We start from the raw sequence: 55400 nt of genomic DNA on the forward strand, positions 1-55400 counted from the left end.
AGCTGGATCACCGTGCGCACGATGGTGCGGTCGCGGGCATCGTCCGCGAGTCCCGCCACGAAGGACCGGTCGATCTTGAGCGTGGTGATCGGGCAGCACTTCAGGTGCCGCAGGCACGAATAGCCGGTGCCGAAGTCGTCGGCGGCAAAGCGCACGCCGACGGCGCGCAGGGCGTCGAACAGGGCGAACAGCGCCGGATCGCCGAACGCGGCCGTTTCGGTCAGCTCGATCTCCAGCCGGTCGCCGGGCAACTGCGCCTCGGCCAGCATCTGCCGCAGGCCGGTGTCGAAGTCTGCTCTCACCTGACTGGCGGCCACGTTGACCGCCAGGCGGAATGACCCAGGGACGTCCGCTTGCCAGTCACGCATCTGCCGGCAGGCTTCGCGCAATACCCAATCGCCGATCTGCGGCATCAGCTCGGCAGTTTCGGCCAGCGGCAGGAAATGCTCCGGGGCCAGCAGACCGAGGTCGGGGTGCGCCCAGCGCAACAGCGCCTCCGCGCCGATGAGCGCGCCGCTGCCCACCGCGACGATCGGCTGGTAGTGAAGGACCAGCTCCTGCCGTTCGGCCGCCCGCGCCAATTGCGCGGCGGTCGGTTCGTCAGATGGGGGCACGATCATGACCGGCTCTGGAAGGCCCGCAGCGCACGAGTCAGGGCCAACAGGAACAGAACTGCCAGGGCGAGCGCCGCGATCCCCCAATGCTCGCTGAGGAACGCGCCGGCGGTCGTGCCTGCCAGGACGGCGGCCAGGATCGGCAAGTGGCACGGGCAGGTCAGCGCGGCCAGCACACCCCAGGCGTAAGCCCGCCAGCCCGGCGCTTGATCGTCATCCATAACGGCACTCCACATTGGCATCCGCCATGCCGGCAAGCTGCCGGTCGAGGGACTCCAGCCGCTCGCGCCGTGCCGCAAGCCACGTGCGCAAGCGGGCCAGGCACTCGGCGGCATCGCCGTCCGCATCCAGGGCATGGCACAGCCGGGCCAACTCATCGAGGCCGATCCCGGCCTCGAACAGCGCCCGCATCAAGCGCAGCCGCGCGAGTGCCTGCTCGTCGTAGAGGCCATAGCCGCCCGGCGTGCGCCGCGCTGGATGCACCAGCCCGCGCAGCACGTAGTCGCGCACGACATGGACGCTGACACCGGCCGCCCCGGCGAGCCTGGAGATGGTGTAATCGTCCATCGCTTCCTCCTTTCCGCTACCCCGCGCAGCAGGACAAAGCCTTCACATCCTTTCTGAAGGTTTGCGCCGCCAGTTTTAGTCCTTCGACCATCGTGAGATACGGGAACAACTGGTCGGCCAGCTCCTCCACCGTCATCCGGGCACGGATCGCCAGCGCCGCCGCCTGGATCAGTTCGCCCGCCTCCGGTGCGACGGCCTGCACGCCGATCAGCCGACGCGTGCCTTCCTCGATCACCAGTTTGATGAAGCCGCGGGTATCGAAGTTGGCGAGCGCGCGCGGCACGTTATCGAGCGCGAGCGTGCGGCTGTCGGTCTCGATCCCCTTGAGGTGGGCCTCGGCTTCGGACAGCCCGACGGTGGCGACCTGCGGGTCGGTGAAGACCACGGCCGGCATCGCGGTCAGGTCGAGCGCCGCTTTGCCGCCGGTCATGTTGACGGCGGCGCGCGTGCCACCTGCCGCCGCGACGTAGACGAACTGCGGCTGGTCGGTGCAGTCGCCGGCGGCGTAGATGTCCGGCGCGCTCGTGCGCAGGCCGTCATCGACGACGATGGCGCCTTGCGGGGTCATCGTCACGCCGGCGGCTTCGAGATTCAGGCTGCGCGTGTTCGGGCTGCGGCCGGTGGCGATCAGCAACTTGTCGGCACGCAGCTCGCCTTGGGCGGTCGTGAGCACGAATTCACCGTCCTGATAAGCCACCTGACTCGCCTGGGTATGCTCCAGCACGGCTATCCCTTCGGCGCGGAAGGCATCGGTCACAGCCGCGCCGATGGCCGGGTCCTCACGGAAGAACAGCGTGCTGCGCGCCAGGATCGTCACCCGGCTGCCCAGCCGGGCGAAAGCCTGCGCCAGTTCGACCGCCACCACCGATGAGCCGATAACGGCCAGCCGCTCGGGAAGGGTGTCGCTCGCCAGGGCTTCGGTCGAAGTCCAGTAGGGCGTGTCCTTCAGGCCGGGAATCGGCGGAATCGCCGGGCTCGCGCCTGTGGCAACCAGGCAGCGGTCGAAGGCGATTTCGCGCTCGCCGCCCTCAACCAGCCGCACGCCGAGGGTGCGACCATCCTTGAAGCGAGCTTCGCCATGCAAGACGGTGATGGACGGATTGCCGTCCAGGATGCTTTCGTACTTGGCGTGGCGCAATTCCTCGACGCGCGCCTGCTGCTGGGCCAGCAGCCGCTCGCGCAGGATGGCCGGCGTTGCCGCCGCGATGCCGTCATCGAACGGGCTCGCCGTGCGCAGATGGGCGATGTGGGCGGCACGGATCATGATCTTGGACGGGACGCAGCCGACATTCACGCAGGTGCCGCCGATGGTGCCGCGCTCGATCAGCGTGACGCGCGCGCCCTGTTCGACGGCCTTGAGCGCAGCGGCCATCGCCGCCCCGCCGCTGCCGATGACGGCGATGTGCAGCTTGTCATTGCCGTGACCGGCTTGGCTTCCGCCACCAACCCATTCGCGCACGCGGTCGAGCAGCCCGCCATGCGGCGGCGTATTCGGCGAATCAGCCAGCGCGGCCCGGTATCCGAGCCCGGCGACGGCGGCGAGCAGAGCGTTGGTCGGAGTCTCTGCGGTCATGGCCAGGTTTGCATTGCCATTGGCGTAAGACACCTCGGCCGAACGCACGCCGGGCACCTGCTCCAGCGCTTCCTTGACGTGGACTGCACACGATTCGCAGGTCATGCCGGTGATTTTCAGTTGGGTCATGTTTTGTCCCTCATGGGGTTGTCGCGTCAGCCGTGCTTCGCGGGCAGTTCGCAGCCATCCGGTCCGCAGCGGCGGTTGGCCGGTGACACCAGATCCCAGACCGACACCGCCAGCATCAGTCCGATGCCGCTGTAGGTGGCATAACTGCTCCAGCCGTACTGGAACCAGGGATAGAGTGATAGCAACAGGACTGTGGGCCCGAGCATGCCGAGCGCGCTGCGGTGCCATTGCCGGTGGCTGAACCAGCCCAGCGCGTTGATGACCAGCGCCAGCCAGGCGAAGGCCGGCAGCAGCGTATTGACGAACAGCCCTTCCCAACGGCTCAGAAAGCCCAGACCGATGGAGGCGCCCAGACTGGCGAGTGCCGGAAAGCACATCGCACAGCCCATGGCAGACACCAGCGCGCCGAGCGCGCCGGCCTTGTCGGCGATACGCATGATCGGATTCATGGCGACGCCCCTCCGCGCCTAGCGCTTCACGCTGGACGGATAGCCCGCGTTGGTGGTGGCCTCGGTCAGCTTTTGGACGGTGGTCTTGACGTCGTCGAAGGTCACGACCGCTTCGCGCTGGTCGAAACTGACATCGACCTGGCTGACGCCCTCGACCTTGGTGAGCGCCTTCTTGACCGTGATCGGGCAGGCGGCGCAGGTCATGCCAGGCACTGACAGCGTGACGGTCTGGACGGCGGCCCAGGCGGGCGTGGCAAGAGTGGCGGCCAGGGCCACGAGTGCGGCAAGTTTCTTCATGATGATCTCCTGTCAGTAGAACAGCGGAAGGACGTAGGGAAAGGCGAGCGCGACCACCACCAAGGCGGCCACGATCCAGAAAATGAGCTTGTAGGTCGTGCGAACCTGTGGAATCGCGCAGACCTCGCCCGGCTTACAAGCGTTGGCCGGCCGGAAGATGCGGCGCCAGGCGAAGAACAGCGCGATCAGCGCTGCGCCGATGAAGATCGGCCGGTACGGTTCCAGCACGGTGAGGTTGCCGATCCAGGCGCCGGAAAAGCCGAGCGCGACCAGCACCAGCGGGCCGAGGCAGCAGGTCGAGGCGAGGATGGCGGCTAGGCCACCGGCGGCCAAGGCACCACGCCCGGATTGCGGTTCCGACATGAGGTTTCTCCTTTCGAGGTTTCGCTTGATGCTGTAACGTTACTTCCGTAGTTAACTACGGAGTCAAGCGCGATGAGCACCGAACCGGATAGCCTGACCATCGGCGCCTTCGCCAAGGCGGCCGGGGTCAATGTCGAGACGATCCGCTTCTATCAGCTCAAGGGACTGCTGCCGACGCCGGACCGGCCTTACGGCAGCATCCGCCGCTACTGCAGCGCCGACGTTGCGCGGGTGAAGTTCGTGAAAGGGGCGCAGCGGCTGGGCTTCAGCCTGGACGAGATCGGGCAGCTTCTGAAACTGGAAGACGGGACCCATTGCAGCGAGGCGGCGGAACTGGCCGCGCAGCGGCTTGCCGACGTACGCGCCAAGCTGGCCGACCTGAGCCGGATCGAGGCAGCCTTGTCCAAGCTGGTCGGCGAGTGCCATGCGCACCAAGGCAATGTGTCCTGTCCGCTGATCGCCGCCCTGCATTGCTGATAGGTCATGGATTGGCCAGGGCATCAGGAAAGCGCCATGGACGTCAGATATCTCGGGCAATCGGCTTCTGAAAACGGCGGCCGCCGCCGAGTTCGATGAAAAGGAAGAGCCCCGACATGGGGGCTCGAATGGGTTGCGGGTTACTCGTCGTCGTAGAGCGTCAGCCCGTCCAGCACGGGCGCGTCGCCATCGAAGATCAGCAGGCGCACGTCGGCGAGCGCGGCCAGGTGGAGCACCTCGACGAGGGACTCCGGCATGCCTTTCCGGCGATGCTCTCGCCGCAACCGCTCGGCGGTGATGCCTTCGACCCGTTGCAGGTTCTCGTCCGTCCAGGGCGTGGCGATCAGCTTCACGCCGACCGCCGGGCTGTACGGAATGCGGAAGGCAACGAACAGGAAACGGGTCGGCGTGTCGATGTCGGCCAGGTTGGCCAGATAGCGACCGGCCTCCTCGGTGATGTGCGCCGAACTGATTTCCCAGGCACGGCCGTAGAAGCCGGTCTCGAAGCGCAGGCGGTGTACCACCTCGCGCGCGGCTTCCTCGGAGTAGGTATCGCCGACGTGCAGCGGTTTGCCGGCTTCTTCGGCCATGACGGCGTAGACGAGGTTTCGGGCGATACCGTGGCTGGGGCACTGCGCGTCCAGCTCGGGCGGCACGTTCTGGCCCTCGGTGATCAGCGCGAAGTCGTCGCAGAAGACGCAGGCATGGCGCTCGACCTGGCTGTCCGGCAGGTGCGACTGCGAGACGTGCAGCGGCAGATAGCTCAGCGGGCAGTCGTCGTCGTAGGAAATCGCCAGCAGCCGCTGCACGGACAGGCCATCGTAGCCGCGGACGAAGGGGTTTTTGGAATGAGACATGGGATTCCTCCAGCAGAGGATGGCCGAGGCAATCCCCTGCCGGGGATTGAACCCCAGCGAGTGGATGAAGTGGCAACCGGTCAGCCGGCCGCGGCGTCGGGCCGCCCTGGTGGCGGGCGGTGCAGGTCAGTGGAAGATGGTGATTCGGGACATGGCCGCTCCTGCGAAAGGAAGGAGGGACATGGCCCCGAACGGGGACGCATGTCCCTCGTGGGGTGGGATGAAAGGACGGTGGGTTGCCAGGCGCGGCTCACCAGCCGTTGTAGTGCAGCGTGAGGTCAGCGATGACCTGGCGCCGTTCCAGATCGAGGCCGCCGAAGTCGGACAGCCCCTCGAAGCCGCAACGCTTGAGCATCGCGCCGCCCTCGCGGGAGTTGTAGAAGCTCACCATCGCGGACAGGAACATGCGTTGACCGCTGCTCAGCACGCCCAGGGCGTCGTTGAGCATCAGCATGTTGGGCCGTAGGTCCCACTTGGTGGTGGCACGCTGCAGACCTTCGCGTGTGCCGTCGCCGAACCACTCGTGGCCGGCGATCTGCGCGCCGCGCTTCCAGGCCTCGAAGAAGGCCTGCGGTGCAGCGTCGAAGTGCGCCTGTTCCAGCGCCATCTGATCGAGCACGTCTTCGGGTAAAGACAGATTCATGAGAGAACTCCTCGAAGGGTGGGAATCAGGGGTGAGCGCGCTGTGTCCAGGCATGGGTACCCAGGGCGCGCTGTGCTGCGAGGTGGGTCGGGAAATACTCGACGGACTCCCGCGATACCGGGCCTTCGTCGTCTTGCGTGCCGATGTAGTGGCCGGCCGCGCTGCGCAGCACCTGTAGCGGCAAACGCTTGCCGGTCCAGGCCAGCGCCAGCGCACCACTGCGCACTGCGGTTGCAGAGGAAGATGCAGAAGGTTCAGACATGCCGTGCTCCTTGGTGGGTCGAGGAGCACGCATCCCGTAGAGGATGGAGTTCCCCTCGGGTGGTTGAGAAAAGTGCATCGTCGCCAGGCCGGCGAGCGTCCGCGGTGGGCGATGCGAAGCGGACTGGATCGGTCAACGCGGCGAACCGCGTTGCAGTCTTGAAGACCGGGACTGCCGGGGCATGCCGCTGACGACTGTCAGCAACGCATGGCGTGAGGATGGGCGCGAAGCATGGCTGCCGTCGCAGGGAAAACCGAATCGCGGACGGCCCGCTTTAGGACAGGCCCGCGTCACGTGACAAGGCAAGGACCAGGGCGCCGAAGGCCACGCGGGCCTTCGGCTGGAGAGGAAGGAAAACCACCTGTGGGCTGCGTCAGCGCGGGCCGTCGTCAAAGCCGTTCGCTGCGTCAGCAATCGCACCCGGCCCGTTTCGTGGCTGGGGCCGGAAACCTTTGGCACGCATACGCGCACAAAGGGAGCCCGTTGTTCCGCCGGCGGGCACCGGCACGGAATACCCTCGGCCCAAGGGGCCTCCTCACGGCTCGCGCGGCGGCAAGGCGTCAGGAAGCCCCTCATGACCGAGGCAAGGCACACCGATCAAGGGAATGGCGGCGGGCGCGATTCGTGGAGCATTGACCTTCTCGCCCCGTCGCCCGATGGCGGGCAGACGGGGCGCGCACACCGTTGCAGAAGGAGACGCGCGCTTTGGAGTCCCGCGCGGTGCGGGACGTTTGCCTCGCCGCCAGTGAAGTGGCCGGCGCGGCAGGGGGAAGCGAGGATCAGGACGCCTTGGAGGCAGCGCGCCGCTTGCGCGGTGCGCTGCGCCGGCCCGTCGGGGACTCGATCGGCAACGTGCCCTTGCAGTCCGGGTAGCGCGAGCAGGACCAGAACGCGCCGCTCTTGCCCGTGCGCTGCTGCATCGGTGCGCCGCACTGCGGGCAGGCCGGCGCCGGCGGCAGCTTGAGCGAGAGCGTTGCGCCGCGGTACTGTTGCACGAGCTGGCCGACCCACACGGACTGCTTCTCGATGAAGGTGTCCAGCGCCATCTGGCCGGCCTCGATCATGTCCAGCGCCTGCTCCCACACCGCCGTGGTGCCGGGGTCGGCGATGGCCGAGGGCACCGCGTCGATGAGCGTGAATGCCGCGTCGGAAGCGCGGACGGCGCGGCCTTTCTTGACCAGGTAGCCGCGACCGATCAGACCGTTGATGATGTTGGCGCGTGTCGCCTCGGTGCCGATGCCGGTGGTATCTCGCAGCTTCTGTTTCAGCCGCGGGTCGGTCACGAACTTGGCGACGGTCTTCATGGCCTTGATCAGCTCGCCCTGCGTGTAGGGCTTGGGCGGCAGCGTCTTCAGCGCCTTGAGATCCACCTTGCCGACCGGGCAGGACAAGCCCGCATGCAGGGCGGGCAGCACCTGGCTGCGCTGCGCATCCTCGCCATCGGCATCGTCCGGCCCCGGCGTCGCCAGCACCTCGCGCCAGCCGGTGACGGCGATCTGCTTGCCCACGGCCGCCAGCGACTGACTGCCGCACGAGAACTGCGCTACCGTCCGGTCGAACTCATGGTGCGGGAGGAACTGCGCGAGGTAATGAGCGCGGATCAGCCGGTAGACGGCCAGTTCCTTCTCGTTCATGGCCGACAGGTTGGCGGGCTCCAGCGTCGGGATGATGCCGTGGTGAGCCGACACCTTGCCGTCGTTCCATGCACGCGAACGCTGTTGGCGATCCAGGCGCTCGATCAGCGGCCGCAAGCTGGGGTCGGTCTTGACCAGGCTGTCGAGTACGGTCGGCACCTCGGCCAGCATGCTCTCGGGCAGGTAGCCCGAATCCGAGCGCGGATACGTTGTCGCCTTGTGCGTCTCGTACAGCGCCTGGGCAATGTCCAGCGTCTCCTGCACGTCCAGGCCCAACTGCTTGGAGCACACCTCCTGCAGCGTGCCCAGGTCGAACGGCAGCGGCGGCCCTTCGCGCACGCGCTCGGTTTCTACCGACAGCACCTGGGCGGAGTCGGCCGTCCGCAAGCGCTCGGCGGCCTGCTGCGCCACCGGCTGTTGCAGGCAGCGGCCCGCATCGTCGGCGCTGCCTTGCGGCGGCGTCCAGCTTGCGACGAAGGACTGGCCTGCATGCGAAAGCGCAACCTCGATGGCCCAGAACGGTACGCAGACGAATCGCGCGATCTCGCGATCACGATCGACGACCAACTTCAGCGTCGGCGTCTGCACGCGCCCCACCGACAGCACGCCGGTATAGCCGGCCTGGCGCCCCAGCAGTGTGAACAAGCGGCTCAGGTTCATCCCGATCAGCCAGTCGGCGCGCGACCGGGCGAGTGCGGAGAAATACAGCGGCAGCGTCTCGGCGGACGGCTTGAGCGCACCCAGCGCTTTGCGGATCGACGCATCGTTGAGCGCCGACAGCCACAGGCGCTGAATCGGCCCGCGGTAGCCGCATAGGTCGATGATCTCGCGGGCGATCATCTCGCCCTCGCGGTCGGCGTCGGTCGCAATCACCAGCTCGCCCGCCTTGGCGACGAGCTGCTGCACGACCTTGAATTGCGCTGCGGTCGCCGCCTTGGGCTCGACACGCCAACGCTCAGGAAGAATGGGCAGTTGCTCGATGGCCCAGCGCTTGTATTGCTCGCCGTAGCCTTCGGGCGGAACCGCCTCCACCAGATGACCGATGCACCAGGTCACGACGACACCCGCGCCGCTGTAGCAGCCGTTGCCGCGTTGACCGGCACCCAGCACACGGGCGATGTCCTTGCCCTGGGACGGCTTCTCGCACAGGAAAACGCGCATGAAGCCTCCTTGGAAATGTGCGGTTCATCGGATGGGCGTCAGCTTGGCGGGGCCAGGAGATGCCGGCAGCAAGGAAGTCGATTGATGCAGACACCGCTTTGTGATCGGCAGGCGGTTCGTTGCCGCAGCGGTGTGCATAGATCGTAGGAGCTGGCACAGCAAGAGCGTCGTTTCGGGAGGGCGGCTGGAACTCCGTGGACGACCTTGGAGCTATCCCCTGGGGATAGCTCGCTGGTGCATCGCGGGCGTATGACGGTTGCTACAGTCGCCCTCGGGGGAACGGCGATGGGCGAATTACTGTCCGCCGGCCGGCTTGGTGCTGAGCGCCACCGACTCGATGCGGTACGGCAGGATGCCCACGCGCCGCGCCTCGACCTTGAACGTCACGCGCTCGTTCTCGTCGGCGTCCTCCCATTCGTCGCGCACGGTGCGGCCCTCGACCAGCACCCGCATGCCTTTCTGGTATAGCGTCTTCCAGTGCTCGGCGTCGCGGTGCCACAGCTCCACGGGCGCCCAGAAGCCGCCGCGATCTTCGTACTCGCCGTCCTTCTTCGGGATCGGGTTGTCGAAGTAGACGTTCAGGCGAAGCAGCCGGCGTGGCTCGTCGTTGCCGTTCGGAAATTCGCGGTAGTCCGGCGCAGAACCGATGTTGCCCTCGCCGACGAAGTGCGTGCTCATGGAGACTCCTTGGTGGTGGGTGGAACGGACGCGGTATGCCCGTGGACGCGCCGCAGGTAAGCCGCTTCGGCCTGCGCGGCCTTGTTGGCGCATTCCAGGGCTTGGCGGGCGATGCTGTGGGTCAGGCTGATCTGCATGTTCAGCACGATGCGCTGCAGTTCGATCGCGTACAGCTCGTCGATCAGCGAGGCCGGCGTCGCGGGGTTGGCCAGCAGGGCCTCCCACAACGCCACGCCCATGGAGGAACGGTCGAGGTTGCGCCAGCGCAGGAAGGTCGTCCCTGCGCCAGTGGCCTGCTGGGCCAGTTGCACGTCGAGCAGACTGAATGGATAGGCGCGCGCCTGGGGCAGCACGCGCCGCTGCGCCAGGCCAATCACGTCGTCGCGCAGCGCTGCGCACTGGCTGGCCCAGGTCTCCAGACTCCCCTTACCCTTAAAAGGCTGTAAAAGGCCTTTTAGGTAGCCTGCGTGTTCCAGCCGCTGGAAGTCCGCCTGTTCCAGCGCCACGAAGCGCGTCGAGTGGCTGATAGGGGGCGATGCTGTCATGCGCCAGCACCCTCATCGCCCGCGGCACCATCGGCTGCGCCACCCGTGGGAGCCTGCGCATCGGGCACGATGGCAGGCGCAGCAGGCGGCGTGCCGGGCTTGTTCGACCGCCGCGCGATGGGTGGCGCGAAGCGCGAGCGGCGCGTGCCTTCCAGCACGTCCTGCGGCAACTCGCCGAACTTCTCCAGCGCCGCTCGCGCCGCCGCGTTCTTCGCCGCGAAGTCGTCGCGCGTCGTGCCCGAGTAGCGGTACTGCTGGGCCAGCGAGAACAGGCTGCGCAGCGCGTGCGCACCATCATTGAGCCAGCGCTCCAAGGTGCTGCGGTCGATCAGCGCCGTGTGGTGCGCCAGGATGAGCTTGCGTGCCAGGTCGTCGTAGTCGGCCAGCAGATACACCGCCATGAAACCGAGCTGGGCGTTCACGAACAGCGGCAGCTTCACCGGCTGCACGTTCATGTTCTCGCCCAGGGACAGCGCCGCTGGCACGTCGGCCAAGGCCTGATCCACCTGTTCGCGCAGGGTCTGCAGACGGGTCTTGGTGTCGGCGAGCTTGTCCTCGATCCGCAACATCCACCAGTCCGAGTACGGGTCGTCCTGCTCGGCGCCGCGCTTCATCTTGTTCATGGCGCCGATGAAGCCGTTGAGACCGATGATGCCGGGGCGCCCCTCGGTCGGCGCACGGCCGTGCCAGATGCGCGAAGCGTGGTGCGTGTGCAGCGTCAGCGACATCGCGCTGCGCAGCGATCCGAGATTCAGTTGCAGGGGTTCTGTGCGTTCGTTGGCCATGAGAGCGACTCGCGGTGAAGGGGCGAGTCGCCAGCATCGGCATCGGCCGGAAGGCTGTCAGTCAACAAACCGCAGCCCATGCGCGCCCGGTTTGTTCTGCGCGGAAGGCTGTGTGTGCCGGCTATCCCCTGGGGATAGCTCGGCGGAGTCGTTCGCGACTCGCGCGGAGGTGAGACCGCGTCGCGGGGCTATGCCTCGCGAGGTCTGTACCAGGCGGCCCGTTGCCCCTCCACCTCACGGTAGCGAAGCTCGAACAGGCGGCACTCGTGCACCACCTGCCGCCAACTGCTGCAGCCGTACTTGGCTGGAAGCTGCTCGGGATGCCGGTCCGCGATCCAGCGGCCAGCGGCGGCGATCGGTGTCCAGCCCTCGACGGCCAACTGCGCGGCGGCCTCGCGTAGCGCACGAACGATGCCGGCGGCCGGCCAGTCCACCGTGCCGTCCGGCGCGATGCCATTGACCACCAGGTCGTGGAACACATCCGACTGGACGAATTCCGCTGCCAGGCGCCGCGCCTGATCCATGTGCTCGGCCCAGCCGCGCAACCGCTCGAAGTGGTGATCGATGCGCGTGTAGGCGGAACCGAGTTCGTCCTGTGCAGCGCGGCACCCGTCCACGGTCCATAGATCGTGCTGGTCGATGAAGTGGTGCACCAGTGTGTTGCGCAGCGATACCAGGTCTTTGAGGTCGGCCTGGGTCTTGGCGTAGTCCTGCGCAGACAGGCTCAGTTGCACGCGCGTGCGAAAGGAGATCACGTCGCCGGGAAGATCGTCGTCGCGTTCCTCGCCGCCATTTCCATCGGTGACGACATACGAACCAAACAGTTGTCCGATCAACGTGCCCAGGGTCTTGGTCGCGGCATCTTCAATCCGCGCTGCGCGAATGGCCTCCAGCGAATGCGCCGGGCCTGAAATCTCGTGGTGGGCCACGATGGCTTTCATGAGGCGCTCGTATTGTTGAAGGCGCAACAGGCATCTGCCCAGCAAGCGCTGAACGTCTCGCTGTAGTGGTTGCAGTGCGTTTGTGACGGGGAAAGTCGTCATATCCATCGTTGGCCGGGCTCGTGCGTGGCTGTCCTCGTTTGATTCACAGGCGACAGTTTCGCCTGTCGTTCGGCGGGCAGCAATCGAGCACGGCGGAAGGGTGTTTGTTCCAGCTATCCCCTGGGGATAGTCAACATCAGCGATCACGCAAGGCTTCTCGGAGCTGAGCCAGGTAGGCACGTGCCACCTCGGGGTCAGCCGCACGGGATGCTGGCGGTGACGAGGGCGCAGGTGACGGGGGCGCTGGCGGCGTCGATGCACTTTCTCCGGCCCAGGCCTTGAACTCCCCGCGGATCGCCTTCTGGATGATGCCAAACAGGTAGCCGGCCGGGTTGCGTACCGCGCTGTTGTGGCAGCGTGCCGCCCACTCGTCGAGAACGGCCTGCCTCTGCGCCTCGTCCACCTGCTGCAGCGCCACCAGCGCGCCGGCCTGCTGCTCGTCCTTCAAGCGCAGGAAACGCTCGGGCAGCCGCAGGTTCTGCAAGGCCCTCGCGCGCGGTACTGTACGTACTTCATTTATACGATCATTACGTACTGTACGGTCCTCCTTCGGAATCCGAAGAGAGCCGTCCGGCGCGGGTTTCGGCCCTGCTTCGGATTCCGAAGACGGGCGCGCGCCATTCCGAAGCAGGGCTTCCTGGCCTTCTTCGGATTCGTGGTCCGCACCCTCCTGTGGATAACCTGGCGTCGTCCAGCCATGCCGCGCCATGCGCTGCGCCAGCACCTGCAAGCGGGTCGGCAGCGTGCGGCCGCTGAGCAGCGGGTCTTCGGCAATCTCCTTGAGCGTGTTCATGCCCACCATCTGTACCGCCTTGGCGGCATGGGTCAGCGCCTGACTGACCAGGCCGAGGTAGTCGGCATCGAGCTGCATCGCCTCGAAGGGCGACAGCGGTTCGTCGTGCAGCACGTAGAGGTTGCCTTGGATACGGCCGGTCTTGGGATCGCGCCGCCGCCGCACCAGGCTGAGCCAGCGCGTCAGCCGCAGCAGCGTCAAGGCGCGCGCCACGGTCTCGTGCGAGGCTTGCGCCGCACAGGGCATGGACGCCAGATAGGGGCGGAGCTGGTCGTAGGTGGGAAAGGCGGTCACGCCGTCGTCGTTGAGCTGCAGGCGGAACACCTGCCAGGCGTTTCGCTCCAGCGGCGTCAGGCGTCGGTCGAGGAACAGCGCGCGCGGCACGCTCTCGTGCCGGTTGCCGCTGTAGAGAAAACCGTCCTGGTTCGGCGCCGTGCCCTGCGCCAGTTCCTTCGGCTCAAGGTGCCGCAGCGCCGCGTCGAACAACGCCGACAGCGCAACCGGGCCATCGCGCCGTGGTGCGCTGCCCGTGGTCATGGCTACACCAGCCCCTGGTCGATCCAGTTCCGTATCGCCGACCAGATCACCGACATGGGCAGGCTCAGCGCCTCGGCCAGGTCCATGGTCAACGCCAGCATCGCCATGTCGTCGGTCAGGGCGATATGGCGCTCGGCGACGCCGGCCTTCCAGCGCTCCCACAAGGTCACGTCCTGCGCCTCATCGAGCACCGGATGCCGGCCCTTGCGCTTGGGTAGCCCGAGGATGTCGCGGCGCAGCGCCACTTCCTGATGCGTGAGGCCGTAGAACTTGCTGACCATCTCCGTGCTCGCCCCCAGGCGCAGCATGCGGTCCACCGTGGCGATCTCCCGCTCCACGTCGTGCACCTGGCTCAGCAGCCGCTTCAACACCTCCCGGTTCACCGACACCGAACACCACGACACCGTGGCATTCACCAGCATGCTCACGAGTTCGGGGTGCTTCAGCGCATCCAGCTCCTCCTCGCCGAAGCCCATGGCCTTGCAGCGGCGCAACTGGCCGTTGCGCAGGTCATGCAGGGCCTGGGCGATCACGGCCTGGTTGAGCGGGTGCGGTGCCGACATACGGGAGCCTCCTGCGCTCAGGATTCCTGGCCCGCTTCGCCGGCTTGCAGGTCCAGCAGCCGGCGCGCCAGGCGCAGCAGACGGAACAGCTTCACCAGCGCAGCATCGCTCAGGCGTGTGGCCGAGCCGCCGTGGCCATGCAGCAGCGCCGCCAGCTCGTCGGCCAGCCGCGCGCGGTCCAATCCGTTCGCGGCGGGCGGCGCCGCACTCAGCGCATGCAGTAGGGTGAGCACCGCCCGCGCGAACGCCGGCAGCGCTTTCGCCTGGCCCACGGCCGGTGCCACGCAGACGAAGCCGATGCCGCCGTCGATGGCCTCGATGTGGTCGGCCACCGCCGCGTCCCCGGCGATCTCGCGCGCGAACTGCGCGATGTGCACGCGCAGGCGATCCGGCGCGTCCAGCCCCGGCTCGATGTACCAGACGTCCGAGATGGGATAGAGCCCGCCAGCCTGCACGGGGATCGCACGCAGCGCATCGGCCTCGAAGTCGGGCAGCTTGTCGCCGAGCTGGTCCGCGACCATCCGTTGGATGGACAGCAGGCGCTCGGTGGTCGGTGCCGGTGTCACGATGTGCCCTTGCAGACGCTCGTCGCGTTGCCCGTGCTGGTCCTCCGGCGCGTCGGGCGATGCAGGCGGTGTCGCTGCTGGCGCCGGAGGCGCGACCGGCGTGGTGTCGCGCGGCACGGACGAGGCGGGTGGCTGCCGAGGCGCGGAGACCGGCGAGGGAGGTGCAGCAGGCAAGACAGGCGCTGCCGGTGGCGTCGGCACCGCCGGTTCGCTGGTCAGGGCACGCTGGCGGCTTTCGCTGTCGTTGATCTCCAGCGCCAGGGTGTCGTAGTCCGCCTCCAGCAGCTCGGCCATCTGGCCCACCAGCTCGTCCTGCACCCGCTGCGGCGAGAAGTCGTCCGGCTGTGTGTCGAACTGCGTCAGCACGTCCTGAAACAAGGTGGCGAAGTCCACGGCCACGGTGCGGCCCAGCGCACGCCGCTCCCAGGTGCGCTCGCACGCCTTGCGCAGCACCGCGAGCCGGTCCACCTGATGCCGGCCCAATCCGCCGTACAGCAGCGTCGGGATCGCCGGCAGCAGATAGCGCACCGCATCGTTCATGCGGCTGATGTGTGACTGCGGCACCGGATAGCCGTCGGCAGTCAGCCGCCGCGCGAGTTCGCTCTGTGACAGCGCCTGGCCGCTTTCCTGCTCGTAGAACTCGCGCGCCTTCTCGATGCCCAAGGCCCGCTCGATGAAGGTCAGCCCGCCGCGCAGCTCGTTCTCGGCCAGATGCCCGGTCAGCGCCACGATTTCGCCGCGCGCCGGCCACGGGCGGAACAGGCACGCAATGCGGAAGAAGCGTTCCTCCTTGGTCTCGCTCCACAACTCGCGCAGGATCGCCAGCCGCGTGTTACCGCCGTTGCGAATGATGTAGTGCGCCTCGCCCGGCCTGCGCGTGATCGCGGGGGGCGCGTCCAGCCCGCGTTCGCGGATGGACGCCTTGATCTCCGCATAGGCCGGGTTCCGCGTCACGCGCGGGTCGTGGTCGTAGGGCCGCAACTGGTCCAGCGTCACCACCATCGGGGTGTCGGCGATGGGGTCGCTCAAGGTCGTGGCCGAAGGGCCGCTGCGCTCGAAGCCGGTGGCCAGCAGCTTGGCAGCCATGTCCTGCGGCGTCAGGTCAGCCACGGCCGTTCTCTTGCGCTTGCCGGTCGGCGCGGCGAAGCTGCGCGCGGGCATTGCGGTCGGCACGGTGGTCGCTCGCAGTCGAACTGGTGTAGATCGACGCGCAGCCTTGTTTCGTGAATTTCAGGTGCCCACCGGACGTGCGCACCACGCGCCAGCCTTCGCCCAGCGCGAACTCGATCAGCGCGCGCAGCCGTTCGCGGCCGCGCGCCAGTTCATGCGCGCTCGCCATGGCCGGCCCCTCCCGCATCGGCCCGACCGGTGACCAGCGCGAAGCGCTCCCGCCAAACGGGGAACAGCTCGCCGGCCAGCGTGCGCATGGTCTCCAGCGCCGCGGGCGCCGTGCGCCCCGCCGGCTGCCGGTACTCCACCCGATGCACTGGCAATCCTCGTGTCGCAGCGCGCGGATAGGCCTCGATGGCCGGCACGTCGGTGCCCAACACCTGCACGCCGGCCTGTTCCTGGAACACCTGTCGCAGCGCCTGCTGGACCAGCCGCGCGTTCGACGACACCGGATGCACACGGTTGATGAGCAGGCGCAGCGGCGGTGGCTCGATGCCCAGGTGCCGATACGGCGCGATGTCCTCGATCAGTTGCAGCGTGCCGCGCCGCAGCTCGCGCGCCGCGAGGATTTCCGGCGTCACCGGCGACAGCGCCAGGTCGGACGCCAGCACCGCCATCTCCAGCAGCACGCTGCGCGCGCCCTGGGTGTCGACCAGCAGCAAGTCATAGTGCGTGCGGAAGACGGGAAGCAGATGGCGCAGTCGCAGGCGCCCATCCGGTGCGTGCAGCAGCAGCGTGTTCAGCTCGCCGCGGTCGTCGTTGGAGAGCACCAGGTCCAGGCCCGCGATCGCGGTGCGCGACACCAGTTGCTCGATGCGCCGCTCGTTGAAGGCCAGCATCTCGTAGATGCCGCCGGGCGCGCGCAGGTCCAGCGTGAAGTAGCTCGACAGCGTGGGCTGCACGTCCAGGTCCAGCAGCAGCACGCGCAGCCCGGCGTCGGCGATGAAGCCGCCCAGGTTGGCCGCCGTCGTGGTCTTGCCCACGCCGCCCTTGGTCGAAATGATGGACACCACCTGCATGAGCTTCTCCTCGTCGAATGGCATGAACCGAGAAGAAGCGTCAGGCGCGTTCTTTGAGGCGATCAGCGATCCACTGTTCGATCTCCACCGAGTCCCAGCCCACCGCGCGCACGCCCAGGCGCAGCGCCTTGGGGAACTTGCCTTCCTTCATCAGGCTGTAGATGTGCGCGCGCTTGAAGCCGGTCTTGGCTTCGACCTCGGCGCGGCGCAGGATGCGGTGCTCGGTCGGTGCCGCCGTGGCGGTGGTCTGCGAAGACATGAGGGTCACTCCTTAACGCTCAGTGGCGCTGATTGGCGTGACTCGAATTAAGAACGCCGCGTTGAAGAAAGACACCGCAAATGCGGTTTCCGCGACCGCAGATACGGTCTGGCATCGCTCAGGAAGTTGTGCTCTGCAAATTGCGCCGAGCCAGTGCGAACTTGGCCTGCAGGGTGCGCTCGGTGATGCCCATCGCGTTGCCGTGGTGCGCCACCATCGCGCTGATGATGGCTTCCTGCGTCAGGAAGCTGGAATACGGCATGCCGCTGGGCGACTTGCCCAGCAGTAGCGTCAGTAGCCCGCCAACGATGTTCAGGTAGGTCGATTCGCTGCGCGGCCCAGGCGTGTTCGCACGCTCCGCGTCGACCGTGTAGGCGGCGTACGTCTTCAGCAGCGCCTCGTGCTCGGCGCGCAGCGTCTCGTGCACGCCCAAGTGTTCCGCCAGCCGCGCCTTGATCGCTTCCCGCTCGGCCAGCAATGCGCCCACTGTGTCCAGGCTGATCGCCGGGTGAAGTGCACGCTCGATCTCATCGAACAGAAACGCCGGTTTCTCGCCGGGGTAGTAGTGCGCCATCCAGGCTTTCAGGTCGACGTGCCGCACCGTCAGCGACCGGTCGTCCATCGCCAGGCCCTGCGTGTCCCGCACCAAACCCTCCTTGCCATACGGCATCTCGCCGTGAGCCAGCGCATCGAAGATTCTTTCGGTGTTCAACCTCAGCATCGGCCAGCGCGGAAACTCCGTTGCCTCCGGTAGAGGCCGCTGTCCCAAGGTCGCCAGGATGCGCCGCTCGAAGCGCAGCAATCCGCTCCAGCGGATTGCCGCCTCGATCGGGCGGTAGTAGGTCTTGGCACCATCGGCCAGGCTGCTCGACTTCGGCATATCGCGCGCCTCCATTCGTCATCGCACCGAGTCCACGCACACGCACCCGCCGTACAGGCGACGTGCGTGGCCGTCCAGAAATCTCCGGGCGAAACGAGCAAGTGGCGAAGCGGCGAAGACCGTGGCATCGACGATGCCGCCGGTTTCGTTGCGAGATGTGCGTCTTGCCGCGCATGGCGCCATCACTCACAATTCGCAAGCCGCGAAACATGCTGTCACCAGCGTCATTCGCGGGCACCATGCCTGACCCGGATAACCAGGCCAAAGTCTTTGCAGGGGAAAAGGCCCAGTAAAGCGCGATCAGCTCAACACGCCAGAGCCGATGCGCATACGGCAAGCACTGTTGCGCCGCGCGTCTTCGCTGTGACGCGCCATGATGGGCATGCGAGTCTCATCGCTGGATGCCAACCGCAAGCGCGAGCAACGCCTGAGTGCAGCGCCTCCGTGCACCGCGGCATGGAGTCCCGCTGTGGCAAAACAGGTCTGGCGCTTTGACCAAAATGGCATCGGCCAACCCGCCTGAAGCAGCCTCATGCGAGCCGTTGCGTATCCAACGGCATATGGCCGACACGCTGAGCACGGTCGATGAAGTGGCGCAGCGGCTCCGACATCGCGCCCTCGGGATGTAGCAGATAGGTCGTCAACGCCGCCGAATCTTCGTCCAGCGGCCGGACGATCACGTCCGCCTGCCGGCATGCCACCGCGTGGGCCGCGGTGGAAAATCCCACGCCATAGCCGGCCGCCACCAGGGCCAGCATCAACGAGTGGGTCGTCACGTACTCGGCCACGACCGGCGGTGTCTCCACCAGGCGCAACAGGCGCTCGCATTGCCGGCTGCACTCCTGACAAACCTGCGGGTGACACAGCACCAGCGGGTAGCCCACCACCTCGTCCAGCGGTACCCGCTTGTGCGCCAGCAAGGGGTGCCGCGCCGGTATGGCCACCACCAGTGGATCTTGCCACACCGGCCTGGCGACCACCCCGGCCTCCATCTCGCCGGCCATCGCAAAGGCCGCGTCGTACAGGTCGTTGCTCAGCCCGCCCACCACCTGCGACAGCGGCGCCTCGAACAGCCGGATGCCCACTTCCGGCGCCTCCTCGCGGCACAGCGCGAGCAGCGCCGACAGCCGGGTCCGCCCGACGCCGCCGGCCAAGGCGATGCGCAGGGTGCCTCGGTGTCCCGCCGCCACCGCCCGCGCCTTGGTCTGGGCTTGCTCAAGGGTCAGCAGCACGCGCCGGGCCTCCTCCAGGAACACCTGCCCGGCCGGGGTCAGGCGCACGCCGCGCGGCGTGCGCTCCAGCAGCGTCACGCCCAGGTCCGCCTCCAGTTGGCGGATCGTGCGCGACAGGGGCGACTGCTCCACATGCAGCCGCCGCGCCGCCCGGCCAAAGTGCAACTCCTCGGCCACGGCGATGAAACAGCGAAGATGGCGCAAGTTCATGTACTTCCCCCCAGAAAGTGGAGTCCATTCCTCTGGCCGCAGGGAACCGCATGAGTGCTTCCCGGTGGCGATGCCGGTCACAGAGGCCTTCCAGTTGCCGCCATCCGGCCTTCAGTCGCCGGCGAGGCGGCGAGTGTCCAGGCAAGGCCGGGTTATTCCATCGGTGTTGCCATATCACACAAAACCACGGACAATCAATAATAATTCTCATTAGCATCCGTGTCTGAATGGAGTGAAGCCGATCAAGCCCGACGTGGCGAACCTGTCCGTCACCACCCACGGCAGCGTGTCCTGGAACGACGAACGCATGGGCGACGAGCAGCTCGCGCAGCGGCTGCAGGCCTCCGCGCCGCGTCAACCGCAGCCCGAGGACTTCATCCGCGGCGACCGCCTGGTGGGCCCGCCAGCGCGTCGCCCAGGTGTTGGCGGCTACGCAGAAGTCCGGGTGTTGAAACTGAGCTTCGTGACCGACCCGGGCAGCGACCGGGGTGAGCCGAAAGACACCCTCATGAAACTGCATCGGCACGCCCGCCCTGACGCCGGCGTGTCGTCGTCGGCTGCACCGATCGCGAACTCCGACACGCGTGAGCGCCTGCGCGCGGTGCTCGGCACACCGGCTGATTTACCAGCCTTGCGGACGCAGCATCGTCTTCGCGGCCCTGGTTCGCAGGAACGCCTGCGTCATATTGCTTGGCCGCCCGCCCTGGCATGGCAGCAGCAAACATGGCCATCAGCATTCAGTGTCCGGCTGTGTGCGCCGGCCAGCTCCGCGCGTGTCGGCGACGGGCTCCCGACAGGCATGAGTGCTTCGACGCGATGCAATCGAAGGAGGTGCTGACGGGATGCGGATGTAGATGCTGGCGCCCGAGAGGTCGAACCAGAAGAAGACAAACAGGAGGTGGCCTTGGATTTCAGATTGCTGCGTTACTTCGTCGCAGTTGCGGAAGAACTGCATCTGGCCCGTGCAGCCGAGCGTCTGGGCATCGAGCAGTCGCCTGTGTCGCGTGCGATGCGCGACCTGGAAAGCCAGCTTGGCGTGCAGTTGTTCGACCGCAGCACACGCCTGACGCGGCTGACCTGGGCCGGCCAGGTGTTCCTCGGCGAATGCCGGCGCGTGATGGCCACCGTGGAGCAGGCAGTCAAGAGCGCCAAGGCGGCGGCACAGGGCTACCAGGGCCATCTGCGCATCGCCATCTGCGACAGCCTGGCGCAGCCCCGCATCGCCACCCTGCTGGCACGCAGCCGTGAGGAGGAGCCCGAGCTGGAGATTCGCGTCTTCGAGCTGCCGTTCGCGCAGCAGCTCAAGATGCTGCACGATGATCTGCTGGACATCGGCTTTGCGTTGTCAAACGCGGTGCATGATGGCCTCGTCGCCGAGCCGGTGTGGACCGACCCGCTGTCGGTGATCGTGCCCGCACGCCATCCCTTGCTGGCACACGTGCAGGTGCCGCTGCCCGAAGCCTTGAAGTTTCCGCTGGTTCTGTGCCATCCCGAATCGGGATCGGGCTGCCGCCATCAGATTCAAGCGCTGCTGCAGGACGCAGGCACGCCGCTCAAGCTGGTCGATGAAGTGACCAGCCTCGGCGTGATGTTGACCCTGGTCGGCGCCGGCTACGGCATCGGCTTCGCCATCGCCTCGCAGGTGCAGACGCTACAGCGCCCGGACATCTCCATTCGTCCCCTGGCCGGCACCCCACCGATGCTCTCTACCTACCTGCTGCGCCGCCGGGGCGAACCCTCGGAGCCCATGAGGCGGTTCATCGAGCGGGTGAAAGACGGGGCCGCGCCGGTCGATGATGAGCCAGTCCTTTGAGGACGCAGCTCACCTGTCCGTTGCGGCCTGTGGCGTGATGTGCCAGTGGACAGATAGACTTCGGAATGAAATCCGATGCTCTGGCTGTTGGTGGATGTGCTTGGCTCGCTTTGGATCACCCACAACGGCCTGCGTTGACCAGGCCGAAGACTTGAGTCCACAATCGAGTCCATTCCGTGACGCTTGGATCGGAAAAGACGTTCGTAATAAACGAGTTAGCGACCGGGTGCTGTTCCCATCACCCGCTCCAATTACGCTCCACATCCAACCCATTCTTTGGGCTGCAGCTCTTTTGGGCTGGGGCTTGCCGCATTTGCGGATCAAAGATGGTCCAGCGGTAATGCCGTGGTGTACTTGAGCTCCTCCATCGCAAAACTCGAACTGACGTCAAACAGTTCGGCGACTTGGATGAGCTTCTTGTAGACGAAATCGAACCCGGCGATATCGGGCACCACCACCTTGAGAAGGTAGTCGGTGTCGCCGGTCATTCGATAGAACTCCATGACTTCGGGCATATCCTTGACGCCGAGCGAAAATTTTTCCAGCCAATTCAGGTCATGGCGGTTCGTCTTTATCGACACGAACACAGTCACGCCCAGCCCCGCCTTGTTGTTGTCCAACAGGCAAACCTGGCGGCGAATAAGGCCGGATGCCTGCAGGTGCTGAATCCGCTTCCAGCACGCGGTCGGGGACAGGTGGACCCGTTCCGCGATTTCATTGTTCGAGAGGCGCGCATCAGTCTGAAGCAACGCGAGGATGCAGCGATCTTTCTTGTCCATGGCTCACTCAACTTACCCTCCCTTTTGCGCAGCGAACATACCTGTATGCCGTTGCCGCCGCGCGGTTCGGAGGCCAAACCTGAGGTCGATGTTATAGGCCGCTACACCCGGGGGCGATACAATTCATCGAGCCAAACCTACAAGAAATTTTATATTTGAGCCGGCGAGCCGGAGGCGCGATGCAAGAGGTGGACCTTACTCTCACGCAGACTTTTTTCCTTGTCGCACAGGAGGGCACGTATTCCGCCGCGGCGCGCCGGCTGAACATCACCTACCAGTCGGTGGCCAATCACATCCGGCGCCTCGAGCAGCGCGTCGGCGAGAAGCTGGTGGTGGCTGGGCGCGGTGCCAAGTCGATCAAGCTCACTCCGCGCGGCACCAGCCTTTACCGGCTGCTGGCGCCTGAATTCGACGTCATGCTGACGCGCCTGGGCAACCTGATCGACAAGGAACGGCCAGTCATCCGTATCGGGATGCCGCACGCGATCTTCTACTACCTGCTGCCGCCGGTGCTGACGAAGTTTCGGCGCATGTATCCCAACGTCGAGATCGTCGGCTACGAAAAGGACGTCTCGTTGCCGGAGCTGATCCGCAACGGCTCGCTGGATGTCTGTTTGAGCGAGCGCTATTTTGGCGACACCGTGATTCCGCAACGCGTTATCTGCCACTACCAGCCGGCGCTGGCGTTCCCGTCGAGCTGGCCCGCGCCAGCCGATGAGACGGCTGTTCCGGAGTGGGCGCTTGGACGGCCGCTGGTGACATATGAACCGGGCCAGATGCTTCGCAATATCGCACTGGACTATTTGTCGGTCGGCAACGAGCAGCCCAAGGTCGCGGTGTCTACCTCGACCAGCATGAGCGTCAAGCGTTGCGTCGATGAAGGCCTGGGTTTCGCATTGCTTCCCACGTGGTGCATCGACGAGTCGGATCGGCGCCTGAGCTGCATCGCGCTTCCCAACGCGCCGAGGATTCCCATCTATTTCGGCGAAGCCATGTTCCTGAAATCGAATCCATTCGTGCGTTCGCTTCACAAGCTTTGCCTGGAGATTTTTCCCTCCACCATCGAAGAGCGCGCGGGCCGGTGGAATTCCCTTAACGCAAGCAGGCCGAGACGTGCCAGCGCCGCTGCTCGAAGCTGAGGCCTTTCATCCCCGGGTCTGATCTGACCCGGCTTAGCCAGTCCGCCCCGGCCTGGCCAATTCGCCTTCGCCAGATTGTCAGGATTCGGTGGTGATTATTTTTCTCTTTTTGCCTCCGGAAGGGGTAAAAAATCGAAGAGTTTTCACCCACTCTCCTCATAGACTTGATCACGTCATCAGTGGTCATCGACTTCCCCTGGAAGCGCTGGCCGTGCATCCACGGAGATTGAAGTTCATGAGGCAAAGCACTCAACTCGTCAGCGCAGGCCGGCATCCGGAACGTTTTGGCGGCCTGGTGAATACCCCCATCTGCAGGGCATCGACGATACTCGCGGGCAGCATGGCGGAATGGGAAGGCATGAAGCGCGCCCGCGCCGCGCAAGAGCCGGGCGCCACCACCTATGGCCGCTATGGAACCGCCACCACCCACGCGTTCGAGGAGGCCATGGCCACCCTGGAAGGCGGACACCGCTCCTTGGTCTTTCCCTCGGGCCTGGCGGCCATCGCCACGACGCTCACCGCATTGCTCATGGCCGGCGACCATATCCTGGTTTCGTATAGCGCCTATTCCCCGACCCGTTCCTTCCTCGATCGCGTGCTCAGCCGCTTCGGGGTTGAGGTACAGGTCTACGACCCTGCTTGCGGCAAGCGCATCGAATCGCTCATGCAGCCCAATACGCGCGTCGTATTTGTCGAATCTCCGGGTTCCGAAACGCTTGAAATCCAGGATATTCCCGCCATCGCGGCGGCCGCGCACGCGCACGGCGCCTTTGTTGTCATGGACAACACCTGGGCCACGCCATTGTTCTTCAAGGCTTTTGAGCATGGCGTCGATGTGTCCATTCACGCCGCGACGAAGTACATCGTGGGTCATTCAGATGCCATGCTGGGCGTGGTGACCTGCAACCAAGCCACCTGGCCCAAGGTCAGGGAGACGACGCAGGAAATGGGCCAGACGGCCAGCCCCGACGATATCTTCCTGGCATTGCGGGGGCTGCGCACCATGGACGTGCGGCTGCAGAAGCATATGGCGTCGGGAATCCGCGTGGCCCAGTGGCTGGAACAACAAGCCGAGGTCGAGGCCGTGGTGCATCCAGCGCTGCCGTCCCACCCGGGCCACGCCATCTGGAAGCGCGATTTTAAGGGCGCAAGCGGCCTCTTCACGGTAGTCCTGCGTGCGAGCGACGACGAATCAGTCGCCGCCTTTGTCGATGCCTTGCATCATTTCGGAATCGGCGTGTCCTGGGGCGGATATGAAAGCCTGGCCATACCGTTCACTCCGGGAAAGCACCACGGCGATCGCTGGCCTCACAAGGGCAAGGCAGTACGCATGCATGTGGGGCTGGAAGACCCGGAAGATCTGATCGCCGACTTGAAGCAAGGTTTGGCTGCGATGGTTGCCTGCCAGGATGCGCAGCAGCACGATACTCAGAAAGAAGTCGCCCGCTCGGTTTGAGCTTCCACCGTTTTTGACTCGTCCATTACTGGAGATATACATGAGCAAGATGAAGATCACCGGGTCCTTCGTGGCCCTGATTACGCCCTTCAACAAGGATGGCAGTCCCGATTACGAAGCCTTCCGCGAACTGCTGAAGTTCCAGGAAGACAACGGCACCAGCGCCGTGCTCATCATGGGGTCCACGGGCGAGGTTTCCATGCTGTCGCAAAAAGAGCGCCAGGACATCATCGTGGAAACGGCGAAGATGAAGACCGGCAAGATGAAGCTCTTCTATGGCTGCACCGGCAATAACACCGAGGCCACCATGGATTACCTGCGCTTTGCGCGGGCCAACGGCGCCGATGGCGCCATTCTGGCTGCGCCTGCCTACATCTGCGCCTCCGAAGCGGATATCGAAAGCTATTTCCTCGAGATAGCCGACGCCACCGATCTGCCGCTGGGCATCTACAACAATCCTCCACGGGTCAAGAGCGATCTGCACTGGGATCAGCTGCTGCGCATCTTCAAGCACCCGAACTACGTGGTCCACAAGGAATCCACCACGCGCGTGGGCCAGGTGGCGCAAGTACTATACGGCGCGCCCGACGTAGCCGTGATGTGCTGCGATTCGCCCAATCTGGGCCTGGTCGTGCCGACCATGAGCCTGGGTGGCCATGGCACGGCCAACATGACCGGCAATATCGCGCCGGCAGAGTTGACGGAAATTTCCCAGCCCTGGACCTCGCCCGAGGTCAGCTTCAGCTTCCGCGAATCCTATCTGCGCAATCTGCAATTGCTGCACTACTCGTACTCGGCCATCAACCCCGTTGCCATCAAATCGCTGATGAAGGCCGTGGGCCTGCCGGCAGGCGAACTGCGCAAGCCGCTGCGCGCGCTGGAAGGAGAGCCTCTGCTCAAGGGCCTGCGCGCGGTCAAGGCGCTGGGGCTGGACAAGAAGTACGGCTGGAATTCGCTGCAACTGAAGGCCGCCTGATCCCTTGCAGGATGGGGCCGGAAAGAACGCGCGTCGAGAGATTGTCCGCCTTGCGGCTTCCTGCTGACTGAATTCCTTTCCGGCCATTTCATGTCATGGATTGGGCTGCGCCTTTGCAATAGGAAACGCTATGGATTTGGGAATTCGAGGCCGCCATGCGCTGGTTTTCGGCGGCAGCAAGGGAATGGGCCGCGCCTGCGCCCATCAGTTGGCAAGCGAAGGCGTCAACGTGACCATCGCGGCGCGCACGGAAAGCACGCTGGCCCAGGCCGCTGAGGAAATCACGGCGGCCACGGGAACCCGGGTCCGATACGCAGTTGCCAACATCACCACGGGTGAAGGGCGGGAGGCGGCGCTTGCGGCGTGTCCCGCGCCCGATATTCTGGTCAATAACGCAGACGGCGCGCCACCCGGTGACTTTCGCCAGTGGACTCAGTCCGACTGGCACGCGGCCCTTGACTCCATGGCGCTTGGGCCGATCGACATGATCCGGCGTGTCGTCGACGGCATGATGGAACGCCGCTTCGGCCGCATTGTGAATATCGTTTCACGCAGCGTCAAAACCCCGCAGCTTGAGCTCGGCCTTTCGAATGGCGCGCGCTCCTGCCTGGTGGGTTTTGTTGCGGGCCTGGCCCGCCAGACGGTGCGGCACAACGTCACCATCAACAACCTGCTTCCGGGCGTTTTCGCCACCGATGCGCAGCGGCATCACATAGAAGGAATGCTGGAGCCAGGCGGCAAGAGTTTTGAACAACTGTGGACGGAGCGCGGATCCAACAATCCTGCTGGCCGCTACGGCGAGCCCGAGGAATTGGGCGCGCTTTGCGCATATGTCTGCGCTGCCCAATCCGGCTATATATGCGGCCAGAATATCTTAATAGACGGCGCAGCCTATCCAGGAACCTACTGATTCGCCTACGATCATCCCCGCTTTCCACGCCGGCCTTCTTTCATGTATTGCGGAGCCGAAGAGGGGGGCGGTACTCGTTGCCCAACCATTTTCAATGAGATCGTTCGTCATGCGTAATACCCCTTTTCGTTCTCGCCGCCTTTGCATGAAAGGCATTGCGGCAGTTGTCGGTGGATTGGCCATGCTGGGTTCGGTACAGGCGCAGTCGAAGGCGGACGCCTCCTATCCCAGCCGTCCGATCACCATCGTGGTGCCTCATCCTCCCGGCGGTTCGGTCGATGGCTTGGCGCGCATATTTGCCGTGAAGCTAGGCGAGGAGCTGAAGCAATCGGTCATCATCGACAACAGGGCGGGCGCGTCCGGGATGGTGGGCGCGGGCGTGGTCGCGCGTTCGGCGGCAGACGGCTATACGTTGTACCTGAATGCCTCGATCCACAACATCAACCCGCTGCTCTATGGGAAGAAGATGACCTTTGATGCGGTGAAGGATTTCACCCCCATCAGCGGTCTGGCCCAAGGCGCATTGATATTCAGCGTGAACAACGATGTCCCTGCGAAGACCGTGCAGGAGTTCGTCGGTGTGGTGAAGGCAGCTCCCAACAAATACAATTTTGCAACCACGGGCTTTGGCTCGGCGGGGCACCTCGCCATTGCGCAGTTTGCATATGAAGGGGGTCTTTCCGATCTGAAGATCCCGATCGTCCTCTATAAAGGCGGCGGTCCCGCCTTGACCGATTTGATCGGCGGACAGGTTCACGCGCTGGCCGATCCCATGCTCTCCTCGCTGCCGATGGTCAAGTCAGGCAAGATACGCGCGCTGGCGGTAACCGGCGACAAGCGCAGCCCCTTGCTTCCGGACGTTCCGACGATGCGCGAAGCTGGGCTGAAGAATTTCGAGTTTTATTCCTGGTATGGCTTGTGGGCGCCAGCCAAGTTGCCGGAGCCGATACTCAAGAAGCTGGAAGTCGCCACGCAGAAAGTCATGACGTCCGCCAGCATGAAGGAGCAACTCGACAACCTCGGCTTTGAAAGCTCCTACCGGAACAGCGCCGACTTCGCGCGGTACATCCAGGCCGAGACGGACAAATACAGCGCCATCATCAAGCAGGCCAATATCACCGCGGACTGAGGCGCTTTCCCAAGAACCAGAGCGCCCCATCCAGGGGCGCTCCGGGCGCTCGGGAAAAGCCGTGTCCGGGCCCGGGCCGGACGGCTATGCGGCACGATCCAATTTGGCAATTGCCGGTGCCTCCAGGGCCCGGACCGAAGGCGCGGCTTCTTCCCAGCGCATCACCTCCACCAGCGCGGACTGGGCACTGCTTCCCTGAGTCAAGCGGGAAGTGCCCACGTCGATCGTCAATACGTTGGGGTTGCCGTGTATCTCCAGCTTCTCGTCGGCAGCGTCAAACCATGCTCCCGTAGGCAGCGCCACCACGCCAGGCTTGAGGTTAGCGTCGATAAGCGCGGTTGCAAGGCACGCGCCACGGTCGTTGTAAATCTTGACGAGATCATGCTGGCCGATGCGGCGCGCTTGCGCATCCAACGGCGAAATGCGCAGGGCCTCGCGGCCATTGACCTTGAGATCAACTGATGCCTTGCCGCCATCCATTTGGGAATGGAGCTTGCCCGCGGGCTGCGGCGTGAGCAGATGCAGCGGCCACCGTGCAGCCTTGGGTGAGCCAAGCCATTCGTCCGGCGTCAGCCAGCTGGGGTGGGGCGGGCAATCGGCGTAACCGAATCCGGCGATCTTTTCCGAATACAGCTCGATGCGCCCGGACGGTGTACGCAGTGGATGTCCCTCGGGATCGCAACGGAACTCTTCGAACAGCACGAATGGCCTTTCAGGCTCGGGAATCTCCACGAATCCGCGGCTCCAGAATGCATCGAAATCAGGGGCTATATGGCCGCTGCCGCGCCATTCCTTGGCCATGGATTCGTAGATATGCAGCACCCACTCCATCTCGCCTCGGCCTTCGGTAAAACCATGCTCGTAGCCGCCCAGCGCGGCCAGTTCCCGGTATATGTCGAAGTCATTGCGGCTGGAGCCGATCGGCGCCAAGGCCTGATGCATGGCAAACACGTGACGATCGCGCGTCGATCCGCCGATGTCATTTCTTTCCAGCGTGGTGGTGGCCGGCAGCACAATGTCCGAGCGCCGCGCCATGGGTGTCCACCAGATCTCGTGGGCGACTATCGTTTGCGGCCGGCTCCATGCCCGGCTGAAGCGGTTCAGGTCCTGCTGGTGATGGAAGGGGTTGCCGCCGGCCCAGTACACCATCTTGATGTCTGGATAAGTACCTTCCCGTCCATTGAACTCATAGTGCTGGCCAGGATGCAGCAGCATGTCGGTGACCCGGGCAACAGGAATCACCGAGCCGGTCGGGTTGCGTCCCGATTCCATGGCCGGTCCCGCGATCTCCATGCGCGGGTTTCCCGCACCATTCATGGACGCATGTCCAAACGCAAAGCCTCCGCCGGGCAGCCCGATATGCCCCAACGCAGCGGCTAGCGCAATGCTTGCCCAATACGGCTGTTCGCCGCGATGAGCCCGTTGCAACGACCACGCGCAAGTCAGCATCGTGCGAGTGTTGCGTGCCTGACTCGCGAGCGCGCGGATAGTCGCGGCCGGCACATCGCAGATCGTCTGGGCCCATTCCGGCGTCTTTGGGATTCCGTCCGTCCTGCCTTCGAGATAATCGCGCAAGGCCGGAAATCCAACGCAGTGGGTCTGGAGGAACGCTTCGTCGTGGACGCCATCGGCGATCAGCGCCTGGATCATGGCCAGCATCAAGGCCGCATCCGTGTTGGGACGAATGGGAACCCAGCGCGCGCGCACGCCGGCAGGGACATCTCCCCGGGTCGGGCTGATGACCACTAGCTCCATGCCAGCGGCTACCGCCCGTTCGAGCTGCCCGGGCACGGGATGGTCCCCGGCGCCGCCCGATGTGATCTGCGTGTTGCGCAACGGCATGCCGCCGAATGCGATCAGCAGCCGGGTATGACTGGTGACACTGTTCCAGTCTGTCACACGGCCTGTAACCGGCGTATAGGTACCGATCACATGGGGCAGCAGAAACTGCGCGGTGCCCCAGCTATAGTTGCCCGCCTGATTCGTAAAGCCGCCGCCAGCGTTCAGGAAACGGTGCGTCTGAGTGCGCGCATGGTGCAAACGGCCCGCCGATGACCAGCCATAGGAGCCGCCAAAGATAGCCTCGCTGCCATGCTCTGCCCTCACTCGCTGGAGTTCCGAATGGACCGCCGCAAGGGCCTCGTCCCAACTGACCTCAACGTATTCGTCAAGTCCACGCTCGCTCCCGTCGCACAAGTGCCGATCGCGCAGCCATCCCTTCCGGATGGCTGGCCGGTTCACCCGTAGCGGCGAGTGGACCATGGCAGGCATCGATTGCAGGATGCCCGAGGGAGCGCTGTCGCGGGCGAACGGTTCGCAATCGATCAGCCGGCCGCCTTGCGTGACCGCGGTGAATGCGCCCCAATGAGAGAGCGAGGGGAAGCGGAGAATCTGTTCAGACATGATTGGACGAGGTTCCGGCCCAAGGCCGCGCATATCAAAGGCGCGGACCGATTGCGAATGTTCAACACGCCATTAATGCTAGCAATACAGCTGGTGAATTTTCTTTCCATTCGCGCGGATTGGCGTCAAAACAATGAAATAAATTTCACTCCGGCACCCTTTATTCTTGAATCCGGTCTGGCCTGGCATCGCCGGACAGCGCCTTGCGGCTACGCCGCAAATATCACGATCGACCAAGACAACCACGCCCATGAAAGTTCTCATCCTCGGATCCGGCGTAGTCGGCGCCACAACGGCCTACTATCTCTGCCGCGAAGGCCATGACGTCGAAGTCGTGGAACGCCACTCGGCGGCGGGAATGGAAACCAGCTTTGGCAATGCGGGCGGTCTGTGCCCGAGCTTTGCAGCGCCATGGGCCGCGCCGGGAATGCCGATCAAGGTATTGAAGATGGCGTTGCAAGCCGATGCCCCCGTGCGCTTTTCGCTTTGGCCCGAATTTGAAAGACTCCGTTGGACCAGGCGATGGCTGATGGAATGCAATGCGCCGCGGTTTCGCGTCAACAAACTGCGCATGCAGCGCGTGGCTCACTACAGTCTCGCTTGCCTGAAGCAGCTCATGGCCGAGACGCCGATCGCGTTCGATTTTCATGCGGGCGGCGTGTTGCAGCTGTTCCAGACCGTGGCGGAGTGCCGGTATGGCGACATTGCCGCCAGCGCACTGAGGGAATTCGGAATTCGCCACAGTGTGTTGAACGGGCGCGATGCGCTGGCGGTCGAGCCGGCCTTGCGAGACGCCACCGCCAGGATCGCGGGCGGCCTTCATTTGCCGTCCGATGCCTCGGGCGATAGCCACATTTTCTGCCAGGCATTGACCGCCTGGCTTCAGCGTGCGGGCGTGAAGTTTCGCTTCGACACCGATGTGCGGCGATTGCTGCATGAGGGCGGTCGGGTGGTGGGCGCAGAGACCTCTGGCGGAGCACTGAAGGCCGATGCCACGGTTGTCGCCTTGGGCAACCAGGCTCCGGCATTGCTTGCGCCGCTGGGGATCAAGCTTCCCGTATATCCGCTCAAGGGCTATTCGATTACCGCGCGGGTGACCAATGCTGATCAAGCGCCCAACATGTCGGTAATGGACGAACACAACAAGGTCATGATTTCACGACTGGGCAACAGAATCCGCGCGGCGGGCATGGCCGAACTGGTCGGCCACGACTTGTCATTGAAGGCGGGCCGTAAGGATGTGCTGGTCCGGGCGGTGCGCAGCCTGTTCCCAAATGGTATCGACTACGCCAACGCTACCTTCTGGGCGGGCCTGCGCCCCATGACGCCAGACGGCCCCCCGATTCTCGGAGTCTCCGGTTGGGACGGGCTGTTTCTCAACAGCGGGCATGGCTCGAACGGCTGGACCCAGGCCTGCGGAACGTCCCGAATCGTGGCGGATCTGGTCTGCGGCCGCAAGCCTGAAATCGACCTCGATGGGCTCACGATCGAGCGTTTTCGAAGGTAGCATTGACGAAACGTGAGGTTTCGCCATCCCTGTCGAGGTTGTTCGTGCCGGACAGACGAACGCCGATTTACAGATGGAAATCGCCCGCGGCTTCCGGCTGATAGAGCACCTTCCTGATCCCTATCCGGCGGGTCCGGTCCGAAATCCGCCAGTCTATGGAATCCCCCTCCTGATAGCCCAGGATGGCGGCGCCGACGTCGGAACACACGGAGAACTTACCGGCGCTGCTGTCGGCGTCTTCCGGGTAGACCAGGGCAACTTCCATTTCTTCGTCGTCCAGCTGCAGCAAGGCCCTGGAGTTCATCGTGACGACATTCCGAGCCACCTGCTGCGGTGCGACGACGATGGCTCGCTCAAGCTCGTGCTCGAGTTCGACAACAGCCGGGCCTTGCTCGAGTTCGATCAGCTCCTTGAGCCGTGCCTTGTCGATCTCAGTGACGTAGATATCCGTGGAGTCGACAACGGCGCCTTCGCGCAACAGCCGGAGATAGCGCCCCGCGGTCATGGAAAACGACTTCAGTGTCGGCGTTTCGGTCTCAAGCAGAAAGCCGCTGCGCAGAAAGGTCTTCAGCGAGCGTGCGTTGTCCGGGTGGATCTTGGCGATGAGCTTTTCGGCCCGCATGTCGAGGAAGGCCAGCTTCATGCCTTCGCGGATCGTGCTTGCCCCCAGGTTCCGGCCCCAGTTGTCGCAGTCTCCGATCACCAGGACGATTTCGCAGTCGGGGCCGGTCTTGACCAGGCGCACGAAGCCCACCGGGACGTCGCGCCTGTCATAGGCCATGAAGAAGCGGCCGCCCTGGTTGAACAGATGGGTCAGGATCGGCAGTTGCGTCCGATCGATGGCTTGCTCGATGAAGCGGGAGACATTGCGCGAATCGCTCAGATAACAGGTGACGCGCTCGTCTTCCAACCAATCCATCAGCGTCAGCGCGTGCGTCCGGGTAATTTCCGGGCACAGCGAAATGAAAGGCTTGTTCATCTTCACCACACTCATTCGTAAAGGATGAAAGCCCTTCATGGCGATGGCCATGACGGTTCTTTCGGAAAACCGCGCATTTTAGGCCGGAATGCGGATGGATGCAGGGCAGAGGCCGGGAACGGGCCTCGCTTGCAAGGCCGGGGGACGTATCAGATCGGATGAACCCTGAGCCGGCGCATGAGCCACTGCCAGAAATCCGCGAACAGTTTCGCCGACACGGAAAAAGCGATCAGCACGGCCGCGCCAGCAAGCGTGGGCCATCGATGCGCCCAGGACTGCTCGAACACCAGGAGGACGAGCATGTGCCCCAGCGCGGCCATCAATGGCGCGCCGATCATCCATCCCGCGACGAACCAACGGTCGTGGCGGGTGAAGACCTTCGCGAAACTGAGGTGATAGGCCACGCGTGCGACGTAATAGGACAGCACCAGGGTCAGGAAAATGAGTGCGATGCCAGCAAGCGTAAAGTCCTCGGATACGCGGACCTTGTGCCAGCTTTGAAGCATCGGGTCGCCGATCAGAATCCATTGGTCTACCGGCGGATCGTAGTGCACGATCGGAATGATTCCGACACCGCGTGCAAGCCACGACAATCCATGGAAGCAGTACCAGGCAAAGACGATCGAAGCTGCCGCGCCGAACAGCATGCGCAGTTTGTGACTAGCCACTGCAGTAATTCCCATCGCGCTTGAAGTTCCCTGAGTATTCCACGAATACTCCTGGCGTTCTCGGCAACCAGTCTCTAGGCCTCGCTTCCATACTGCTCCATTTTCCACCGCGCCCGCGGCCCCCGCTGCGTGTATTCGCGCCGATAATCCGCCGGCGTTACGCCGAACTTGCGCTTGAAGGCGCGGCGAAAGGCTGCGACGTCCAGATAGCCGCAGTCATTGGCTATGTCCTCCACCGAACGCAGCGTCACTTCCAGCCACATCTGGCTCTTTCTCATCCGTATATCGGTGAGGAATTCATGCGGCGTGATCGCCAAATGCGTCCGGAAAAGGCGTGCCAAGGTTCTTTCACTGACCGCCGCATGTTGCGCGGCGCCGCCTATCGTCACGGCTTCCTGCGCATGCGCCAACAACCACTGCACGGCGCGATAGAGCGGGCTGTCCCGGGTGAGGCCGCTGACCTTCTCTATGGGCAGCGTCGACGCGATGATCTGCCGCGTGGGATCGAAGACGAGCTTGTCGCGCGATGCGCCGGCCAGTCCGGCGATGCCCGTGCGGTCCATCAGTTCAAGCACGCAGTCATAGGCCAATGAAGGCGTTCCGGCCAGCAGGATGCGCTCGCTGGCCCAGACAATCGGATCGTTGGCGATGGCCAGGTCCGGATGGGTCCGCGCGAAGCCGGACTGGTACGCCCATTGCACCGGCGTCTGCATCTTGTCGAGTACGCCTGCCGCCGCAACCAGCCAGACGCCGGTGCCGACCGCGCAGACGTAGCGTTTGTCCGCCACGGCGCTACGGATTTCGTGCAGCACGGCTTCGTTGCTTGCCACGCTGGCGCGCAGCTGCGGCACCGAGACCGTTTCCAGGGGCGGCACGAAGATGGCGCGCTCCATCGCCGAGTCCGGCGCGCCCGGCGGCATGAAGCATAGGTGTTCCGCTTCCGCCGATAGGTCCACTTCCGCGCAGCGCCACGTCACCACATGGCCGCTCGCTTGCCCGCTGCGGCTGCGGGCAATGCCGTTGGCGGTGCGGAACGTATCGATCGCGGCATGGATGGGGCCGTTCAATCTGCCGGCTGGCAGCAGCAGTTCCACATGCAGAGGGTAGTTGTCTGGAGCGGCACCCATGATGTCTGTTTGGAGCGCGGTCTTTCCGCGGAGGATCGAACAAAATCAACACGCAAATATTAGATCAATCGCGTCCTCCAAGGAGCTTATCCGTGCCCTATGCAACCGCGTCTGACGACACCCGCATCTACTACGAAACCTATGGCGAGGGCGCACCCGTCCTGTTCATCCATGGCGGCGGCGGCAACACCATCTGCTGGTACCAGCAGGTGCCTTTTTTCGCCCGGGAGTACAAGGTCATCGTGATGGACTTGAGGGGTTTCAAGAACTCTCCCTGCGCGCCGGAACGTAACCATCCGCGGCATTACCCCGCAGACGTGCTGGCCATACTGGACCAGGAAGGCATAAGCAACGTGAACCTCGTGTGCCAGTCGCTGGGCGCATGGGCCGGCCTGCCGCTGGCCGTGCAGCACCCAGGGCGCGTCCAGACGCTGTTCATCAGCGGTTCGCCGACGCCGGCCTATTCGCCCGAGACCTGGGAAATCCTGCGCAAGGCCGGCAAGACCTTCGACGACGGCCGCCACGACCTGCGCAGCAAGAGCATCGGCTGGAACCGCAAGAACGTCGAGGCCCGGCCCGAGATGCTGCACCTGTACGGCTGCATCAAGGCGCTCAACCCCAAGGGTTTCCTGGCGCTGACCATGCAGGCCGACGACGTCAAGATCCATCCCGCCGAGTTCGAGGGCTACCGCGTACCCACTTTGATGACCGGCGGCAGCCACGACGATTTCCTGACTCCGGAAAGCCACCATCTGGTCGCGAAGCTGTTGCCTGGCAGCAGAAAATACACCTTTGAAGACTCAGGCCACTCTCCTTATTTCGAAACGCCGGACGAATTCAATCGCGTGGTGCACGAGTTCCTGGACGCACACAACTAGTTCCTGATCCTGCAAGAAGGAGACAACATGGCTGCCATCAAAAAAACACTGGGATTCGGACTGGCTGGCGTCATGGCGCTGGCCAGCGTCGCCGCCATGGCGCAAACCGGCTATCCGAACCGGCCCATCCGCTGGATCGTTCCCTCGCCGGCCGGCGCGCCTATCGACGCCATCGGACGCAAGCTGGGCGAACTCATGTCCGCGCGGCTCGGCGCGTCCATCGTGATAGAAAACAAACCCGGCGCCGGCAGCACCATCGGCGCTACGGAAGTCGCGCGGGCCAAGCCCGACGGCTACACCTTGATGCTGAGCGTGGGCGACGCGCTCATTTCTTCGGTCGTGACCATGAAGGTGCCTTATGACCCGCAGCGCGACTTCACGTTGATCAGCAAGATTGCCGCATCAGGTCCTGTGCTCATCGCGAACAAGTCCATGCCGGCCGGCGACCTGGCCGGGGCGGTCAAGGAGGCCCAGGCGGCGCAGGTCCCTCTGGCCTATGGGTCATATGGCCCGGGCTCATACCCGCAACTGATCATGGAGAGCCTGGCCAGGCAGTCTACGGTGAAGTTCATCGAAGTCCCCTACAAGGGCTCGCCGCCGGCGATGACCGATTTGCTGGGCGGACAACTGGCGTTTACCTTCACGTCTACCAGCATTGCGGCGCCCATGATCGCGGACGGCAAGGTCAAGGCCATCGCCGTCATCGGCGACAGGCGTTCGGCGCTGTTGCCTGAGGTCCAGACCTTCGCCGAAGCGGGATACGACGCCTTCATATTCAAGAACAAGGCCTGGGTCGGCCTGAGCGGCCCTGCCGGCATGCCTGCGGACGTTGTGCAGAAGCTTGCGGCGGCGGCCCAGCAGGTGGTGAGGGATCCAGAGTTCGGCAAGTATCTGGAGAACATCGGCTTCGACGCCGTGGGCAATACGCCAGAGGAGTTCCTGAAGGAGTATCGGGAGGAGTATTCGGTTGTGCCGGGGCTGATCAAGGAGTTGGGCGTGGCGGCGCATTGATCAGCGGGCTTATTTGATGGCGGGTGGATATCGGTGGACCCTGATATTCATTTGATATCAATTCTCAAATTCTTAATATTAGACAGCCCTGCGAAGCACGCCTAAAGTCATCCGCTGGACCATACGGCCAGGACCGCCGCCTAGAGCGGCCGGCCATCCACGCAAAGGAGACTTCCATGCAGCACCGCAGACAAATGCTGACGGCCATGTTGGCCGTGGCCTTGCTCGGCGCCGCCGGCCATCAGCCCGTCGCGCACGCCGAGACCTTCCCGTCCCGGCCGATCAAGTTCGTCGTGCCGTTCGGCCCGGGCAGCGGCACCGATACGTCGGCCCGCTATTTCGCCCGACAGCTGCAGGAACTGACCGGGCAACCGGTGGTGGTGGAGAACAAGCCGGGCGCCAATGGTTTCATCGCGGTGAAGAACGTGCTGTCGGCGCCGGCGGATGGCTACACGGTGTTCATCGGCAGCAATTCGACGCTGGCGGTCAATGCGGCGCTGTTCAAGGCGCTGCCGTACGACCCGGTCAAGGATTTCGCGCCGCTGACCATGATGATGCGTTCGCCCGCCATGCTGGCCGTCAGTCCGCAGGCGCCGTACGGTACCCTGAAGGATCTGATCGCCTACGCCCAGGCCAATCCCGGCAAGGTGAACTTCGGCGCCGGTTCGGCTGGCTATCAGCTGATGGGCGAATTACTGAACGACAGCGCCGGCCTGAAGACGGTACATGTGCCGTTCAAGGGCGCCGGCGACGCCATCATGGCTGTGGCCGGGGGCACGGTGGACTACACGTTCGCCGAGGTGACAGCGGTGCAGGAACTGGCCAAGGACGGCCGCGTGAAGGTGGTGGCGGTGGCGTCGGACCAGCGTGTCGGGACTTCACCCGATGTGCCGACCGCGACCGAGGCCGGCCTGCCAGGATTCGAAGCCTATACCTGGGTTGGCGCGATGGTCAGCGCCAAGACCCCGGCTGAACAGACCGGGCGCCTGGCCGAGCTGTTCACGCGCATATCCAAAATGCCCGAAACCCGTGCCTTCTATGAACGCCTGGGCGCCACGCCGATGACGGGCGGACCCGCGCAGATGCGCGAATTCCAGCAGAAGGAAATCGCGCTGTGGCAGCGGATCGTCAAGAAGGCGAACGTTCCCCAACAATGAAGGAAGAGGCGAGCATGACGTCGCAAGCCCTGCAGAATGTGAAGGTGCTCGATCTGTCGCGCGTGCTGGCCGGCCCCTGGGCTGCTCAGACGCTGGGCGACCTGGGCGCGGAAGTGATCAAGGTGGAGCGGCCGGGTACGGGTGACGATACCCGCGCCTGGGGGCCCCCTTACGTGACCGATCCGGCGGGGCAGCCCACGGGCGAGTCCGCCTACTACATGTGCGCCAACCGCAACAAGCAGTCGGTCAGCATCGATTTCACCAAGCCCGAGGGGCAGGAATTGGTGCGGCAGCTGGCGCAGCAATGCGACGTGTTGATCGAGAACTTCAAGACCGGCGGGCTTGCGCAATACGGCCTGGACTATGCCTCGCTGAGCGAGCTGAATCCCAGGCTGGTGTACTGCTCGGTCACCGGCTTTGGCCAGGATGGCCCGTATGCGCACCGGGCCGGCTACGACTTCCTGATCCAGGGCATGGGCGGCCTGATGAGCATCACGGGCCACCCCGATGGCACGCCCGGAGGCGGTCCCATGAAAGTGGGCGTGGCGCTGACCGACATCCTGACGGGACTGTATGCCAGCACCGCCATCCTGGCCGCGCTGCAGGCGCGCGCGCACACCGGGCGCGGCCAGCATATCGATCTGGCTTTGCTGGACGTGGGCGTCGCCTGCCTGGGCAATCAGGCGATGAACTATCTGTATGGGCAGCAGGCGCCGCGCCGCATGGGCAATGCGCATCCGAATACGTTGCCGTATCAAGACTTTCCGACGGCGGACGGGCACATGATCCTGGCCGTCGGCAACGATGGGCAGTTCGCGCGGCTGTGCGCCGCCATTGAGCGGCCGCAATGGGCCGAGGACGAGCGCTTTGCGCGCAATGCGGCGCGGATCGCTCATCGCGACGAACTGATCGATGGCTTGCGCGCCATCACCGTCACCCGCAGCACGCGCGACTGGGTGGCGCTGCTGGAGCAGCACGGCGTGCCTTGCGGACCCATCAACAGCGTCGCGGACGTGTTCGAGGATCCGCAGGTCCAGGCGCGCGGCCTGCGCATGAGCATGCCGCACCCGCAGGCGGGCGAAGTGCCGCTGGTCGCCAGCCCCATCCGCCTGTCGGATACGCCGGTCAGCTACCGCCACGCGCCGCCGCAGCTGGGCCAACATACCGACGCTGTCCTGGCCCGCCTGCTGGGCCTGAGCGCGGATACCCTGCACACGCATCGAATCAATGGAGTCCTGGAATGAGCAGTCTGAATTCACTGGCGTTGCCGCTGACGCGCATTCCTCCCGAAGACGAGGCCCTGCGCCCCGCCGTCCGCGCCTTCCTGCAGGAAGCGGTGCGCGACATGCCGGCGCATATCCGGGCGCGTTCGTGGGGCGGCTACGACACCGCGTTCAGCCGCCGCGTGGGCGAACGCGGCTGGATCGGCCTGACCCTGCCGCGCGAGTATGGTGGCGGCGGACGCAGCGCATTCGCGCGCTATGTGTTGGTGGAAGAATTCCTTAATGCCGGCGCGCCTGTCGGGTCGCACTGGATTGCCGACCGGCAGAGCGCGCCGCTCATCCTCAAGTACGGCACGGAAGCGCAGAAGCGCTTCCACGTTCCCCGCATCTGCCGCGGCGAGTCGTTCTTCTGCATAGGCATGAGCGAACCCAACTCGGGCTCGGACCTGGCCAGCGTGCGCACGCGCGCGGTGCCGAACGACCGCGGCTGGTTGCTCAACGGCCAGAAGATCTGGACCACCAATGCCCATCACTGCCAATACATGATCGCGCTGGTGCGCACCTCGGGCGGACCGGAGGACCGGCATAAGGGCTTGTCGCAGGTGATCGTCGACCTGTCCCTGCCCGGCGTGACGGTGCGGCCGATCGAGGACTTGTCGGGCGACAGCCACTTCTGCGAAGTGTTCTTCGACAACGTGCAGCTGGACGCTGATGCGCTGGTGGGCGACGAGGGGCAGGGCTGGGAACAGGTCACCGCCGAGCTGGCGTTCGAACGCAGCGGTCCGGAACGGCTGTACTCCAGCATTGTGCTGTTCGATCAATGGCTGGACTATGCGCGCCTGCCGGCCAATCGCACGCCCTCGGGCCAGCGGTTGGCCGGCAAGGTGCTGGGCCAACTGACGCCGCTGCGGGCCATGTCGGTATCGGTGCAGGAGAAGCTGACGCGCGGCGCCAGCCCCATCGTGGAGGCGGCGCTGGTCAAGGAGCTGGGCACCACGCTGGAACAGATGATCCCTGCCTGGATCGCGGAAGACCTGTATTCGCGCGAGGCCGAGGACATTCCGGTGGAATTGCTGATGACCTTGAAATACGTGACGGAGGCTTCGCCTTCGTTTTCCCTGCGGGGCGGCACCCGCGAGATTCTGCGCGGCATGATCGCGCGCGGCCTGGGCCTGCGTTGAAGGAGCATGACATGAGCGACAACGATCTGTACGCCGATGCCGCGCGCCAGGTGCTGGCGGACCATTGCACGCCGCAGGCGGTGCGCGATATCGAAGCAGGCGGCGACGCCGCCGGCAGGCTCTGGCAACAGCTGGAGGATGCTGGCCTGGCCGACGCGCTGGTCGGCGAGGAAGAGGGCGGCTCCGGGCTGAGCCTGGACCAAGTATTCGGCGTGTTGGAGCAATGCGGCGCCCACGCGCTGCCCTTGTTGCTGGGCGAGACCATGATTGCGCGCGCCTTGCTACCTGCGGGGCAGCGGCCGGCGGGCAGCATCGCCCTGGCGCGCGGCGTGCAACAAGCGGATGGCGCCTGGCATTGCGCGCTGGTGCGCGGCGGCGCGGTGGCTGACAGCGTGCTGGTGCAGACGGGCCACGTCTGGCGCCTGCTGGACGCCGCGCAGGCGCACAGGGAGCCGCAGGCGCTGGCATTGGACGCCGCCATGCGCTGGACGCCGGCGCAGGTCGCGACGGCGCCGCAGGCGCCGATGGATGCGGCTATCGACGTGCGCACCGTGCAGGCCTGCGTGGTCGCGCCGCAGATGGCGGGCGCGCTGGGCAGCGTGCTGGAGCGCACCCTGCAGTACGCCAACGAGCGCCAGCAGTTCGGCCGGCCCATCGGCAAGTTCCAGGCCATCCAGCATCAGCTGGCCGTCATGAGCGAGCACGTCTGCGCGGCGCGCATGGCGGCGCAGCTGGGCTGCCATGCCGGCGGCGTGGCGCCGGACCGGCTGCGGGTGGCGGTCGCCAAGGCGCGCTGCAGCGAGGCGGCACTGGTGGTGTCCGAGCTTGCGCACGCCGTACATGGCGCGATCGGCTTCACGGAAGAATACGACTTGCAGCTTTACACGCGCCGCTTGCATGCCTGGCGTCAGACCGCGGGCAGCGAGGCCTACTGGCAGGACGTGGCGGGCGAGGCGCTGTTCGCGCACGCAGGGCCAACCCTGGACCTGGTGCGCACGATTACCGACGTCCCGGCGTAAGCCTGGCTTTCAGGAGACACTTGCATGGCTTTTCTGCAAATAGAGCGCGACGGCGGCATTGTCGTCGCCACCATGAATCAGCCGGAGACACGCAATGCGCTGACCGGCAACACCGCCATCGAAGAGATTGTGCAGTTATGCGCGGACATCCGCCAGGACGCCGGCGTGAAGGTGCTGATCCTGACCGCCGCCGGGCCGATCTTCAGCTCGGGCGGCAACGTCAAGGACATGCGCCGCTTTTTCGACGATGCGCTGACTCCCGAGCGCATCTGCGAGGAGTACCGGCAGGGCATCCAGCGTATTCCGCTTGCGCTGCATGGCCTGGACGTTCCCGTCATCTGCGCGGTCAATGGCCCGGCCATCGGCGCCGGCCTGGACATCGCCTGCATGTGCGACATCCGCATCGCGGCCGACACGGCCACGTTTGCCGAGAGCTTCGTGCGCGTGGGCATCGTGCCCGGCGACGGCGGCGCCTGGCTGCTGCCGCGCGCGGTGGGCATGGCCCGCGCCAGCGAAATGGCTTACACGGGCGAGGCCATCAGCGCGCAGGATGCGCTGGCCTGGGGCCTGGTCAGCCGGGTGGTTCCAGCCGCGGATCTGCTGCCCACCGCCAGGACGCTGGCCGCGAAGATCGCCGCCAATCCCGGCGGCGTCATGCGCATGACCAAGCGCCTGCTGCGCGAAGGCCAGCACAGCAGCCTGGCGTCCTTGCTGGAGCTGTCGGCCAGTTACCAGGCCCTGGCCCACAAGACCGCCGAACACCGCGAGGCGGTCACCGCATTCATCGAGAAGCGCGCGCCGAAGTTCTGAAGGGCGGCGCTGCCGATGCGTTGGCGCGTCGGCAGCGTCGGATCCGATCCTCGCTGCCTACTGCTTGTCCATATACGTCAGCGCGGAAGCCACCAGCGCGCGCACGCCCACGCGCAGCGCGCTCTCGTCGATGGCGAACTCCGGCGAATGGTTGGGCGCGCCGCTCTTGTCGCCGAACGGCGAGGCATTGATGAACCAGAAGACCGAGGGCACCTTGCCACTGACACCATAGGCGCCGAAGTCCTCGCTGCCGGTGGACGGCGCCGGCATTTCAACCGTCTTGCCGGCGCCGGCCGCTGCCTGCCATGCTGGTATCAGGCTGCCGGTCAGGGATTTATCGTTGTCGACGACCTCGTAGCCGGTGTAGATGTTCACCTTGGAGTTCAGGCCGTAGGCCAGCGCAATATGCTCGGCGCGTGCGCGGATGGCCTCGTGGACGATGCGTTGGTTGTGCGACGATAGCGAGCGTACCGTGCCTGCCAGTTCGGCGCTTTCTGGCAGGATGTTTGCGCGCCGGCCACTTTGCAACATGCCGATGGACAGCACGGTGACGCCGTCAGACTGATCCACCTTTCTGCTGGTGATGCCCTGCAACGCCAATGTCAGTTCGGCCGCGGGTACGAGCGCGGGATTGGCGGTCCATGGGCGGCCGCCGTGTCCGCCTTTGCCGTGCAGCGAGATCTCGAAGCGGTCGCCGCTGGCCATGGTGGGGCCGGCGCGATAGGCGATGGTGCCGGAGGGCGCGCCGGCGCCGATGTGCTGGCCGAAGACCACGTCCACTTTGGGATTCTCCAGCACGCCCTGCGCGATCATGGCCCTGGCGCCGCTGGGTTCCTTGTCGGGTCCCCATTCTTCCGCGGGCTGGAACAAGAAGACGATCGTGCCGGGCAGTTCCTCCCGCATCGCCGACAAGGCCTTGGCCGCGCCCAGCAGCATGGCGACATGAGTGTCGTGGCCGCAGGCGTGGGAAACCGATACCTGCTCTCCGCGCCAGACGGCCTTGGCCTGCGAGCGGAACGGCAGGTCATTGCGTTCCTCGACGGGCAGGGCGTCCATGTCGGCGCGCAATGCCACTACAGGCCCCGGCTTGCCGCCCTTGAGCACAGCCTTGATGCCGGTACGCGCCACGCCGGTCTCGACGGTGATGCCCGGCATCGCGCGCAGGGCGTCGGCGATGTATTTCGCCGTTTCCGTCTCCTGGTACGACAGCTCCGGATGCTGGTGTATGTGGCGTCTCCATGCGATCACTTCAGGTTCGGTCTGGTCCGCCCGTTGCAGGGCTTCCTGCAGCAGGCCGGCGCCGGAGGCGGCCACGGGCGTGGACGGAGCCAGGGTCAGACCCAGCATCAATCCGGAACTCGCGGCCATAAGCCGGTTGAGAAGGGGCATGCCTTGCTCCAATCAGTGGGTCGCCTCGGATCTGCGGGCCAGGGAGAAATTTTCAGCGCCGGGCGCAGGCCGCGATGGCGCCTGCGACGTAGTCGATGTTGCCGTCGGTCAGGCCGGCCACGCAGAGTCTGCCGGATTTCAGCAGATACACGGCATGTTCGCGCCGCAGCGATTCGACCTGCTGGGGGCTCAGCCGCATGTAGCTGAACAGTCCTTGCTGCCGCTCGATGTAGTCCCAGGTTTCGGGCGCGCCGGTCAGTTGCGTCAGCGCGCCGGACAGGCGGGTGCGCAGGCTGACGAGCCGTGTCCGCATCTGCTCCAGTTCTTCGGTCCAGACCTGCCGCAACGCGCGATCGCTCAGAACGGCGGCGACCAAGGCAGCGCCAAACGTAGGAGGCGTGGAATAGTTGCCGCGTATCAGCAACTTGAGCTGGCCCAGCGCGCGGTCCGCGGCGGCTTTGTCGCGGCATACGATATTCAGGGCGCCGCAGCGTTCGCCGTACAGGGAAAAGTTCTTCGAGAACGAGCTGGCGACCAGACATTCCACGCCAGCACGCGCCATCGCCCGGATGGGCCCGGCGTCTGCGTCCAGGCCTAGTCCAAACCCCTGGTACGCCAGGTCGAAAAAGGGAATCAGGCCTTGGCGCACAAACAGTTCGGTCAGTGCCTCCCACTGATCCGCGGACAGGTCCACGCCCGTTGGGTTGTGGCAGCTGGCGTGCAGCACGACGATGGACCCGGCCGGCAGTGCCTGCAACGCGTCATGCATCTGCGCGAAGCGCACGGTGGCAGTTTCGGCGTCGTAGTAAGGGTACTCATGCACCGTGAAGCCTGCCTGGCGAAAGATCTGGGCATGGTTCTCCCAGGTCGGATCGCTGACCCAGACCGTCGCGTCGGGGCGGATTTGGCGCAGCAAGTCCGCGCCCAGCTTCAAGGCGCCGGTGCCGCCGACGCTTTGGGCCGTCACCACGCGCTCAGGTTCAGGGCCATCGGCGCCCAGGACCAGTTCTCTGGCGGCGTTGCGGTACGGCGCCGATCCGGGAATGGGCAGGTACGGATGCGGCTTGTCTGCCTGCACGAGCATGTCGCGCGCCTGGCGCACGGCGCGCATCACGGGGATGGTGCCATCCTCGGCAAAGTAGGTGCCGATGCTGAGGCTCACCTTGTGCGGAGCCGGGTCGTTCTGGAAGGCTTCAACCAGCGCGAAGATCGTATCGCCGGCCGCAGCGGGCAGGGGGGAGAAAAGGGACTGCATGGAGCTGCCTCATGAGGAAGATGCGGCCGCGGCGGGCCAGGATGTCAGCGTGGCGCTTGGATCTGCACCGCCAGCGTACCGATGCCTTCGATCGTTGCGCTGATTTCGTCGCCGACATTGAGGAACGTGCCTTGCGGCGCGCCCACGCCGGCGGGCGTACCTGTCAAGACCAGATCGCCGGGCTCCAGCGTCATGATGCGGCTCAGGGTCACCAGCTGCTCGCGGATATCGAAGACCATGCCGCTGGTGCGCGCGTCTTGCTTGCACTGGCCGTTGACGCTGAGCGTCAATCTCAGATCCATGGGGTCGCGGATGAACGCCGCAGGCACCAGCCTGGGGCCGAGGGGGCAACTGGTGTCATGCGCCTTGCCGGCTACCCAGTCCAGCTTGTAGAAGGTGTCGGGCGCCTTGTTGAGATCGCGCGCCGACATGTCCACGGCCACCGTATACGCCGCCACATGGTCGAGCGCGTCTTCCAGGCGCAGGTTCCTGGCGGTCTTGCCTATCACCAGCGCCAGTTCGATTTCCCAGTCCAGGCGTTCGCAACCGATGGGCATGTGTACCGTTGCGCCCTCGCCGACCACGGCCTGGCGCGGCGGCTTGAAGAAGAAGAACAGGCGCTGCGCGGATTTGTCCGCGGCATTCGGCACGTTCATTTCCGCCAGATGGTCATGGTAGTTGGCCCCCGCGCACAGCACCTTGCCTGGATACTGCAGCGGCGCCAGATGGCGGACCGGACCGGCGACTTCGTGACCGGCGAGCGCCGCGCGGCGGGCTGCCGCCTGCTCCAGCAATGCCAACGAGCGCGGCCAGTCCTCGAAGAGTTCCCGGACGGACGCGTCCAGCGCCGGCAGGTCCAGGATCCTCGCGCAAGCGGCAAGGGGATAGTGGCTGCCATCGATCTCCAGGCAGGCGACAGGACGGGAGGCGACGTCGAGAGTGGTCAATGCAAACATGGATACTGATCCGGTGAGATGGGAAAGAGAGGCGTCGCTCAGTCGATGACGAAGCCGGACTGGGCCACCGTGTCGCGCCACTGGTCGAACTGCTCCCGCGCGAGCGCATCGACGGCCTGCGGTGTGCCGCCGGCCGGCCGCATGCCCAGCTCGGCGACTCGCTTGGCCACGTCAGGCAGGGCCAGGATCTCGTTCACCGCCGTGTTCAGCTTGCGGACGGCCGGCTCAGGGGTGCCGGCCGGCGCATACAGTCCGGCCCAGCCCGAGGTCTCGAGTTCGCCCAGCCCGAGTTCGCGCATGGTCGGGGTTTGCGGCAGCGCTGGTTCGCGTTGCGCGCTGAAGGTCGCCAGAACGCGCAGCTTGCCAGCCTGCGCCAGGGGGACGACTTCGCCGGCGTCCATCACGATGGCATTGATGTGTCCGCCCAGCAGCGCGGTGACGGCATCCTTGCCGCCCTTGAACGCGATGTGCTCCAGCGGCGTATCCAGGCGCCTGGCCAGCGAAACGCCCAGGAAATGCTGCAGGCTGCCGGTGCCGGATGTGCCGTAGAACGTCTGGTCCGGATTCTGTTTGGCCCAGGTCCGGAATCCCTCGAACGAGGTGATGGGACTGTCGGCCGCGACGGCAAGCACGATGTCCCAGCTCACCAGCTGCGTCACCGGCTTGAGGTCGGTGAAAGGGGCGTAGCCGAGCTGACGGAACAGGTGCGGGTAGAGGAAGATGGCCACGCCTGGCGCCACCAGCAGGCTGTTGCCATCCGGCGCCGCGCCCTTGACCGCCTGAATGGCGATGCGCGTCTGCGCGCCGGGGCGGTTCTCCACCACCACCGGCCGCTCCAGATGACTGGGAAGCTTCTCGGCCACGATCCTGGCTATGGTGTCGAACGAGCCGCCGGCCGGCAGGCCGACGACCAGCTTTGCAGGCTGCTGCGCGTGGCCGCTGGCGGCCATGAACAGGCCGGCCAACGCCAGGTACTTGAGTCGGGTTATCAGGGCGGCCCCGCCGGGAACGGCTGTCTTCATCTTGTCTCCACGGTCTTTTTATTTGAGTTGACCCTGGCGAGGATTGTAGGCGCGTGGTGAAAACCGTCTAATGAAGATTTGTCATCGGGTGAAAGCCAATAGGAATTATAAAAATAGGAATGGCGCCGCGGCGACCTGTCTGCCGTCCCGCTCGGCGATGGCCACCGCGGCGGCCAACGGACCAGGACTAGGGATAGACGGGCTGGTCGCGGCGGGTGCCAGCGCCCCAGTCCACATCAAGACTGGCGATTGGCGCAACCTTGCGCGTCGCATTGTCGATGCACACGAGCCCGGCCTTCCCCGTGGCGACCGCGCGCCCGCTCCGCTTTTCCGTCAGGTGAAATTCCAGATCGAAGCCGTACTGGTTGAAGTTGTCGGGGGCGATTTCGATGCGCAGGACTTCTCCGTGGTGACTTTCTGACTTGTATTGAAGGGCCAGGTCCGCCACGACGAAATGATGCCCCTCGATGTCTTGTTCCTGATAGCCCAACGAGTTGATGAACCTGACCCTGGCCTCCGAGACCAGAGTGATCAACTGGGCATGGTCGAGGTGTCCCCCGTAGTTGATGTGGCCGGCATAGATCTGGATCTCGGTGGCGAAGGGGTAGTGGCTTCTGGGTTCGAACAAGAGGCGTGGCACGTGAGGAAGACTAAAAGAGTGTGTGTTGAAGGATGAATTCCGCGCGCCGCTATTGGGGCTCGCAGGGACTGCCGTCAGTGGCGGGCGCGCGTCGCGCGATCAGGGCGGGCAGGTCTCGTTTAAGTACCTTGCCCATGGGGTTGCGTGGCAGTGATTCCAGGATGAACCAGTGCCTGGGTACTGCGTAGTCGGCCAGCCATTGGACGCAGTGCGCCTCAAGGCGCTCGCTATCCAGCGCCGCGCCGGGCCGGAAGACGATGCAGGCCGCCGCTTCTTCGCCCAGCTTGGGATGAGGGAAGGGGATCACCGCGACTTCCTGTATTTGCGGCAGGCGCTGCAGCGCGTTTTCGATGGCGGCGGACGAGACTTTCAGGCCGCCGCGATTGATCACGTCCTTGCTGCGGTCGACGAAGCGGAACAGCCCGTCCTCGTCCTGGACCACGATGTCGCCGGTGTGTAGCCAGCCGTTGCGAAAGGTGTTTGCGCTTTCCTGCGGGTTTTCGAAGTAGCCTTGGGCCATGCTGGGGCCGCGAAAGCATAGTTCGCCTGGCTCGCCCGGCGGGACTGCTTGACCGTTCTCGTCCACCGCGCGCAATTCGCAGTTGGGCATGGCGGCGCCGATCATTCCCGCCTTGGCGGGCAGCCAGTGAGGCGGCAGGCTCGCGCCCGCAGGTCCGCTTTCGGTCATGCCCCAGATCTGCATCTGGTCTACCCAGGGCCAGGCCTGGGCTATGCGTTCGATGGCGGCCACGGGCATGGGCGCGCCGCCATAAGCGATCCGCCGCAGGCGCCCCAGGGCGTACGTTCCGCGTTCGCATTCGTCCAGCATGTACTGGATCACGGCGGGCACGCCATGGTAGACGGTGGATTGCTCGGATTCCGCCAGGCGCAACCGGTCAGCGTTGCCGGGCAGATGCTCCAGGACGAAGCCGGCGCCGTGCACCCAGGAGGACATGCATCCAAGATTCAGGCAGGAACTGGTGAAGAATGGAAAGGCGCCCTGGTAGAGGTCGCCGGCGCCCAGCCCGACCGCCTGACCGACGGCGAATCCGGCGGCGATCATGCTCCGATGGCTGTGGATGACGGCCTTGGAGCGGGAGGTCGTGCCCGAAGTAAAGAGCAAGCATGCGGGCGAGTCCGGATCCGGGCCGACGGCCGCGGATAGACCGGCGTCCGTGCCGTGCAAAGGGTCTTGCCATGCGTTCGCGGCATTCGCGGGGGCGTCGATATGCACTTGCCTGGTGCGTGTCAGGCGTTGCAAACGGGCGGCCGACGCCGTGCCGCAGACCACCAGAGCGGGGGTCACCAAGTCCAGCGCGTGGACGAGATCGTCGTCGGCGGCGCGCGTGTTCATGGGCACGGCAACCGCGCCTATGGCGAAGCAGCCGAGCGCAGTCAGGATGGCTTCCCGTCCGGCGTCGTTCGCCAGGTAAATGGCGACCCGGTCGCCGGACTCGATGCCGATGGCGCGCAGCCACCCCCCCATCCGGCGTGAAAAAAGAGCTAGCTGCGCGTAGGTCAGACGATCGCGAAAACCCTGAATCGATTGCGCTGATAACGCGACCCGATGGGGCTGCTGTCTGGCCCGCAGTTCAAGCAGTTGTCTCAGGGTTTTGCCGGAGACTGCATCCCACGAGGGCGGGAGCGAATCATCATGCGGCGCTTCGGATTCCATGATTTTTGCCTCTGCTGCGATTGAGCGATGGGATCATGCCTGCGCGAGCAGGCGGGGCGCATCCTGGCAGTCTTCCGTGGTGGCCCGGGCTTTGAGGACGTGCTTGAGTACCTTGCCGGTGGCGGTACGCGGCAGGTCGTCCACCACGAACATGCGTTCCGGGAATTTCTGGCGAGCCAGCCTGGCGCTTTCCAGATAGGCCAGCAGGCCGGGAAAATCCAATTCGCGTCCGGGCCGCAGGACCACGTAGGCGCAGGGTGTTTCTCCCATCCTGGCATGGGGAAACGCGACCACCGCGGCCTCCTGGATGGCTGGATGCTGATGCAGGAGATCTTCGATCTCCTTGGGACTGATATTCTCGCCTCCGCGGATGATCAGATCCTTCATGCGGCCGGTGACGGTGATGTAGCCGTTCTCGTCGATGTAGCCGAGATCGCCAGTGTGGAAATAGCCGTCCGCGTCGAAGGCTGCTTCGGTATCGCTCGGATCGGTGTAGCCCAGCATCACTTCCGGTCCTCGGGCCGTGATTTCGCCGGCCAGGCCAGTCGCGAGCGGCACGCCGCTAGCCGGATCCACGATGCGGACTTCATGGTTGAAAATCAGGCCGTCGGTCTTGGCGCCCCACTCCGCAGGGTCGCCCTGGGCGATGCCGAGCGAAATGGTGGGCGCCTCGCTGCTTCCGTAAATGCGGAACGTCTTGCAGTTCGGCAATACGGCATAGGCCCGTTTGACTACCTCGGGCGGCACGGGGGCGCCGCCGCTGCCATAGAGCCGCAGGGAGGGCAGTTGGATGCCGCGCCGGTCGACTTCGGCCACCAGCTCGACCAGGAAGGGCGTCGCGCCTATGCTGAACGACGCCTGGTGCCGCTGGATTGCGTCCAGCGCGGCGCTCGCCTCCCAGCGCTCCATCAGCACCGTTTTTGTTCCTTGCAGAAAGGGCAGCTCCAGCGCATACAGATAGCCCGTGATATGGGTAACGGGAGACGGCATGAGCAGCACATCGTCCCTGGACAACCCCCAGAAGTCGGTGACGGCCTGGACTTCGGCGCGGAGGGTATTGTGGCTATGCAGAACGCCCTTGGGGTTCCCGGTGGTGCCAGAGGTGTACAGCAAGAGTTTGACGGCGTCGGGATCGGCGCGGGTGAATGGTTCCAGGGGAGCGGGGCGGTCTACCCAGGAAGCATACGAGGCGACCCCGTCCGCTTCGGCTCGAACCAGGACTACGTGTTCCAGGTGAGGCAGATTCGGGCGCAGCCGCTGGATCATTTCAAGGTAGTCGATGCTGCGGAAGCGATCGGGAATGAACAGGACCCTGGCCTTTGAATTGGCAAGGATGAAACTGAGTTCCGCGTCGCGGTAGATAGGGACGATAGGATTGCAGACGAACCTGCCGATGGCGCAGGCCAGATTGATGACCAGGGTTTCGCGCCAGTTCGGCAGTTGGAAGCTGACGACGCTGCCAGGCTGCAGGCCATGGTCGCGCAGCGTCGCCGCGAGGCGCAGCGCTTGATTCCATAGCTGCTGAAACGTCAGTCCGCCGGAATCGTCCGCCACGGCGGTCCGGTCCGGGTAGTCGCGTGCGCACTGGCCCGCGCTCTCCGCCAGGGGGATGTTCTGCCATCGTCCGTCGCCCGCATACCGAGCCGCCATGTCCGGGCCGAGTCGTGTCTGCCAGCCACTCCCGTCTGTGTGCATTTCTGTCTCCCGCATCGTTTTTCGCCGGCGCCCGTCTGCGTGGACGGGGCCGTGCCGTGGGTGTTCAGGTCAAGCCGCCACGCACCAGCTTCATATAGGTTTCGACCACCGACTCCGGCAGGGTCGCGCCCGCGTCGCCCGCCGCTTCCGCGTCCTTGACATAGCGCAGGTAGAGATAGCTGCGTGCCGCCATGAACATGTAGGCCAGGGTTTCCAGTTCCTGTTCCCGATAGTTGACGATCTCTCCGGCCTGGACTCCTCTGGAGAGGGCTTCGACGTAGTGCTGCGTGATCAGCTTGAAGTGCGCCAGGTACGCGACCGGCGCGGCGATTTCGGCCTCATTGAGGATACGGAAGAATCCTGGACGCTCCTGCAGAAACTTAAAAAACGCGCGGAATCCTCTTTCTTCCATGTCCAGCACGTTCGCCGCGCCCTTCACCTGGTTGCGGATGAAGATCAACATGTCCTGGCCGACATGGGGCAGGAGCTCGTCGAACAGCGCCTGGCGCGATTCGAAGTAAAGATAGAACGTGCCTTGCGCGATTCCCGCGGCTTCGGTAATGCGGTTGATGGAAGCATCGCCGTAGCCGTGTTTTCCAACAACCTGCGCCGCAGCGCTGAAGATAGCCGCCCTGGTTTCTTCGGCCCGTTCGTCGCGGGTTTGCTTTTTTCGGGGACGGCTCTTGGGGCCGGCGGAAAGCGGCGCGGAAGGCGCCGATGCCGATTCACTCGGGTTGCGTACAGTCATGGAGCATCATCAGTGTGTGAAAAGTTCAGACCGCCAGATAGCGGTCGGCAATTTCAGGGTGGGCGTCGAAGTGATTCCAATCGCCCTCGAATACGATTCTGCCAGTATCTATCACGAATACGTAGTCGGTACACCGTCGCGAGAACCACAGGTTCTGTTCCGCCAGCAGCAGCGCGGCGCCTTGCTGCTGGCGGGCCCGATTAACCTGCTCGGCCATTTGCTGGACCAGCAAGGGGGCGACGCCTTCCGTGGGCTCGTCCAGCAGCATGCACTTCGGTCGCGACATCAAGGCTCGCGCGACCGCCAGAATTTGCTGCTGTCCGCCGCTGAGTTGGTTTCCCATGCGCGTGCGCAGCTCGGCAAGCGCTGGAAAGAGTCCGTAGGCCTCCTGTAGCGGGAGAGTGCCTCGCGGACCGCTGGCATGCCGCGCCAGCAGCAGATTTTCTTCCACCGTCAGGTGGCTGAATATCCTGCGGTCTTCCGGTACCAGCGCCAGCCCGGAACGCGCGCGCGCATGCGTGCCGATCTGCCTGAGGTCGCCGCCCATGAATCGCAGCGTGCCGTCGACGGTAGGGCCGCCGCCCACGATGCTCTTGAGCAAAGTCGTCTTGCCCGCGCCGTTGCGGCCCAGCAGGGCGACTCCCTGGCCGGCTGCGACCTCGATGCCGACGCCGTCGAGAACGAGGCTGTCCCCGTAGCGTGCGCGCAGGTTTTTCACTTCAAGCACTTTGCACCTCATGGCCCAGGTAGATTTCCCTGACTTCGGGGGAGGAACGCACGTCCTCGGGCGTTCCGCTGGCAATGATCTCGCCGTAGTTCAGCACGGTGATGCGGTCGGCCAGCGAAAAGACGACGTCCATGTCGTGCTCGGTTAGCAGGACCGAGATTCCGCGTTCCCGCACCACCGATTTAATGGTTTTCACCGCAGCCGCCCTGTCTGGCGGAGACATGCCGGCCATCGGCTCGTCGAGCATCAGTAGCTTGGGCCGCAGCGCAAGGCTCATCGCGAGTTCCAGGCGCTTCCGATCGCCGTAGGCCAGCACCCCCGAGACGTGATTGCGCTGTGAGGCCAGGCCCATTTTCTCCAGGGCGTCCAGGGCTTCGTCATAGACATCGGCGGCGGGCGCTATCCGCAAGCTGAAGCCGCCACCGGCACCCTGATGGCGGCGGCTCGCCTCGATGGCGACCACCATGTTGTCCAGCACGGTGTCTTCGCCGAAGACGCGGGCGACCTGGAAGGTCCGCCCCACGCCCAGGCGCACGCGTTGGTATCCGTCGATGCCTTCGACCCTCATGCCCTCAATCGAGATTTCGCCCGCATCTGGCAGAAGTTCGCCGCTCAAGGTCTTGAACAAGGTGGTCTTGCCCGCGCCATTGGGCCCGATGACGACGTGCGTTTCGCCCTGTTGCATGCGCAGTGTCACATCCTTCAGGACAGAAATGCTGCCGTAAGCCTTGTAGAGCCCGCGCGCGTCGAGTATGTGCGTAGTCACGATGTCTGTCCTTGAATCTTCGATTCGGAGCTGCCGTTGGCGGATGTCCCGCGCCGGCCAGCCGCGAGCAGCCGCTGCGCGCCGCCGATGACGCCGCCCGGGAACGCCAGCACCACGAGCAACAGCACCGCGCCTATCAGGATTTCGGAAAGACCGACGATGTTGCGGGTCATGTGTTCGAGCCCGATGAAGATCACCGCCCCGGCGACGGGCCCCCAGAAGTAGGCGACTCCGCCCACCAGGCAAAACAGAATGGGCAGGGCGGAATATCCCCAGTGCGCAATTTCCGGCGTGAGCAGCTGGGCCGCCGGCGCGTACAGGCCGCCGGCCAGGCCGGCGAAGGCGCCGCTGGCCACAAAGGCCGAGAATCGCATGGCGTGGACATTGATGCCAAGAAAGCGCACTCGCTCGGCATCCTGGCGGATGGCCGCCAGCAGCCTGCCGTAGCGGTTGTGCCAAAGAATGTACAGAATCAGCGCGAGGAAAGAGACACAGACCAGTGTGACGTAGTAGAGATTGTTGCCTTGCGCGAGGTCGAGTCTGAACAGGCCAAAGTCCATCACCGGCCGCTTGATGCCTGTCATGCCATCCTCGCGGCCCAGGAGGTCGGATTTCGAGATCAGGATGTGCACCAGTTCCGCCAATGCGAGAGTCAGGATGGCGAAGTAGATGCCGCTCGCGCGGCGCAGGGCGACGACGGCGACGGCCGCGGCGACCAGCCCTCCCGCAATGCCCGCAGCCAGCCAGGCAAGGGGGAAGGGAACCTGGGAGTAGCTCTGCAGCAGCAGGCCGGTGGTGTAGGCGCCTGCCGCGAAGTACGCCGCATGGCCGAAACTGACCAGGCCGGTCAGGCCGAAAACGAGGTTGAAGCTCAAGGCGAAGGTTGCGTTGATCAACACCACCGACGCGAGAAACACCAATCCCTTGTCCGCCCACCACGGGACGCTGGCGAACAGCCCGATCACCACCCCCGCAACCGCGAGGTCGAACGAGCGCCGGCTTGTTGTGCTGGCAAGCTGCTTCATTACCGTAGCCCCTTCAAAAGTCCTTGCGGACGCCACATCAAGATGGAAATGAGGGCGACATAGAAGAAAAGCCCCGGTACTTCCGCGAAGACGCGGTCGCCTATCGCGGTGATGAGGCCTAGGAGGACGGCGGCCAGGAAGGCGCCGCGAATGTTCCCCATGCCGCCGACGATGATCACGCCGAAGGCCTGAATGATCAGGGCGCTGCCCATGTTGGGAGACAGGCTTTGGTTGACGGACAGCAGCGCGCCGGCGACTCCAGCCAGCGCGATTCCCACAACCACGGTGCCTGTCAGCACCAGGCGCACGTTCACGCCGAGCAACGAGGCCATCCAGGGATCGACCGCGACCGACTGGACTGTTTTTCCCAGCTCGGTGCGATGCACCAGATAGTCGAGAAGTAGGAAGGCGAGCACGCCGCAGCCGATCACGAAGAGGACGAAGTTGGGAGCCAGCATGCCGGCGATCTCGGTGGCGCCGCGCAATACCGGCGGAGGCGGCACGCTCAGAAAGTCGATGCCCCAGACTACCTTGACAACTCCCTGGCAGAGCAGCAGCAGCGCGTAGGTGGCGATCAACGAATAGGATTCGCCAACGCCTCTGAGCCGCTGGAAAACCAGCTTGTCCACGGCGGCGCCCAGCACGCCCAGCGCCACGGCGCACACGATGGTGGCGAGCATGAAAGCCCAGAAGGACGGCTCTCCAAGCCTGGCCAGCAGGCTGTAGGCCAGATAGGCCCCCAGCATGACGAAGCCGCCATGTGCGAAGTTCAGGACGTGCAGGATGCCAAAAACCAGCGTCAGGCCGGCGGCGGTCAGGAAGACCGTCATGCCCCACGACAGGCCGTTGAGCGTCATCAAACCGTATTGGTCCATGATTCCCGGTCCTTTCAGACTGTCCGCAAGCTCAAGGCCTTTCCGGGAGTGGCCGGATCCATCACCTCCTCGCCGGGGATGCGAATGACGTCGACGATTTCGAAGCCGTCCGTTGCCTTGGCCGATCCGCGCAGGCGATACATGACAACGGGCTTGATGGCCTGATGGTCTTCCTTGCGGAAGCGGCGCGGACCGGTGGCGGTTTCGAACGTGACCGATTCAAGCGCGTTCAGAACCGCGCCGGTATCGGCCGAGCCAGCCGCTTGTAGCGCGCGAGCGTAGGCCATCACCGCGGCATGCCCCTCGGAAATAAAGCCCAGCGTGAGGGGATCCTTGGCGCGGCGCACGGCTTCCGCCTGGAGTTCGCGGCTGACCGGGATGTCCTCGAACGCACCCGCGTACCAGTGCGTTCCCACCCACATGTCCGGCAGATCTTGCTTCATGGCCTTGGCTACGATCAGCTCGTTGGCCGAATCCACGATCAGCTTGGCCTTCTTGAAGAATCCGAACGGTTCGGCCTGTTTGTACAGCGTCACGGCATCGCCGCCATACACGGAGATCATGAAGCCTTCGGCTGGGACGGACATGGTGGCGGTAATGGCGTTGCGATAGTCCGCGGCGCCGTACTGCGTCTTGATCGGCGGGGCGATCGCGGGTTGCTTCTGGGCAAGCGCTGGATAGAACTCGCGCAGGCCGTCTTCGAAACAGCCCCAGGTGGTGCGGCCGTACTCATGATCGGGAATGACGCCGCCCCAGCGATTGACGTCCGGATAGCGTTGCGCGGCCATTTTGGCGAGGGCGCGCTGACGCATGTAGGGATTGTCCGTGACACGGAAATAGTTTCGGACAAAGCTCTCCTTGGTGAGCTTTTCGGAGTGCGCGGCGCAGGTTATCAGCAGTGTTTTCTCCTGTTCCAGGACCGCGGCGATCGCTAGGGCGACCGCACTGGATACCACGCCGCACAGCATGTTCACGCCGGAACCCGCCAACTCGCGCGCGGCGACGGTCGCCTCGGCCGGTTTGGCCTTGTCGTCCCGGATGACCAGCTCCAGTTTCCTGCCGAGAACGCCGCCCGCCTGGTTGACCTGGTCAATGGCGATCTGCGCGCCCAGAAGCATGGGCTGCCCGAGTGGCGCCTGGGCGCCGGAGAGCGATG

General features: G+C 64.9%; 57 protein-coding genes (1 of these 57 running past the window's edge). 16 read left to right on the forward strand and 41 right to left on the reverse strand.

From position 1 onward, the window contains the following. From N5C88_RS14545 to merT, 7 genes are all read right to left on the reverse strand, one after another. The coding region (locus tag N5C88_RS14545) for an EAL domain-containing protein (protein ID WP_280015593.1) at positions 1 to 620 on the reverse strand (620 nt) is incomplete at its 3' end. Beyond that, the gene (merE, locus tag N5C88_RS14550) at positions 617 to 835 is read right to left on the reverse strand and encodes a broad-spectrum mercury transporter MerE (protein ID WP_230433949.1); all 219 of its coding nucleotides are present in this window, start codon (positions 833 to 835) and stop codon (positions 617 to 619) included. The genes N5C88_RS14545 and merE, both read right to left, overlap by 4 nt. Beyond that, complete coding sequence (gene merD, locus N5C88_RS14555; RefSeq protein ID WP_088446864.1) at positions 828 to 1181, reverse strand: mercuric resistance transcriptional repressor MerD; 354 nt, start codon at positions 1179 to 1181, stop codon at positions 828 to 830. The genes merE and merD overlap by 8 nt, the downstream gene beginning before the upstream one ends. A 16-nt stretch (positions 1182 to 1197) precedes the next feature. Continuing rightward, positions 1198 to 2883 carry a mercury(II) reductase gene (gene merA, locus N5C88_RS14560; RefSeq protein WP_088446865.1) on the reverse strand — a complete coding sequence of 562 codons (1686 nt, stop codon included), beginning with the start codon at positions 2881 to 2883 and terminating at the stop codon, positions 1198 to 1200. Positions 2884 to 2909: 26 nt separating this feature from the next. Next, positions 2910 to 3332 (reverse strand): organomercurial transporter MerC, encoded by a 423-nt coding sequence (gene merC / locus N5C88_RS14565; RefSeq protein ID WP_088446866.1) that lies wholly within the window; start codon positions 3330 to 3332, stop codon positions 2910 to 2912. An 18-nt stretch (positions 3333 to 3350) separates the two neighbouring features. Then, on the reverse strand, positions 3351 to 3629 hold the full coding sequence (gene merP / locus N5C88_RS14570; RefSeq protein WP_088446867.1) for a mercury resistance system periplasmic binding protein MerP: 279 nt from the start codon (positions 3627 to 3629) through the stop codon (positions 3351 to 3353). Between the two features lie 12 nt (positions 3630 to 3641). Next, positions 3642 to 3992 carry a mercuric ion transporter MerT gene (gene merT, locus N5C88_RS14575; RefSeq protein WP_043105729.1) on the reverse strand — a complete coding sequence of 117 codons (351 nt, stop codon included), beginning with the start codon at positions 3990 to 3992 and terminating at the stop codon, positions 3642 to 3644. A gap of 72 nt (positions 3993 to 4064) precedes the next feature. On the opposite strand from merT, the gene merR reads away from it, so the two are divergent. After that, a complete protein-coding gene (gene merR / locus N5C88_RS14580) occupies positions 4065 to 4469 on the forward strand; it encodes an Hg(II)-responsive transcriptional regulator (protein WP_043105730.1) in 405 nt (134 codons plus the stop codon). Positions 4470 to 4609: 140 nt separating this feature from the next. Here merR and N5C88_RS14585 read toward each other — a convergent pair whose 3' ends face one another. The 16 genes from N5C88_RS14585 to N5C88_RS14660 form a co-directional block, all read right to left on the reverse strand. Next, on the reverse strand, positions 4610 to 5326 hold the full coding sequence (locus N5C88_RS14585; RefSeq protein WP_088446868.1) for an ABC transporter substrate-binding protein: 717 nt from the start codon (positions 5324 to 5326) through the stop codon (positions 4610 to 4612). A 250-nt stretch (positions 5327 to 5576) separates the two neighbouring features. Then, positions 5577 to 5969, reverse strand: coding sequence for a hypothetical protein (locus tag N5C88_RS14590; RefSeq protein WP_003141051.1), 393 nt, complete (start codon positions 5967 to 5969; stop codon positions 5577 to 5579). A 25-nt stretch (positions 5970 to 5994) separates the two neighbouring features. Next, a complete protein-coding gene (locus tag N5C88_RS14595) occupies positions 5995 to 6231 on the reverse strand; it encodes a hypothetical protein (RefSeq protein ID WP_031755004.1) in 237 nt (78 codons plus the stop codon). 779 nt (positions 6232 to 7010) lie between these two features. Next, positions 7011 to 9026, reverse strand: coding sequence for a DNA topoisomerase III (locus N5C88_RS14600; RefSeq protein WP_031755005.1), 2016 nt, complete (start codon positions 9024 to 9026; stop codon positions 7011 to 7013). A gap of 294 nt (positions 9027 to 9320) precedes the next feature. Then, positions 9321 to 9704: a single-stranded DNA-binding protein gene (locus N5C88_RS14605; protein WP_003141056.1), complete on the reverse strand. Its 384-nt coding sequence runs from the start codon at positions 9702 to 9704 to the stop codon at positions 9321 to 9323. Beyond that, complete coding sequence (locus N5C88_RS14610; protein WP_004362273.1) at positions 9701 to 10249, reverse strand: DUF3158 family protein; 549 nt, start codon at positions 10247 to 10249, stop codon at positions 9701 to 9703. Before N5C88_RS14610 ends, N5C88_RS14605 begins: the two co-directional genes overlap by 4 nt. Further along, positions 10246 to 11034, reverse strand: coding sequence for a PFL_4669 family integrating conjugative element protein (locus N5C88_RS14615; RefSeq protein WP_023434593.1), 789 nt, complete (start codon positions 11032 to 11034; stop codon positions 10246 to 10248). Before N5C88_RS14615 ends, N5C88_RS14610 begins: the two co-directional genes overlap by 4 nt. A gap of 188 nt (positions 11035 to 11222) precedes the next feature. Further along, positions 11223 to 11975, reverse strand: a complete 753-nt coding sequence (locus N5C88_RS14620; RefSeq protein WP_031285324.1) for an OST-HTH/LOTUS domain-containing protein — start codon at positions 11973 to 11975, stop codon at positions 11223 to 11225. Positions 11976 to 12213: 238 nt separating this feature from the next. Continuing rightward, positions 12214 to 13407, reverse strand: coding sequence for an STY4528 family pathogenicity island replication protein (locus N5C88_RS14625; RefSeq protein ID WP_023434595.1), 1194 nt, complete (start codon positions 13405 to 13407; stop codon positions 12214 to 12216). A 2-nt stretch (positions 13408 to 13409) separates the two neighbouring features. Next, on the reverse strand, positions 13410 to 13970 hold the full coding sequence (locus tag N5C88_RS14630; RefSeq protein WP_023434596.1) for a DUF2857 domain-containing protein: 561 nt from the start codon (positions 13968 to 13970) through the stop codon (positions 13410 to 13412). A gap of 17 nt (positions 13971 to 13987) precedes the next feature. Then, on the reverse strand, positions 13988 to 15646 hold the full coding sequence (locus N5C88_RS14635; protein ID WP_088448475.1) for a ParB family protein: 1659 nt from the start codon (positions 15644 to 15646) through the stop codon (positions 13988 to 13990). Beyond that, on the reverse strand, positions 15639 to 15875 hold the full coding sequence (locus N5C88_RS14640; protein ID WP_012584779.1) for a hypothetical protein: 237 nt from the start codon (positions 15873 to 15875) through the stop codon (positions 15639 to 15641). The genes N5C88_RS14635 and N5C88_RS14640 overlap by 8 nt, the downstream gene beginning before the upstream one ends. Then, positions 15859 to 16725: a ParA family protein gene (locus tag N5C88_RS14645; RefSeq protein WP_088446871.1), complete on the reverse strand. Its 867-nt coding sequence runs from the start codon at positions 16723 to 16725 to the stop codon at positions 15859 to 15861. Before N5C88_RS14645 ends, N5C88_RS14640 begins: the two co-directional genes overlap by 17 nt. 40 nt (positions 16726 to 16765) lie before the next feature. Further along, positions 16766 to 16984 (reverse strand): AlpA family transcriptional regulator, encoded by a 219-nt coding sequence (locus tag N5C88_RS14650; protein WP_016446183.1) that lies wholly within the window; start codon positions 16982 to 16984, stop codon positions 16766 to 16768. A gap of 118 nt (positions 16985 to 17102) precedes the next feature. Further along, positions 17103 to 17864, reverse strand: a complete 762-nt coding sequence (locus N5C88_RS14655) for an ATP-binding protein (protein ID WP_161611527.1) — start codon at positions 17862 to 17864, stop codon at positions 17103 to 17105. Positions 17865 to 18394: 530 nt separating this feature from the next. Then, positions 18395 to 19306 (reverse strand): LysR family transcriptional regulator, encoded by a 912-nt coding sequence (locus N5C88_RS14660; protein WP_161611526.1) that lies wholly within the window; start codon positions 19304 to 19306, stop codon positions 18395 to 18397. 232 nt (positions 19307 to 19538) lie between these two features. On the opposite strand from N5C88_RS14660, the gene N5C88_RS14665 reads away from it, so the two are divergent. After that, positions 19539 to 20144: a hypothetical protein gene (locus tag N5C88_RS14665; RefSeq protein WP_088446874.1), complete on the forward strand. Its 606-nt coding sequence runs from the start codon at positions 19539 to 19541 to the stop codon at positions 20142 to 20144. Between the two features lie 66 nt (positions 20145 to 20210). After that, on the forward strand, positions 20211 to 21119 hold the full coding sequence (locus N5C88_RS14670; RefSeq protein ID WP_011829921.1) for a LysR family transcriptional regulator: 909 nt from the start codon (positions 20211 to 20213) through the stop codon (positions 21117 to 21119). Positions 21120 to 21439: 320 nt separating this feature from the next. Here the strand turns inward: N5C88_RS14670 and N5C88_RS14675 are convergent, their stop codons facing one another. After that, the gene (locus N5C88_RS14675) at positions 21440 to 21898 is read right to left on the reverse strand and encodes an Lrp/AsnC family transcriptional regulator (RefSeq protein ID WP_054459352.1); all 459 of its coding nucleotides are present in this window, start codon (positions 21896 to 21898) and stop codon (positions 21440 to 21442) included. A 179-nt stretch (positions 21899 to 22077) separates the two neighbouring features. On the opposite strand from N5C88_RS14675, the gene N5C88_RS14680 reads away from it, so the two are divergent. From N5C88_RS14680 to N5C88_RS14700, 5 genes are all read left to right on the forward strand, one after another. Next, a complete protein-coding gene (locus N5C88_RS14680) occupies positions 22078 to 23037 on the forward strand; it encodes a LysR family transcriptional regulator (protein ID WP_280015594.1) in 960 nt (319 codons plus the stop codon). Positions 23038 to 23272: 235 nt separating this feature from the next. Next, a complete protein-coding gene (metC, locus tag N5C88_RS14685; protein WP_280015595.1) occupies positions 23273 to 24493 on the forward strand; it encodes a cystathionine beta-lyase in 1221 nt (406 codons plus the stop codon). A 40-nt stretch (positions 24494 to 24533) separates the two neighbouring features. Then, entirely contained in the window at positions 24534 to 25469 is a 936-nt protein-coding gene (locus N5C88_RS14690; protein WP_280015596.1) for a 4-hydroxy-tetrahydrodipicolinate synthase, read from the forward strand. Positions 25470 to 25599: 130 nt separating this feature from the next. After that, the gene (locus N5C88_RS14695; RefSeq protein WP_280015597.1) at positions 25600 to 26379 is read left to right on the forward strand and encodes an SDR family NAD(P)-dependent oxidoreductase; all 780 of its coding nucleotides are present in this window, start codon (positions 25600 to 25602) and stop codon (positions 26377 to 26379) included. 109 nt (positions 26380 to 26488) lie between these two features. Then, the gene (locus N5C88_RS14700) at positions 26489 to 27508 is read left to right on the forward strand and encodes a tripartite tricarboxylate transporter substrate binding protein (protein ID WP_280015598.1); all 1020 of its coding nucleotides are present in this window, start codon (positions 26489 to 26491) and stop codon (positions 27506 to 27508) included. Between the two features lie 84 nt (positions 27509 to 27592). On the opposite strand, the gene N5C88_RS14705 is transcribed toward N5C88_RS14700, so the two are convergent. Further along, on the reverse strand, positions 27593 to 29911 hold the full coding sequence (locus N5C88_RS14705; RefSeq protein ID WP_280015599.1) for a molybdopterin-dependent oxidoreductase: 2319 nt from the start codon (positions 29909 to 29911) through the stop codon (positions 27593 to 27595). Positions 29912 to 30161: 250 nt separating this feature from the next. On the opposite strand from N5C88_RS14705, the gene N5C88_RS14710 reads away from it, so the two are divergent. Next, entirely contained in the window at positions 30162 to 31418 is a 1257-nt protein-coding gene (locus N5C88_RS14710; RefSeq protein ID WP_280015601.1) for a D-amino acid dehydrogenase, read from the forward strand. Positions 31419 to 31485: 67 nt separating this feature from the next. On the opposite strand, the gene N5C88_RS14715 is transcribed toward N5C88_RS14710, so the two are convergent. From N5C88_RS14715 to N5C88_RS14725, 3 genes are all read right to left on the reverse strand, one after another. Further along, on the reverse strand, positions 31486 to 32448 hold the full coding sequence (locus N5C88_RS14715; protein WP_280015602.1) for a bifunctional GNAT family N-acetyltransferase/nucleoside diphosphate kinase regulator: 963 nt from the start codon (positions 32446 to 32448) through the stop codon (positions 31486 to 31488). Between the two features lie 98 nt (positions 32449 to 32546). Beyond that, positions 32547 to 33044 carry a hypothetical protein gene (locus N5C88_RS14720; protein ID WP_280015603.1) on the reverse strand — a complete coding sequence of 166 codons (498 nt, stop codon included), beginning with the start codon at positions 33042 to 33044 and terminating at the stop codon, positions 32547 to 32549. Positions 33045 to 33139: 95 nt separating this feature from the next. After that, entirely contained in the window at positions 33140 to 34192 is a 1053-nt protein-coding gene (locus N5C88_RS14725; protein ID WP_280015604.1) for a helix-turn-helix domain-containing protein, read from the reverse strand. A gap of 92 nt (positions 34193 to 34284) precedes the next feature. On the opposite strand from N5C88_RS14725, the gene N5C88_RS14730 reads away from it, so the two are divergent. The 7 genes from N5C88_RS14730 (at position 34285) to N5C88_RS14760 (ending at position 41471) form a co-directional block, all read left to right on the forward strand. Beyond that, complete coding sequence (locus N5C88_RS14730) at positions 34285 to 35070, forward strand: alpha/beta hydrolase (RefSeq protein ID WP_280015605.1); 786 nt, start codon at positions 34285 to 34287, stop codon at positions 35068 to 35070. 27 nt (positions 35071 to 35097) lie between these two features. Beyond that, positions 35098 to 36081 carry a tripartite tricarboxylate transporter substrate binding protein gene (locus N5C88_RS14735; RefSeq protein WP_280015606.1) on the forward strand — a complete coding sequence of 328 codons (984 nt, stop codon included), beginning with the start codon at positions 35098 to 35100 and terminating at the stop codon, positions 36079 to 36081. Positions 36082 to 36257: 176 nt separating this feature from the next. Continuing rightward, positions 36258 to 37238 (forward strand): tripartite tricarboxylate transporter substrate binding protein, encoded by a 981-nt coding sequence (locus N5C88_RS14740; RefSeq protein WP_118931508.1) that lies wholly within the window; start codon positions 36258 to 36260, stop codon positions 37236 to 37238. Continuing rightward, a complete protein-coding gene (locus tag N5C88_RS14745; protein WP_280015607.1) occupies positions 37235 to 38482 on the forward strand; it encodes a CoA transferase in 1248 nt (415 codons plus the stop codon). The genes N5C88_RS14740 and N5C88_RS14745 overlap by 4 nt, the downstream gene beginning before the upstream one ends. Continuing rightward, on the forward strand, positions 38479 to 39642 hold the full coding sequence (locus N5C88_RS14750) for an acyl-CoA dehydrogenase family protein (protein WP_280015608.1): 1164 nt from the start codon (positions 38479 to 38481) through the stop codon (positions 39640 to 39642). The genes N5C88_RS14745 and N5C88_RS14750 overlap by 4 nt, the downstream gene beginning before the upstream one ends. Positions 39643 to 39653: 11 nt before the next feature. Further along, positions 39654 to 40661, forward strand: coding sequence for an acyl-CoA dehydrogenase family protein (locus N5C88_RS14755; RefSeq protein ID WP_280015609.1), 1008 nt, complete (start codon positions 39654 to 39656; stop codon positions 40659 to 40661). A 24-nt stretch (positions 40662 to 40685) separates the two neighbouring features. Further along, positions 40686 to 41471 carry a crotonase/enoyl-CoA hydratase family protein gene (locus N5C88_RS14760; RefSeq protein WP_059373900.1) on the forward strand — a complete coding sequence of 262 codons (786 nt, stop codon included), beginning with the start codon at positions 40686 to 40688 and terminating at the stop codon, positions 41469 to 41471. A gap of 57 nt (positions 41472 to 41528) precedes the next feature. Here N5C88_RS14760 and N5C88_RS14765 read toward each other — a convergent pair whose 3' ends face one another. From N5C88_RS14765 to N5C88_RS14825, 13 genes are all read right to left on the reverse strand, one after another. Further along, positions 41529 to 42860 (reverse strand): amidohydrolase, encoded by a 1332-nt coding sequence (locus N5C88_RS14765; protein ID WP_280015610.1) that lies wholly within the window; start codon positions 42858 to 42860, stop codon positions 41529 to 41531. A 52-nt stretch (positions 42861 to 42912) separates the two neighbouring features. Then, positions 42913 to 44115, reverse strand: a complete 1203-nt coding sequence (locus N5C88_RS14770; protein WP_280015611.1) for an aspartate/tyrosine/aromatic aminotransferase — start codon at positions 44113 to 44115, stop codon at positions 42913 to 42915. A gap of 44 nt (positions 44116 to 44159) precedes the next feature. After that, positions 44160 to 45071, reverse strand: a complete 912-nt coding sequence (locus N5C88_RS14775; RefSeq protein WP_118931513.1) for a fumarylacetoacetate hydrolase family protein — start codon at positions 45069 to 45071, stop codon at positions 44160 to 44162. Positions 45072 to 45109: 38 nt separating this feature from the next. Continuing rightward, positions 45110 to 46093, reverse strand: a complete 984-nt coding sequence (locus tag N5C88_RS14780; RefSeq protein ID WP_280015612.1) for a tripartite tricarboxylate transporter substrate-binding protein — start codon at positions 46091 to 46093, stop codon at positions 45110 to 45112. A 187-nt stretch (positions 46094 to 46280) separates the two neighbouring features. Continuing rightward, complete coding sequence (locus N5C88_RS14785) at positions 46281 to 46721, reverse strand: thioesterase family protein (RefSeq protein ID WP_347881398.1); 441 nt, start codon at positions 46719 to 46721, stop codon at positions 46281 to 46283. Positions 46722 to 46782: 61 nt separating this feature from the next. Continuing rightward, positions 46783 to 48408, reverse strand: coding sequence for a class I adenylate-forming enzyme family protein (locus N5C88_RS14790; RefSeq protein ID WP_118931516.1), 1626 nt, complete (start codon positions 48406 to 48408; stop codon positions 46783 to 46785). A gap of 33 nt (positions 48409 to 48441) precedes the next feature. Further along, on the reverse strand, positions 48442 to 50103 hold the full coding sequence (locus N5C88_RS14795) for an AMP-binding protein (protein WP_251878942.1): 1662 nt from the start codon (positions 50101 to 50103) through the stop codon (positions 48442 to 48444). A gap of 64 nt (positions 50104 to 50167) precedes the next feature. Continuing rightward, positions 50168 to 50851 (reverse strand): TetR/AcrR family transcriptional regulator, encoded by a 684-nt coding sequence (locus N5C88_RS14800; protein ID WP_280015613.1) that lies wholly within the window; start codon positions 50849 to 50851, stop codon positions 50168 to 50170. A 25-nt stretch (positions 50852 to 50876) separates the two neighbouring features. Further along, the gene (locus tag N5C88_RS14805) at positions 50877 to 51578 is read right to left on the reverse strand and encodes an ABC transporter ATP-binding protein (RefSeq protein ID WP_059373883.1); all 702 of its coding nucleotides are present in this window, start codon (positions 51576 to 51578) and stop codon (positions 50877 to 50879) included. After that, on the reverse strand, positions 51571 to 52344 hold the full coding sequence (locus N5C88_RS14810; protein WP_205736583.1) for an ABC transporter ATP-binding protein: 774 nt from the start codon (positions 52342 to 52344) through the stop codon (positions 51571 to 51573). Before N5C88_RS14810 ends, N5C88_RS14805 begins: the two co-directional genes overlap by 8 nt. Beyond that, positions 52341 to 53369 (reverse strand): branched-chain amino acid ABC transporter permease, encoded by a 1029-nt coding sequence (locus N5C88_RS14815; RefSeq protein ID WP_118931519.1) that lies wholly within the window; start codon positions 53367 to 53369, stop codon positions 52341 to 52343. Before N5C88_RS14815 ends, N5C88_RS14810 begins: the two co-directional genes overlap by 4 nt. After that, positions 53369 to 54244: a branched-chain amino acid ABC transporter permease gene (locus N5C88_RS14820; protein WP_118931520.1), complete on the reverse strand. Its 876-nt coding sequence runs from the start codon at positions 54242 to 54244 to the stop codon at positions 53369 to 53371. Before N5C88_RS14820 ends, N5C88_RS14815 begins: the two co-directional genes overlap by 1 nt. Before the next feature lie 14 nt (positions 54245 to 54258). Beyond that, a protein-coding gene (locus N5C88_RS14825; protein ID WP_187774078.1) for an ABC transporter substrate-binding protein crosses the window boundary here: on the reverse strand, positions 54259 to 55400 show its 3' portion. The gene runs 127 nt beyond the window's last position; 1142 of the gene's 1269 nt are visible here — the last part of the coding sequence; its start codon lies off the right edge, out of view — the gene reads right to left on this strand; its stop codon occupies positions 54259 to 54261.

Origin of the sequence: Achromobacter sp. GD03932, assembly GCF_029839485.1 — a bacterium.
Lineage (GTDB): Bacteria > Pseudomonadota > Gammaproteobacteria > Burkholderiales > Burkholderiaceae_B > Achromobacter > Achromobacter bronchisepticus_A.

What these genes read in the sequence shown, in the direction of transcription:
- merE (WP_230433949.1), bottom strand. Translation starts at nt 835, where the DNA reads ATGGATGACGATCAAGCGCCGGGCTGGCGGGCTTACGCCTGGGGTGTG.
- merD (WP_088446864.1), bottom strand. Translation starts at nt 1,181, where the DNA reads ATGGACGATTACACCATCTCCAGGCTCGCCGGGGCGGCCGGTGTCAGC.
- merA (WP_088446865.1), bottom strand. Translation starts at nt 2,883, where the DNA reads ATGACCCAACTGAAAATCACCGGCATGACCTGCGAATCGTGTGCAGTC.
- merC (WP_088446866.1), bottom strand. Translation starts at nt 3,332, where the DNA reads ATGAATCCGATCATGCGTATCGCCGACAAGGCCGGCGCGCTCGGCGCG.
- merP (WP_088446867.1), bottom strand. Translation starts at nt 3,629, where the DNA reads ATGAAGAAACTTGCCGCACTCGTGGCCCTGGCCGCCACTCTTGCCACG.
- merT (WP_043105729.1), bottom strand. Translation starts at nt 3,992, where the DNA reads ATGTCGGAACCGCAATCCGGGCGTGGTGCCTTGGCCGCCGGTGGCCTA.
- merR (WP_043105730.1), top strand. Translation starts at nt 4,065, where the DNA reads ATGAGCACCGAACCGGATAGCCTGACCATCGGCGCCTTCGCCAAGGCG.
- N5C88_RS14585 (WP_088446868.1), bottom strand. Translation starts at nt 5,326, where the DNA reads ATGTCTCATTCCAAAAACCCCTTCGTCCGCGGCTACGATGGCCTGTCC.
- N5C88_RS14590 (WP_003141051.1), bottom strand. Translation starts at nt 5,969, where the DNA reads ATGAATCTGTCTTTACCCGAAGACGTGCTCGATCAGATGGCGCTGGAA.
- N5C88_RS14595 (WP_031755004.1), bottom strand. Translation starts at nt 6,231, where the DNA reads ATGTCTGAACCTTCTGCATCTTCCTCTGCAACCGCAGTGCGCAGTGGT.
- N5C88_RS14600 (WP_031755005.1), bottom strand. Translation starts at nt 9,026, where the DNA reads ATGCGCGTTTTCCTGTGCGAGAAGCCGTCCCAGGGCAAGGACATCGCC.
- N5C88_RS14605 (WP_003141056.1), bottom strand. Translation starts at nt 9,704, where the DNA reads ATGAGCACGCACTTCGTCGGCGAGGGCAACATCGGTTCTGCGCCGGAC.
- N5C88_RS14610 (WP_004362273.1), bottom strand. Translation starts at nt 10,249, where the DNA reads ATGACAGCATCGCCCCCTATCAGCCACTCGACGCGCTTCGTGGCGCTG.
- N5C88_RS14615 (WP_023434593.1), bottom strand. Translation starts at nt 11,034, where the DNA reads ATGGCCAACGAACGCACAGAACCCCTGCAACTGAATCTCGGATCGCTG.
- N5C88_RS14620 (WP_031285324.1), bottom strand. Translation starts at nt 11,975, where the DNA reads ATGAAAGCCATCGTGGCCCACCACGAGATTTCAGGCCCGGCGCATTCG.
- N5C88_RS14625 (WP_023434595.1), bottom strand. Translation starts at nt 13,407, where the DNA reads ATGACCACGGGCAGCGCACCACGGCGCGATGGCCCGGTTGCGCTGTCG.
- N5C88_RS14630 (WP_023434596.1), bottom strand. Translation starts at nt 13,970, where the DNA reads ATGTCGGCACCGCACCCGCTCAACCAGGCCGTGATCGCCCAGGCCCTG.
- N5C88_RS14640 (WP_012584779.1), bottom strand. Translation starts at nt 15,875, where the DNA reads ATGGCGAGCGCGCATGAACTGGCGCGCGGCCGCGAACGGCTGCGCGCG.
- N5C88_RS14645 (WP_088446871.1), bottom strand. Translation starts at nt 16,725, where the DNA reads ATGCAGGTGGTGTCCATCATTTCGACCAAGGGCGGCGTGGGCAAGACC.
- N5C88_RS14650 (WP_016446183.1), bottom strand. Translation starts at nt 16,984, where the DNA reads ATGTCTTCGCAGACCACCGCCACGGCGGCACCGACCGAGCACCGCATC.
- N5C88_RS14655 (WP_161611527.1), bottom strand. Translation starts at nt 17,864, where the DNA reads ATGCCGAAGTCGAGCAGCCTGGCCGATGGTGCCAAGACCTACTACCGC.
- N5C88_RS14660 (WP_161611526.1), bottom strand. Translation starts at nt 19,306, where the DNA reads ATGAACTTGCGCCATCTTCGCTGTTTCATCGCCGTGGCCGAGGAGTTG.
- N5C88_RS14675 (WP_054459352.1), bottom strand. Translation starts at nt 21,898, where the DNA reads ATGGACAAGAAAGATCGCTGCATCCTCGCGTTGCTTCAGACTGATGCG.
- N5C88_RS14680 (WP_280015594.1), top strand. Translation starts at nt 22,078, where the DNA reads ATGCAAGAGGTGGACCTTACTCTCACGCAGACTTTTTTCCTTGTCGCA.
- metC (WP_280015595.1), top strand. Translation starts at nt 23,273, where the DNA reads ATGAGGCAAAGCACTCAACTCGTCAGCGCAGGCCGGCATCCGGAACGT.
- N5C88_RS14690 (WP_280015596.1), top strand. Translation starts at nt 24,534, where the DNA reads ATGAGCAAGATGAAGATCACCGGGTCCTTCGTGGCCCTGATTACGCCC.
- N5C88_RS14695 (WP_280015597.1), top strand. Translation starts at nt 25,600, where the DNA reads ATGGATTTGGGAATTCGAGGCCGCCATGCGCTGGTTTTCGGCGGCAGC.
- N5C88_RS14700 (WP_280015598.1), top strand. Translation starts at nt 26,489, where the DNA reads ATGCGTAATACCCCTTTTCGTTCTCGCCGCCTTTGCATGAAAGGCATT.
- N5C88_RS14705 (WP_280015599.1), bottom strand. Translation starts at nt 29,911, where the DNA reads ATGTCTGAACAGATTCTCCGCTTCCCCTCGCTCTCTCATTGGGGCGCA.
- N5C88_RS14710 (WP_280015601.1), top strand. Translation starts at nt 30,162, where the DNA reads ATGAAAGTTCTCATCCTCGGATCCGGCGTAGTCGGCGCCACAACGGCC.
- N5C88_RS14715 (WP_280015602.1), bottom strand. Translation starts at nt 32,448, where the DNA reads ATGGCCATCGCCATGAAGGGCTTTCATCCTTTACGAATGAGTGTGGTG.
- N5C88_RS14720 (WP_280015603.1), bottom strand. Translation starts at nt 33,044, where the DNA reads ATGCTGTTCGGCGCGGCAGCTTCGATCGTCTTTGCCTGGTACTGCTTC.
- N5C88_RS14725 (WP_280015604.1), bottom strand. Translation starts at nt 34,192, where the DNA reads ATGGGTGCCGCTCCAGACAACTACCCTCTGCATGTGGAACTGCTGCTG.
- N5C88_RS14735 (WP_280015606.1), top strand. Translation starts at nt 35,098, where the DNA reads ATGGCTGCCATCAAAAAAACACTGGGATTCGGACTGGCTGGCGTCATG.
- N5C88_RS14740 (WP_118931508.1), top strand. Translation starts at nt 36,258, where the DNA reads ATGCAGCACCGCAGACAAATGCTGACGGCCATGTTGGCCGTGGCCTTG.
- N5C88_RS14745 (WP_280015607.1), top strand. Translation starts at nt 37,235, where the DNA reads ATGAAGGAAGAGGCGAGCATGACGTCGCAAGCCCTGCAGAATGTGAAG.
- N5C88_RS14750 (WP_280015608.1), top strand. Translation starts at nt 38,479, where the DNA reads ATGAGCAGTCTGAATTCACTGGCGTTGCCGCTGACGCGCATTCCTCCC.
- N5C88_RS14755 (WP_280015609.1), top strand. Translation starts at nt 39,654, where the DNA reads ATGAGCGACAACGATCTGTACGCCGATGCCGCGCGCCAGGTGCTGGCG.
- N5C88_RS14760 (WP_059373900.1), top strand. Translation starts at nt 40,686, where the DNA reads ATGGCTTTTCTGCAAATAGAGCGCGACGGCGGCATTGTCGTCGCCACC.
- N5C88_RS14765 (WP_280015610.1), bottom strand. Translation starts at nt 42,860, where the DNA reads ATGCCCCTTCTCAACCGGCTTATGGCCGCGAGTTCCGGATTGATGCTG.
- N5C88_RS14770 (WP_280015611.1), bottom strand. Translation starts at nt 44,115, where the DNA reads ATGCAGTCCCTTTTCTCCCCCCTGCCCGCTGCGGCCGGCGATACGATC.
- N5C88_RS14775 (WP_118931513.1), bottom strand. Translation starts at nt 45,071, where the DNA reads ATGTTTGCATTGACCACTCTCGACGTCGCCTCCCGTCCTGTCGCCTGC.
- N5C88_RS14780 (WP_280015612.1), bottom strand. Translation starts at nt 46,093, where the DNA reads ATGAAGACAGCCGTTCCCGGCGGGGCCGCCCTGATAACCCGACTCAAG.
- N5C88_RS14790 (WP_118931516.1), bottom strand. Translation starts at nt 48,408, where the DNA reads ATGGAATCCGAAGCGCCGCATGATGATTCGCTCCCGCCCTCGTGGGAT.
- N5C88_RS14795 (WP_251878942.1), bottom strand. Translation starts at nt 50,103, where the DNA reads ATGCACACAGACGGGAGTGGCTGGCAGACACGACTCGGCCCGGACATG.
- N5C88_RS14800 (WP_280015613.1), bottom strand. Translation starts at nt 50,851, where the DNA reads ATGACTGTACGCAACCCGAGTGAATCGGCATCGGCGCCTTCCGCGCCG.
- N5C88_RS14815 (WP_118931519.1), bottom strand. Translation starts at nt 53,369, where the DNA reads ATGAAGCAGCTTGCCAGCACAACAAGCCGGCGCTCGTTCGACCTCGCG.
- N5C88_RS14820 (WP_118931520.1), bottom strand. Translation starts at nt 54,244, where the DNA reads ATGGACCAATACGGTTTGATGACGCTCAACGGCCTGTCGTGGGGCATG.